At 70.7% G+C, this 57,671-nt stretch carries 51 protein-coding genes and 3 pseudogenes (2 of these 54 cut by a window edge); 12 read left to right on the forward strand and 42 right to left on the reverse strand.

What is annotated here, in order from left to right:
- The 5 genes from metK to IE326_RS32815 all read right to left on the reverse strand — a co-directional run.
- On the reverse strand, positions 1–27 hold the 5' portion of the coding sequence (gene metK, locus IE326_RS32795) for a methionine adenosyltransferase (RefSeq protein WP_150227138.1). It extends 1,137 nt beyond the left edge of the window; 27 of the gene's 1,164 nt are visible here — the first part of the coding sequence; it begins with the start codon at positions 25–27; the stop codon falls past the left edge of the window.
- 100 nt (positions 28–127) lie between these two features.
- The gene (locus tag IE326_RS32800) at positions 128–460 is read right to left on the reverse strand and encodes an antibiotic biosynthesis monooxygenase family protein (protein WP_190044069.1); all 333 of its coding nucleotides are present in this window, start codon (positions 458–460) and stop codon (positions 128–130) included.
- A gap of 87 nt (positions 461–547) precedes the next feature.
- Positions 548–1,789, reverse strand: coding sequence for a 3-deoxy-7-phosphoheptulonate synthase (locus IE326_RS32805; protein WP_150232503.1), 1,242 nt, complete (start codon positions 1,787–1,789; stop codon positions 548–550).
- Between the two features lie 62 nt (positions 1,790–1,851).
- Complete coding sequence (locus IE326_RS32810; protein ID WP_229915756.1) at positions 1,852–2,523, reverse strand: O-methyltransferase; 672 nt, start codon at positions 2,521–2,523, stop codon at positions 1,852–1,854.
- 139 nt (positions 2,524–2,662) lie between these two features.
- Positions 2,663–3,472, reverse strand: a complete 810-nt coding sequence (locus IE326_RS32815; RefSeq protein ID WP_150227137.1) for a hypothetical protein — start codon at positions 3,470–3,472, stop codon at positions 2,663–2,665.
- A gap of 501 nt (positions 3,473–3,973) precedes the next feature.
- Between IE326_RS32815 and IE326_RS32820 the strand changes: the two genes are divergently transcribed.
- Positions 3,974–5,611: a class I adenylate-forming enzyme family protein gene (locus tag IE326_RS32820; protein ID WP_190044070.1), complete on the forward strand. Its 1,638-nt coding sequence runs from the start codon at positions 3,974–3,976 to the stop codon at positions 5,609–5,611.
- A 17-nt stretch (positions 5,612–5,628) separates the two neighbouring features.
- Here IE326_RS32820 and IE326_RS32825 read toward each other — a convergent pair whose 3' ends face one another.
- The gene (locus IE326_RS32825) at positions 5,629–6,504 is read right to left on the reverse strand and encodes a LysR family transcriptional regulator (protein ID WP_150227135.1); all 876 of its coding nucleotides are present in this window, start codon (positions 6,502–6,504) and stop codon (positions 5,629–5,631) included.
- 167 nt (positions 6,505–6,671) lie between these two features.
- Between IE326_RS32825 and IE326_RS32830 the strand changes: the two genes are divergently transcribed.
- The 4 genes from IE326_RS32830 to IE326_RS32845 are packed head-to-tail and all read left to right on the forward strand — an operon-like array spanning position 6,672 to position 10,239.
- On the forward strand, positions 6,672–8,081 hold the full coding sequence (locus IE326_RS32830) for an MFS transporter (protein WP_190044071.1): 1,410 nt from the start codon (positions 6,672–6,674) through the stop codon (positions 8,079–8,081).
- 57 nt (positions 8,082–8,138) lie between these two features.
- The gene (locus IE326_RS32835) at positions 8,139–8,750 is read left to right on the forward strand and encodes a VOC family protein (RefSeq protein WP_229915757.1); all 612 of its coding nucleotides are present in this window, start codon (positions 8,139–8,141) and stop codon (positions 8,748–8,750) included.
- Complete coding sequence (locus IE326_RS32840) at positions 8,747–9,001, forward strand: hypothetical protein (RefSeq protein WP_190044072.1); 255 nt, start codon at positions 8,747–8,749, stop codon at positions 8,999–9,001. The genes IE326_RS32835 and IE326_RS32840 overlap by 4 nt, the downstream gene beginning before the upstream one ends.
- Complete coding sequence (locus IE326_RS32845) at positions 8,998–10,239, forward strand: FAD-dependent monooxygenase (protein WP_150227132.1); 1,242 nt, start codon at positions 8,998–9,000, stop codon at positions 10,237–10,239. The genes IE326_RS32840 and IE326_RS32845 overlap by 4 nt, the downstream gene beginning before the upstream one ends.
- Before the next feature lie 105 nt (positions 10,240–10,344).
- On the opposite strand, the gene IE326_RS32850 is transcribed toward IE326_RS32845, so the two are convergent.
- The gene (locus IE326_RS32850; RefSeq protein WP_150227131.1) at positions 10,345–11,211 is read right to left on the reverse strand and encodes a LysR family transcriptional regulator; all 867 of its coding nucleotides are present in this window, start codon (positions 11,209–11,211) and stop codon (positions 10,345–10,347) included.
- 471 nt (positions 11,212–11,682) lie between these two features.
- On the opposite strand from IE326_RS32850, the pseudogene IE326_RS42050 reads away from it, so the two are divergent.
- The 4 genes and pseudogenes from IE326_RS42050 to IE326_RS32860 all read left to right on the forward strand — a co-directional run.
- Positions 11,683–11,793: pseudogene (locus tag IE326_RS42050) on the forward strand (HipA family kinase); the annotation flags it as partial.
- A 336-nt stretch (positions 11,794–12,129) separates the two neighbouring features.
- Positions 12,130–12,404, forward strand: a pseudogene (locus IE326_RS41105) (flavoprotein); the annotation flags it as partial.
- 292 nt (positions 12,405–12,696) lie between these two features.
- Positions 12,697–15,627, forward strand: a complete 2,931-nt coding sequence (locus tag IE326_RS32855; protein ID WP_229915758.1) for a putative dsRNA-binding protein — start codon at positions 12,697–12,699, stop codon at positions 15,625–15,627.
- Positions 15,628–16,175: 548 nt separating this feature from the next.
- Positions 16,176–16,577: pseudogene (locus tag IE326_RS32860) on the forward strand (DUF5655 domain-containing protein); the annotation flags it as partial.
- Between the two features lie 268 nt (positions 16,578–16,845).
- Here the strand turns inward: IE326_RS32860 and IE326_RS32865 are convergent.
- The 4 genes from IE326_RS32865 to IE326_RS41615 all read right to left on the reverse strand — a co-directional run bounded on the left by IE326_RS32865 (position 16,846) and on the right by IE326_RS41615 (position 25,797).
- Entirely contained in the window at positions 16,846–19,620 is a 2,775-nt protein-coding gene (locus IE326_RS32865; RefSeq protein WP_229915759.1) for an RNaseH domain-containing protein, read from the reverse strand.
- A gap of 607 nt (positions 19,621–20,227) precedes the next feature.
- Complete coding sequence (locus IE326_RS32870) at positions 20,228–23,521, reverse strand: hypothetical protein (protein WP_190044073.1); 3,294 nt, start codon at positions 23,519–23,521, stop codon at positions 20,228–20,230.
- Positions 23,512–24,717 (reverse strand): restriction endonuclease-related protein, encoded by a 1,206-nt coding sequence (locus IE326_RS32875; RefSeq protein ID WP_190044074.1) that lies wholly within the window; start codon positions 24,715–24,717, stop codon positions 23,512–23,514. Before IE326_RS32875 ends, IE326_RS32870 begins: the two co-directional genes overlap by 10 nt.
- A 948-nt stretch (positions 24,718–25,665) precedes the next feature.
- Positions 25,666–25,797, reverse strand: coding sequence for a hypothetical protein (locus IE326_RS41615; RefSeq protein WP_268983048.1), 132 nt, complete (start codon positions 25,795–25,797; stop codon positions 25,666–25,668).
- A gap of 81 nt (positions 25,798–25,878) precedes the next feature.
- Here IE326_RS41615 and IE326_RS41620 point away from each other — a divergent pair, with 81 nt between their 5' ends.
- Positions 25,879–26,013: a hypothetical protein gene (locus IE326_RS41620; protein WP_268983049.1), complete on the forward strand. Its 135-nt coding sequence runs from the start codon at positions 25,879–25,881 to the stop codon at positions 26,011–26,013.
- Positions 26,013–26,348 carry a nucleoside triphosphate pyrophosphohydrolase gene (locus IE326_RS32880; RefSeq protein WP_190044075.1) on the forward strand — a complete coding sequence of 112 codons (336 nt, stop codon included), beginning with the start codon at positions 26,013–26,015 and terminating at the stop codon, positions 26,346–26,348. The genes IE326_RS41620 and IE326_RS32880 overlap by 1 nt, the downstream gene beginning before the upstream one ends.
- A 106-nt stretch (positions 26,349–26,454) precedes the next feature.
- On the opposite strand, the gene IE326_RS32885 is transcribed toward IE326_RS32880, so the two are convergent.
- From IE326_RS32885 to IE326_RS32975, 19 genes are all read right to left on the reverse strand, one after another.
- Entirely contained in the window at positions 26,455–27,654 is a 1,200-nt protein-coding gene (locus IE326_RS32885) for a Shedu anti-phage system protein SduA domain-containing protein (protein WP_190044076.1), read from the reverse strand.
- A 336-nt stretch (positions 27,655–27,990) separates the two neighbouring features.
- Entirely contained in the window at positions 27,991–28,491 is a 501-nt protein-coding gene (locus IE326_RS32890) for a hypothetical protein (RefSeq protein WP_190044077.1), read from the reverse strand.
- A 115-nt stretch (positions 28,492–28,606) separates the two neighbouring features.
- On the reverse strand, positions 28,607–29,887 hold the full coding sequence (locus IE326_RS32895) for a hypothetical protein (protein ID WP_190044078.1): 1,281 nt from the start codon (positions 29,885–29,887) through the stop codon (positions 28,607–28,609).
- A gap of 16 nt (positions 29,888–29,903) precedes the next feature.
- Positions 29,904–31,049, reverse strand: a complete 1,146-nt coding sequence (locus IE326_RS32900; RefSeq protein ID WP_190044275.1) for a DnaB-like helicase N-terminal domain-containing protein — start codon at positions 31,047–31,049, stop codon at positions 29,904–29,906.
- Complete coding sequence (locus IE326_RS32905) at positions 31,049–32,338, reverse strand: DNA cytosine methyltransferase (protein ID WP_190044079.1); 1,290 nt, start codon at positions 32,336–32,338, stop codon at positions 31,049–31,051. The genes IE326_RS32900 and IE326_RS32905 overlap by 1 nt, the downstream gene beginning before the upstream one ends.
- Positions 32,335–33,198, reverse strand: a complete 864-nt coding sequence (locus IE326_RS32910) for an adenine nucleotide alpha hydrolase family protein (RefSeq protein WP_190044080.1) — start codon at positions 33,196–33,198, stop codon at positions 32,335–32,337. The genes IE326_RS32905 and IE326_RS32910 overlap by 4 nt, the downstream gene beginning before the upstream one ends.
- A gap of 103 nt (positions 33,199–33,301) precedes the next feature.
- Entirely contained in the window at positions 33,302–33,844 is a 543-nt protein-coding gene (locus IE326_RS32915) for a hypothetical protein (protein ID WP_190044081.1), read from the reverse strand.
- Positions 33,845–33,907: 63 nt separating this feature from the next.
- Positions 33,908–34,864 carry a hypothetical protein gene (locus tag IE326_RS32920; RefSeq protein WP_190044082.1) on the reverse strand — a complete coding sequence of 319 codons (957 nt, stop codon included), beginning with the start codon at positions 34,862–34,864 and terminating at the stop codon, positions 33,908–33,910.
- Positions 34,861–35,676 (reverse strand): hypothetical protein, encoded by an 816-nt coding sequence (locus tag IE326_RS32925; RefSeq protein WP_190044083.1) that lies wholly within the window; start codon positions 35,674–35,676, stop codon positions 34,861–34,863. Before IE326_RS32925 ends, IE326_RS32920 begins: the two co-directional genes overlap by 4 nt.
- 37 nt (positions 35,677–35,713) lie before the next feature.
- A complete protein-coding gene (locus tag IE326_RS32930; RefSeq protein WP_190044084.1) occupies positions 35,714–36,187 on the reverse strand; it encodes a hypothetical protein in 474 nt (157 codons plus the stop codon).
- 107 nt (positions 36,188–36,294) lie between these two features.
- Positions 36,295–38,088, reverse strand: a complete 1,794-nt coding sequence (locus IE326_RS32935) for a type IV secretory system conjugative DNA transfer family protein (RefSeq protein WP_190044085.1) — start codon at positions 38,086–38,088, stop codon at positions 36,295–36,297.
- A 46-nt stretch (positions 38,089–38,134) separates the two neighbouring features.
- Complete coding sequence (locus tag IE326_RS32940; RefSeq protein ID WP_190044086.1) at positions 38,135–38,887, reverse strand: SPDY domain-containing protein; 753 nt, start codon at positions 38,885–38,887, stop codon at positions 38,135–38,137.
- Positions 38,884–39,402: a hypothetical protein gene (locus tag IE326_RS32945; protein WP_190044087.1), complete on the reverse strand. Its 519-nt coding sequence runs from the start codon at positions 39,400–39,402 to the stop codon at positions 38,884–38,886. Before IE326_RS32945 ends, IE326_RS32940 begins: the two co-directional genes overlap by 4 nt.
- Before the next feature lie 165 nt (positions 39,403–39,567).
- A complete protein-coding gene (locus IE326_RS32950; protein ID WP_190044088.1) occupies positions 39,568–39,924 on the reverse strand; it encodes a hypothetical protein in 357 nt (118 codons plus the stop codon).
- Between the two features lie 28 nt (positions 39,925–39,952).
- The gene (locus IE326_RS32955) at positions 39,953–40,753 is read right to left on the reverse strand and encodes an SPDY domain-containing protein (RefSeq protein WP_190044089.1); all 801 of its coding nucleotides are present in this window, start codon (positions 40,751–40,753) and stop codon (positions 39,953–39,955) included.
- Entirely contained in the window at positions 40,750–41,133 is a 384-nt protein-coding gene (locus IE326_RS32960) for a hypothetical protein (protein WP_190044090.1), read from the reverse strand. Before IE326_RS32960 ends, IE326_RS32955 begins: the two co-directional genes overlap by 4 nt.
- A gap of 306 nt (positions 41,134–41,439) precedes the next feature.
- Positions 41,440–42,198 carry a hypothetical protein gene (locus IE326_RS32965; protein WP_190044091.1) on the reverse strand — a complete coding sequence of 253 codons (759 nt, stop codon included), beginning with the start codon at positions 42,196–42,198 and terminating at the stop codon, positions 41,440–41,442.
- Between the two features lie 730 nt (positions 42,199–42,928).
- A complete protein-coding gene (locus tag IE326_RS32970; protein ID WP_229915760.1) occupies positions 42,929–43,555 on the reverse strand; it encodes a relaxase/mobilization nuclease in 627 nt (208 codons plus the stop codon).
- Positions 43,556–43,760: 205 nt separating this feature from the next.
- Positions 43,761–44,186 carry a hypothetical protein gene (locus IE326_RS32975; RefSeq protein WP_190044092.1) on the reverse strand — a complete coding sequence of 142 codons (426 nt, stop codon included), beginning with the start codon at positions 44,184–44,186 and terminating at the stop codon, positions 43,761–43,763.
- Positions 44,187–44,439: 253 nt separating this feature from the next.
- On the opposite strand from IE326_RS32975, the gene IE326_RS32980 reads away from it, so the two are divergent.
- Entirely contained in the window at positions 44,440–45,003 is a 564-nt protein-coding gene (locus IE326_RS32980) for an HNH endonuclease (protein WP_190044093.1), read from the forward strand.
- Positions 45,004–45,064: 61 nt separating this feature from the next.
- Here IE326_RS32980 and IE326_RS32985 read toward each other — a convergent pair whose 3' ends face one another.
- The 12 genes from IE326_RS32985 to IE326_RS33040 form a co-directional block, all read right to left on the reverse strand.
- Complete coding sequence (locus IE326_RS32985) at positions 45,065–45,556, reverse strand: hypothetical protein (RefSeq protein ID WP_190044276.1); 492 nt, start codon at positions 45,554–45,556, stop codon at positions 45,065–45,067.
- A 208-nt stretch (positions 45,557–45,764) separates the two neighbouring features.
- Positions 45,765–47,564, reverse strand: a complete 1,800-nt coding sequence (locus IE326_RS32990) for a vWA domain-containing protein (protein WP_190044094.1) — start codon at positions 47,562–47,564, stop codon at positions 45,765–45,767.
- The gene (locus IE326_RS32995) at positions 47,561–48,703 is read right to left on the reverse strand and encodes an AAA family ATPase (protein WP_190044277.1); all 1,143 of its coding nucleotides are present in this window, start codon (positions 48,701–48,703) and stop codon (positions 47,561–47,563) included. Before IE326_RS32995 ends, IE326_RS32990 begins: the two co-directional genes overlap by 4 nt.
- A 178-nt stretch (positions 48,704–48,881) precedes the next feature.
- On the reverse strand, positions 48,882–49,103 hold the full coding sequence (locus IE326_RS33000) for a hypothetical protein (protein ID WP_190044278.1): 222 nt from the start codon (positions 49,101–49,103) through the stop codon (positions 48,882–48,884).
- Positions 49,104–49,159: 56 nt separating this feature from the next.
- Entirely contained in the window at positions 49,160–50,407 is a 1,248-nt protein-coding gene (locus tag IE326_RS33005) for an MFS transporter (protein WP_229915761.1), read from the reverse strand.
- A gap of 30 nt (positions 50,408–50,437) precedes the next feature.
- Positions 50,438–51,592, reverse strand: a complete 1,155-nt coding sequence (locus tag IE326_RS33010) for a hypothetical protein (RefSeq protein WP_190044095.1) — start codon at positions 51,590–51,592, stop codon at positions 50,438–50,440.
- Positions 51,589–52,047, reverse strand: a complete 459-nt coding sequence (locus IE326_RS33015; RefSeq protein ID WP_190044096.1) for a hypothetical protein — start codon at positions 52,045–52,047, stop codon at positions 51,589–51,591. The genes IE326_RS33010 and IE326_RS33015 overlap by 4 nt, the downstream gene beginning before the upstream one ends.
- Positions 52,048–52,366: 319 nt before the next feature.
- Entirely contained in the window at positions 52,367–53,107 is a 741-nt protein-coding gene (locus IE326_RS33020) for a glycosyltransferase family 2 protein (protein WP_190044280.1), read from the reverse strand.
- 310 nt (positions 53,108–53,417) lie between these two features.
- Positions 53,418–54,932 (reverse strand): VirB4 family type IV secretion system protein, encoded by a 1,515-nt coding sequence (locus tag IE326_RS33025; RefSeq protein ID WP_190044097.1) that lies wholly within the window; start codon positions 54,930–54,932, stop codon positions 53,418–53,420.
- A gap of 28 nt (positions 54,933–54,960) precedes the next feature.
- Entirely contained in the window at positions 54,961–55,422 is a 462-nt protein-coding gene (locus tag IE326_RS33030; RefSeq protein WP_190044098.1) for a DUF6238 family protein, read from the reverse strand.
- Positions 55,423–55,515: 93 nt separating this feature from the next.
- Entirely contained in the window at positions 55,516–56,988 is a 1,473-nt protein-coding gene (locus tag IE326_RS33035) for an SCO6880 family protein (protein WP_190044099.1), read from the reverse strand.
- 81 nt (positions 56,989–57,069) lie between these two features.
- Positions 57,070–57,671: the final stretch of an SCO6881 family protein gene (locus IE326_RS33040; protein WP_190044100.1), read on the reverse strand. Its footprint extends 775 nt past the window's final position; 602 of the gene's 1,377 nt are visible here — the last part of the coding sequence; the start codon falls outside the window, past its right edge — the gene reads right to left on this strand; its stop codon occupies positions 57,070–57,072.

Consider the following 57,671-nt stretch of genomic DNA (forward strand, 5'->3'; position numbering starts at 1 on the left):
CTCCGAGGTGAACAGGCGGCGGGACATGGTCCGGTCGTCTCCTTGCCGGGGGAGGGAGGCAGCGGTCGGGGAGGGGCGCCGCACCGCCCCGGGCGGGGGCGGTGCGGCGCCGTGGAGCGAGGGGCCGTCAGTCCTCCGGGTGGTGCACGGCGAAGACCGTGAACGCGTGCGGGTCGGGCTTGCCCAGCAGGGCCGCCTTGTCCCGGTAGAACTGCACGTCGGGGTCGGCCATGGTCGCCTTGATGTCGGCCTTGGTGCGCCACTGCGCGTAGTAGACGAGGCGCCTGCCGTCGAGGCTGGTCAGGATGTTGACGGAGAGGCAGCCGGGCCGGTGCCGGATGAACTTCTCGGCGCCCTCGCTGAGGACCTCGGCCAGCTCCTTCTGCTTCTCCGGCTCCACCTCGAACACGTTGATCATCGCGAAGGTGCCGTCGTCGGCGCGGATCACGGTCTCGGACATGGTGTCGTCACCTTTCGTCTTTCTTCGGCTTCCCGCGGCGGTCGCCCGCTGCGGTCTCTGGCGGTCTCGACGGGGTTCCGTCGGGGGTCACACGGGCGGTTCCACCGGGGCGTGCACCGGGGGTTCCGTCCGGAGGGGCGGGGCGGACCAGGCGCGGGCCACCTCGACGGCCTGCGCGGGGCTGAGCCGGGGGTCGCAGTGGGACGCGGGGGCGTGCCCTCCGGCGGTGCGGGGGGCCTCGGCGTCGAGTTCGGCCGGGTCGCCCCAGACGCACTCGGCGACGTCGTACGGCGTGGTCTCCAGATGCAGTCCGGCGGGCGTGCCGCCGGCCTCGGCGACCACCTCCAGGAAGGCGCGGACCTCGTCGACCAGCGTCCGGACCGAGCGGACCTTCCGGCCGGACGGCGCCTTGACGGTGTTGCCGTGCATCGGGTCGCACAGCCACGCCACCCGGTGCCCGGCGTCGCGCACGGCGGTGACCAGCGGGGGCAGCGCGGTGCGGACCGCGCCGGCGCCCATCCGGGAGATCAGGGTGAGCCGCCCCGGCTCGCGGCCCGGGTCCAGCCGGGCGCACAGGGCCAGCAGTTCCTCCGGCCGGGTCGTCGGACCGACCTTGCACGCCACCGGGTTGGTCACCTGCGCCAGCATCCTGACGTGCGGGCCGTCCGGGCGGCGGGTGCGCTCGCCGATCCAGGGCAGGTGCGTGGAGGCCAGCAGGATGTGCCCGGCCGCGGTGCGCCGGAGCAGCGGCAGCTCGTAGTCGAGGACGAGCGCCTCGTGGCTGGTCCACACCGGGGCGCCGGTGGGCAGCGCCCAGTCGCTGGTGCGCTGGCGCAGGTACGTCACGGCGCGGTGGGCCGCGTAGTAGCAGTCCAGCATGCGGCTGGGGTCGGGGCGGCGGGCAGCCTCGGTCGGCTCCGGGCCGTTGACCAGGTGGCCGCGGTAGACGGGCAGCTCGACGCCGTCGACCAGTTCGGTGTCCGCGCTGCGCGGCTTGGCGAACTGCCCGGCGATCCGGCCGACGCGCACCACCGGGCGGCCCGTGCCGGCCACCATCACCCCGGCCAGCGCGTCGAGCAGCCCCGCCTTGCGCATCACGGTCCCCGGCTCGCACTCCGCGGGGTCCTCGGCGCAGTCGCCCGCCTGGAGCACCAGGTAGTGACCGGTCGCGGCCTCGGCGAGCAGGGTCCGCAGCAGACGGACCTCCTCCCAGGTCACCAGGCCGGGCAGCCGGGCCAGTTCGGCGCGGGCGGCGGCGACCCGCACGGCGTCGTCCCAGGCCGGCTGCTGCTCGGCCGGGCCGAGGTTGCGCGGGAAGTCCTCGTCCAGGTCGTCGAGGGGGACCTCGCCCGCGAGGGAGTGCAGCGGGAACCCCGGGCGCACGGCCCCGGTCACGACCGCCGCGCCAGCGTCAGACCGTCCGCGACCGGCAGCATGACCAGTTCGACGCGCTCGTCCCTGCGGGCGTGCTCGTTGAACGCGTGGACGGCGGCGGCCTTCTCGCCGGGGAACGGGTCGATCACCTGCCCGCTGAAGAGCGTGTTGTCCACCAGGATCAGCCCGCCGGGGACCATCCGGGGGACGAGCTCCTCCCAGTAGTCGACGTAGCCGGGCTTGTCGGCGTCGATGAAGGCCAGGTCGACGTGCGGCTCGGCCGGCAGGGCCCGGAGGGTCTCGGCGGCCGGCCCGAGCCGCAGCTCGATGCGGTCGTCGACCCCGCCGCGCTTCCAGAACTCCTGCGCCAGACCGGTCCATTCGGCCGAGACGTCACAGGTCAGCAGCGAACCGCCGGGCGGCAGCCCACGGGCCAGACAGAGCGCGGAGGAGCCGGTGAAGGTGCCCACCTCGACGACCCGCCGGGGCCGGAGCAGCCGGACCAGGAAGGTCAGCAGGGCGGCCTCCTCGGGGGCGACCACCATGTGCGCCTGGTCGGGGATGCCCTGCCGCGTCCGCTCCTCCAGCTCGGCCAGGAGCGGGTCGGGGGCCATCCGGCCCTGGGCCAGCAGGTAGTCGTGGAGTTCGGGCGTGAGCGCGATGTTCCTGAGCGAGTCGTTCCGCAGCACGGGCTGCTCCTCGTGGTCGTGGAGGGCGGAGACGTACGGAGGACGTACGAAGGGACGAGGGGCGTACGGAGAGCGTGCGAGGGCGTGCGAGAGGGGTACGGAGGCGGGGCGAGGGGGGACGGGGGCGGGGCGCGCCGCTTCAGACGGTCGCCCCCGCGGCGGCCGCCGGCCACGAGGCGTACGCGCGGCGGACGGCCTCGGCGGGGCGCGGCAGGCCGGCGACGGCGTCGCGGAGGTCGCCCGCGCAGTGGAGCTCGAAACGGCGGCGGCCGGCGGGGTGACGGTGGTCGCGGACGAAGTACGTGACCGTCGAGCCGTGCGCCCCGCCCTCGTGCGGGTTGTGACCGCCGCCCTCCCACAGCAGCCCCGCCTCGGTGCGCCAGGCGCCGACGAGCCGGCGCAGCAGCGGAGCGGAGGGGCGCTCCACGACGAAGGCGGTGTGGTTCTCGAAGCCGTACGAGGACTCCGCCGCCTCGATCCGCCGGCCGAAGGCCCGGCTGTCGCGGGGGAAGAGGAAGACCTCCACCGCCGCGTGCCGCCGGCCGTCCGGCAGCTCCAGGCGCAGCCGCGTGATGTGGACCTCGCAGTCCGCCGGGTCGAGACCGTGCCGCTCGCTGAGCCGGCCGCGCACGACGGTGCTCGGCACGGTGGGCAGCGGGGCGAGTCCCCGGCGCTCCAGATGGTCCAGTCCCGCCGCGAGGGTGGCGGGGAACAGCAGGACGGCGCAGTGGTCGAACACGCACTCCCGCTCGGTCAGCGCCGCCGCCTCGCCGTGCGGGGCGAGCGGGGCGAGAAGGGCCGACGCCGGTGCCATGGACGCGAAACGGGCGTCGGCGATCGTGTCGTCCAGCCGGGCGAGGTCGGTCGCGGAGAAGACGCCGTCCGCGACCGGGCCGTCGCCCGGCCCTGATTTTTCCTCGGTGGTGCCGGAAGGATGAACGAAGTCCATCGATACCTCCTGCCGCAGGGTCGACGGAATTCTGTGGCGCTGTTCGGTTTCCCGGCAAGGGGGTGCCGGCGAAGGCGGGTTCTTTTCGTCTCCCGCACGCCTCGAATGCTGCTGTGCACCCTGCCTGACCTGCGAAGAGAAGGAATCTTCGTCCTTCTCGATGGCGTCCATCGGGGGTGCCGATCAATGCTGGATATGCCTGTCCTTGAGCCTTCCGGAAGCGGAATTCCGACCTTCTCTATTGATGTTTCTTACCGCAGCCGTTCGGCTCCGCCGATGGGTGTCATAGGCGGAGCCGAACGACCCCCGGAAGAGCGGTCCGGGTTCCCGGCGTGGAGGCCGGGGACCGCCTGGCATCGGAGTTCTTTATCGCGGCCCGCGCGGAGAACGGGATTGGGATTCCTTATGCGGCTCCTCTGGACGATTCCGTTCGGCGCCGAACAGAATCCGTCCCGCAAGGCAGTTGCCGATTGATTCGATCTGCCGAGAACGGAGCTCCCCGTGAATGCGCCGGCTCTCCCCGCGAAATCCCCCACGACCTTCCGCACGTTCACCGACGCACTGGAACGCGCCGCCGCCCGCCGTGCGGAACCCGCCGTGTGGGACGCCGGCCGGTGGCGCACCTGGCGCGACTGCCGGGACCAGGCCGAGCGCACCGCCGGCGTCCTCCACCGGCGCGGGCTCGCCTCCGGCGACGTGCTGGCGGCCTGGCTGCCCAACTCCTGGGAACTGGTGGTGCTGCACGCGGCCACCGCCCGGCTCGGCGTCCTGCTGCTGCCCCTCCACTCCGCGTACGGCGCCCACGAGGCGCGGGCCCTGATCGAGCAGGCGGGCGCGGTCGCGCTGGCGGCCGGCGCCGCCCACCGCGGCCACGACCGGCTCGCCGACCTCCTCGGCCTGCGCGACCGGTGCCCCACCCTGCGGCACGTGTGGGTGTCCCCCGGTGGGGGCCGCGCGGCCACCGCGGGTCTCCCCGACCTGGCCGAACTCCTCCCCGGAGAAGGGGAGACGGACCACGGGACCCCCGCGCTCCCGCCCCCGCCCGACGACCCGCGGGCCCCGCTGGTCCTGCTGGCCTCCTCGGGGACGACCTCCCGGCGGCCGAAGCTGTGCGTCCACAGCCACGCCGGACTGCTCGGCAACGCCGCGGCCGTGGCGGCCGACGGCGGACCGGGCGCCGGCGACACCGTCGTCTCCGCGAGCCCGCTCAGCCACGCCTTCGGACTGCTCTCGGTCCACCTCGCCCTCGTCACCGGCGGGGCCGTCGGACTGTTCGCCGACTGGGAGCCGCGGCGGTTCGCCGAGACCCTGGCCGCCGTCCACGCCACCGCGGCCTTCGCCGTACCCGCCCAACTGCGGGACCTGCTGGCCGTACTGGGCGAGAAGGGGGAGCCGGGCCCGCCCGCGCTCCGCGAGGTGCGCACCGGCGGGGCGCCCGTGCCCCGCGAACTGGCCGACGGGGTGCGGCGGACCCTCGGCGCCCGGCTCGTCGTGCAGTGGGGGATGACCGAGGTCGGCGCCGGCACCTACACCCGCCCCGGCGACCCGCCCGGGGCGACCGCCACCATCGGCCGGCCGGCCACCGGCGCCGAGGTGCGGGTGCTGACCGGGGACGGCGAACCCGCCGCGCCCGGCGAGACCGGCGAACTCCACTACCGCAGCCCCTACATGTTCTCCGGCTACTACCGCGCCCCCGAGCGGACCCGCGTCGCGCTCGGCACCGACGGCTGGCTGCGCACCGGAGACCTGGCCGCCCTGGAACCGGACGGCTCGGTCGTCTACCGGGGCCGCTCCGACGAGCTGATCAACCGGGGCGGCCTGAAGTTCAGCGCCCTGGAGGTCGAGGAACTCCTCGACGACCTCCCGCAGTTGGCCCAGCACGCGGTCCTCGGCCGCCCCGACCCCCGGCTCGGCCAGCGCTCCTGCCTGGTCGCCGCCCTGCGGGAGGGCGCCCGGCTGACCCTGGAGGAGGTGACCGGACACCTCACCGCCAAGGGCCTCGCCACGTACAAGCTCCCCGAACAGCTCGTCCTCGTCGACCGGTTGCCCACCACCGTCACCGGCAAGACCGCCCGCGCCCGGCTGCGCGCGATGCCCCTGCCGCCCCTCCCCGCCCGGCCGCCCCGGAGCCCGAGGTGACCGGCACGGGCGCGACGTCAGCCGCCCGACTGCTTGCGCAGGACCGTCTGGAGGCCGAGGAGGTTCGGATTGGCCGAACTGCGGTCGAGCCAGGTCATCGTGACCGTCGTGTGCAGGTCCACGTCGTCGACCTCGACGACCGCGACCTCGCCCCGCTCCGCCTGGGCGCGCACCGCGAGGGCGGGCAGCAGCGCGCAGCCCATGCCGGCCGCCACGCACGCGCCGAGGGTGCCGATGCTGGACACCTCCGCCACCGGCTCCTTGGGGACCGGGCCGCGGAAGGCGTCGTCGTACATCTCCCGGAAGCCGCACCCCTGTCCGGTGGCGAGGAACGGCTCAGCGGCCAGCTCCGCGAGCCGGGCCCGGCCCCGCGCGGCCAGCGGATGGTCCCGCGGGGCGATGACCACCAGCGGCTCCTCGGCCAGCGTCTCGGCCCGCAGCGCCGGGTCCGGCGGCGGATCGCCGAAGGTGACGCACACGTCCAGGTCGCCCCGGCGCACCGCCTTGTACAACTCGCCCCGGTTGTCCTGGACGACCCGCACCCGCGCCTCCGGATACTGCGAGCGGTAGCGCGAGAGCACCCCGGGCAGCAGGTGCAGGCACACCGTCTCCAGCGCGCCGACCGCCACCTCCGTACCGGGCCTGGCCACCGCCCAGCGCGCTTCGTCCAGCAGCTTGAGGATGCGGTCGGCGTACTCCGAGAGCACCATGCCCTGCGGCGTCAGCCGGATCCGCCGCTGCGTCCGGTCCAGCAACTCGACGCCCAGCTCGCGCTCCAGCGACTGGACCTGGTCGCTGACGCTGGACTGCGCGTAGTGCAGTTCTCTCGCGGCCTGCGTGACGCTGAGTGTCCTGGCGACCGTTTCGAACGTACGAATATGCCGTAACTCCACGACCCTGAGCTCCCTCGACGACCTATCGGCTGAGCCGATGCTACCCATAGGGCATTCCCTACGTCACCAGCGGCAATTCACCTTTCCCATCGGCTTGAATGGTTTGTGCCGCCCCCTTTGCCCATCCCCGGCGGCGAATTTACCCATCCAAAACCTTAGGAGAGAACATGTCGACGCAGGCGGAACCTCAGCGGGCTTCCGTCGCACCGGCACGAACCGACAAGCCCTCCCGGACCCTGTTGATCGGGCTCTCGCTCGGCTACTTCATGGTCCTGCTGGACATGACGATCGTCTCGGTGGCGCTGCCCGCCATCTCCGGTGACCTCCACGTGGGGCTGAGCGGTCTGCAGTGGGTCACCAACGGCTACACCATCACGTTCGCCGCCCTGCTGCTCACCGCCGGCTGGCTCTCCGACCGCTTCGGCGGCCGACGGGTCTTCCTCTGGGGCCTCGTGGCCTTCGGCGTGCTCTCCGGAGTCACCGCCGCCACCCACACCCTGGGCGCCCTCGTCGCCCTGCGCCTCGCGCTCGGCGTCGCCGGCGCGCTGCTGCTGCCCTCCTCCCTCGCCGTCATCACCAACGCCTACACCGACCCCGCCGACCGCGCCCGGGCCGTGGGCAACTGGGCGGCGATCACCGGAGCGGCGCTCGCCGCCGGTCCGCTGGTCGGCGGCGCCCTGACCGACACGGTCGGCTGGCGCGCCATCTTCCTCATCAACGTGCCGCTGGCGCTGGTCAGTCTCCTCATCACCCTGCGCCTGGCCCCGGAGACCGCCCGCAAGCAGCGCGGCGGCCTCGACGTCACCGGCCAGCTCAGCGCCGTCGCCGGACTCGGCGCGCTGTCGTACGCCCTGATCGAGGGGCCGGACAAGGGCTGGGGCGGCGGCCTCGTCCTGGGCGCCTTCCTCCTGACGGCGCTCGCGGCCGTGGTGTTCGTCGTCGCCGAGAACCGGGCCGGGGACGCGGCGATGCTGCCCCTGCGGATGTTCCGCAGCCGCGGCTTCTCCGCCGCGCTCGGCGCCGGCCTCCTCGCCAACTTCGGCCTCGCCGGGCTCCTGTTCGCGCTGTCGCTGTTCTTCCAGGAGAGCCGCGGCTACTCGTCCTTCGCCGCCGGCCTGGCCTTCCTGCCGCTGACCCTGCCCACCGCCTTCAACCCCATCTACACCGGACGCCTGGTCGGCCGGATCGGCCCGCGCCGCCCCGCCACCACCGGCTTCGTGCTGATGGGCGCCGGCGCCCTGCTCCAGGCCCCCTTCACCGGAGACTCCGCCCTGGCGCTCGGCGCCACCGTGGTGGGCCTGCTCGCCTTCGGCTTCGGCGTCTCCTTCGCCCTGCCCGCGCTGGTCGCCGGCATGGCGAGCTCCGTACCCCCCGAGCTGGCCGGCATCGGCGCCGGCGCGCTCAACTCGGCCCGCCAGGTGGGCGCCTCCCTCGGCGTCGCCGTCCTCGGCGTGATCCTCAACCTGTCCGCGACGAACGCCGACGGCACCCGCTGGGCGCTCCTCGTCGGCGGCGTCGTCCTGCTCTTCGGGGCGGTCGTCGCGGGGACCGGACTGAAGGGCCGCACCACGGGCTGAACCGCACCGACCCCGACGCGCAGCGCCTCGCCGGCCTGCCCCTTCCAAGGAGGAGTATTGGCAACCGCATCACCGTCCGCCCGTCCCGGGGCGGGCCTGCCGGGCTCACGCGTCGACGGGGTCGACCACCTCGCCTTCGTCACCTGGAAGCCGCGCGCCACCGTCGACTTCTACACCCGCACCCTCGGCATGCCGCTCCTGCACGCGATCACCGCGACGGGCTGGGTCACCGAGGACTACCCGGACTTCGTCCACTTCTTCTTCGACATGGGCGCGGGCAACCGCATCGCGTTCTTCTACTACTTCGGCCTGCCCGAGGAGGACGCGCCCAGCGACCTCATGCACCGCTCCCGGCACCTCGCCTTCCACGTCGACACCGAGGAGGAACTCCTCGCCTGGCGCGACCGGCTGAAGGCCCGGGGCGTGCGCGTCACCCCGCCGCTGGCCCACGAGCTCATCGAGTCCATCTACTTCGACGACCCCAACGGCATCCAGCTGGAGATCACCCGGCCGCTGCGCCCGATGTCGGACGTCGACGCCCGCGACGCGGAACTGACCGTCCGGGCGCTCGCCGACGTCGTGGAGGGCCCGAGTCCGTCCATCGAGGCGCTGTGGCAGCGCAAGGCGGAACTCGTCCGCAAGGCGGCGGCGGAAGGGACGGACCGATGACGCTCGCGCTGTACGTGCTCGACGTACCGGAGTTCGAACCCTTCGTCCGCACCGCGGAGGCCGCCGGGCTGACGGTCCGCCGGCTCGGCGACCACCTGGAACTGAGCACCGCCGAGGACGAGTTCGTCCTGCACCGCGAAGGGACCGGGATCCGCACCGCGCTGTGGCACGCGGCCCTCACCGGCGGACTGCACGGCCGCATCGTCACCTTCACCTCCGACACGCTCCACCTCGCCAAGGAGACGGCATGACCGCGAGCACCCCCTCCCCCGCGCGCCGCCCGGTCCTGGTGGCGGGCGGCGGACCGGCCGGTCTGAGCGCTGCCCTGGCCCTGCGCGCCGCCGGCCTGCCCGCGGTGGTCCTGGAGCGGCGCACCGAGGCGTCCGTACGCCCCGGCAGCCGCGCCGCCTACCTGCACGGCGCCTCCCTGCGCGAACTGGAGCGGCTCAGCCCGGGACTGGGCCACGCGATAGCCGGCCGGGGCGTGATGTGGGCGACGAAGCGGTCCCTCTGGGGCGGCCGGGAGATCTACTCCCGCACCTACCCGCCGAGCACCCGCGCGGGACTGCCGCACTTCACCAGCCTGCCGCAGGTCGTCACGGAGGACCTGATGACGGCGGCGTGCCACGAGCGGGGCGTGGAGTTCCACCGGGGCGTCGAGGTCGTCTCGGCCCGCTCCGCCCCCGACGGGGTGGTCCTGACGGACTCCGCGGGCCGCCTCTGGGAGGCGGACTACGTGATCGCCGCGGACGGCTCGCGCTCGGTCCTGCGGTCCGCGATCGGCAGCCCGCTGGAAGGACCGCGCTCCCGGAACACCTTCGTGGTGGTCGACCTGGACGACGACCCGGAGCACAACCCCCTGCCGGTCGAACGGGTCTTCCACTACCGGCACCCGGGCGTCGGCGGCCGGAACGTCCTCACCGTGCCCTTCGCCGGCGGCTGGCGGGTCGACCTCAACCTCCTGGCGGACGACGACCCCGAGCGCTTCGTCTCCCCGGAGGGCCTGCGCCACTGGATCCCCCGGATCCTGCCGGAGGCGTACGGGGACCGGGTCCGCTGGGTCTCGACCTACCGCTTCGCCCAGCAGGTGGCCGCGCACTTCACCGACACCCACCACCGCGTCCTTCTGACGGGCGAGGCCTCGCACCTGTTCGCGCCGTTCGGCGCCCGCGGCATGAACTCCAGCGTCCCGGACGCCGTCCGGGCGGCCGGGGCGGTGGCCGCGGCCCTGGAGGCGGGCCGTGACGGGGCCGCCGCCCGGGCGGCGGTCGCCGGCTTCGCCGAGGAGCGCAGGGAGGCCGCGCTGTACAACCGGGCCTGCGCGAGCGGCGCCCTGGAACACATGCTCGCCCACCGTCCCTCCCTCCGGCTGCGCCAGCGCGCCGCCGTGGCGGTCGCCGCCGCCGGACGCAGGGCGGGCGAGTGGCTGGACTCCGCGCCGTACGGCCCGAAGCTGACGGCGCGGGGGGCGGTCCGGAGCTCGTACTGAGCCACCGGTCCGCTCCGCGGGCGACCTGGGCGCAGCCGGATCCGACCCCCGTGCCGGCCCCCCCGGGTCGCCCGCGCACACCCGCTCACGGCGGGGAGAACTCGCTCACGGCGGGGAGAGCGGAGTGCCCTCCAGGATGGCGCGGGCCGCCGCGCGGGCGGCGTCCGCGACGGACTCGCGCACGGTGGGGGAGAAGGCGAGGTAGACCGGGAGCGGTGCCGGGGCCGGGCCCAGGACCCCGCGCGGCGCGGGGTGCAGGTCGGGGTGCTTGTGCTGGGCGTTCTCGCACAGGGCGGTGTAGGCGAGCCCGGCCTGTACGGACGCCCGGACCGCCAGCGGGTCGGTGCACCAGGGGAGCGAGTACCAGGGGACGCCGTGGGCGGTGAGCGCCTCGACGATGTGCAGGCTCAGCGCCGAGCGGTCGCCGAGCAGCGCGATGGGCACGCGGGCCGCGGGGGTGAGCGTGCGGTGGCCGAACCAGCCGAGCCGCAGCCGGCCCAGCATCTCCGAGCGGGCGGTTCTCGTGCCGAGCAGGAGCGCGGCCTCCAGCTCGTCCCCGGCGACCCGGTCGGCGAGCGAGGCGCTGACCCCGGTGACGGTCGCGCACCGCAGGTGCGGCTGCTCCTCGGCGAGCCGGGAGAGCATGGTGCTCAGCCCGTCCGCGAAGTGGAACGAACAGCCCATGCCGAAGGTCTCGTGGCTGCGGATCGCCGACAGCTTGTCCAGCACCTCGGAGTTCAGCATGATGACCCGGCGTGCGTGGGCCACTAACTCCTGTCCCGCCGGGGTCAGGCGTAACGGCCGCTTGGTGCGGTGGAACAGCGGCGCCTGGATGAGCGACTCCAGGCGCTGGATCTGCTGGCTGACGGTCGGCTGGGTCACGTGGAGCGACTGGGCTGCGCGGGAGAAGCCGTCTTCGTCGACGACGGTCAGCAGGGTCCGCAGAAGTTTCACTTCGATGTCGCGCTGCAACAATGTTCCACACCTTTTCCGGTAGACATCGCGCTGAATATCGCTGACCAGGGCCGAACGGGCGTGAAGGCATGGGTGGACACGGGGAAACGGCGGAAAACGAAGCCTCTCCTCCGCACCCCTGCACCCTGATCGATCCTATGTACGACGATGGATTCCGGGAGGGGGAATGGGTCGACATGCCCCTTTCCTCTCGTGAAACTTTGCCGATTCATCGAAGTCTTTGACGGGCCCGGCCGCCCCGGCCCCGCCACCCCGGAATCCCGCCGGAGCGACCCGGCCACGACATCCCGGCGCGGCCCGTGGCGGAAAACGCGCACAGCGTCCGCGATCACCCTCGGTTACTGTGTTTCTTCGCGCCGGAGGCCGGAGGCGAGGGACGCGGCGCCGCCTGCCGTCGGTCCCCGCCTCTGCGCCCCCGGAGAAGTCGTCCGTGGATGGCAAGGTCGAAGAGATGGGTGGCCTGGGAAAGTGTTGGAAGAGGTCGTAGCGACCCGCTATGTCACGCCCTTGCGTGAAGGCGGCTCGCTCCCCGGGATCGTCGAGGCCGACGACCTCGGCACGTACGTCATGAAGTTGTCTACCTGGTGGCGCTGACCTGCATCGATGCGGCTGTGCCCACCCCTGACCTGCGCGGATAAGTCTTTCAGCGTCTTTCGGGATCGTGCTGCGTTACGCGGTCGATTCTCCCCACGCGCTCCTCAGGGCCGTCGATACTCCCCAGATTCTCCCCAGGAAGTGACGTTGCGGCGGGCCTGGTGGCACGGGACGTCATGCCACCGGAGGTGCCGCCAAGGCCACGTTGAGTGACTGCCTGCGAGGGCGGGGTAGAAGCCTGGCGCTGAGTGGATGAGCGCAAGGCGTGAGTCTGACTCTGCCTGAGCAGGCTTAAGTTCGAACCCGCGGCCGGAAACCGGCATCTGGGCACCCCATGCGAGGAAGCCCTTCCTGTACGTCGTCATCTATGCCGCTGTCATCGCGGGCGACGCCCATATGCTGATCACCGCCGCGCAGAAGCTGGGGCTGGGCGTCGGCGTTGTCGCCCCCCAGGGGCTCGGGTTCCTCGACACCGAGGCGATCGAGGACCAGACCGGCTACCCGATCCGCTCGGCCTGGCGCAGCACGGGTGCCCCCGCCCGCTGCCGCCGGCCGACGCGATCGCCGTCGTGCCAGCCACGTTCAACACTCTCTCCACGGGCGTACGCCTGCCCCTGGTGATCGCGCGGTCCGCCGCCCGCTCTGGCAACCCGCACCACCCGGCAGGCGGAACGATCTGCGTTGGGCGACCCCTTCCCGAACTCGCGCCTGGCGGCATACGCTTACTGATCAGTGCCGCCATGATCACCGTGAGTTGTTAGGTGCGGCGGCAGGAGGGGACAGCAGGACCGGGGCGGGCCACCGCACGTATGCAAGCACTGGGCAGCGCATTGATGCCACCCGGGAGCGCGTGCTGGACAAGGTCAGGCGACCCGGTAGGGGAGGACCGTGAACCGCTGGGTTGGCATCGTGTCGCTGCGCGAGACCGCGCCACCAACACCAGTGCACCGCATCGCGCTGGCGATCGAGGCCGCGCGGAACCGGACGTCGTACCAGCTGGCCGACCGGACGGTGCCGTACGCGCGGATACGGTCGGCGCTGCGCATGATCAGTCAGGAGTACGCGCGCCACCGCGATTGGGGGCGGTACGAGTACTGCGTCGACCTGGCAAGCGACTTCTTCGACGGCGGCCTTCCCCCGACGGGACTGCCTTCCTGGCTCACCAATGAACTCCAGAACCTCCTGGACGGTAGGTCCGGCGCACGGCCGACCGGCGGGCGGAGGGCGCAGGCGGCCCCTCGGCGAACCGACTCGCGTCCTGCCCACTCGCGCCCGGCGTCCACCGGTCGGGGGCGGACCACACCCCCCGAAGTCTCCCGCTCTGTCCGGCCCGCGCGGTCGGACAGGCACTCGACCGGACAGCGTCCGTCGAGCGGTCCGGTCCGGCCCTACTCCCGCGCCGAACGGCGGCTCGATATCCACGACGTCACGTACCCGGCGCTGTGCGAGCCGCCCGTGTCGCTGGTGGGCGCGTATGGGCAAGAGGTCCGCGAGATCGTAGGAAATACGGTGCGTGGATGGGCCGCCGGCCCTGAGGTCACCGCCTGGCTCGGCCTTGCCGCCGAACACCGCAGTCACCTCTACGAGAGCCACCACGCTGACCAGGTCACACCGCACGTGCTCGGCCTGCTTGACCGGCTCGGCGCCACCACGCTCGACGTGATCCTGCTCGACGCCTACACACGATGGGCGACCCCTCGGAAGGTCGGCGAACAGTCGAGCGAACACGCCCGGCGGCGCGCCGCCGCCAACCTGGCGCTCGGTGCATGGGCTACCAAGCATGGGCTGGTGCGCATGGGTGCAGGGGAGGCGCAGCAGCCTGCCAGGTCCGTCTTCGAAGGCGTGGCCCGGCAGATCCTCGGCGCGCTCAGCCTTTGCGGCGAGCACGAGATCGCCCGGAGGCTGGTCGCGTCCGTGTGGCACGACCTCGACCACCCCTCCTCGGGGGCGGTTACCGATCCGGTCACCCTGGCGCAAACGGCCTTCCAGAAGGAAGGGTTGACCTACGACTACAACGAGGAGGGCCCGGACCACCGTAAGGTGTTCCGGGCCGCCGTCCGCACCGGAACCGGCCGAACGGCGGAAGGTATCGGCCAGTCCAAGAAGGCCGCGCGAGCAGCGGCGGCACAAGCACTTCTTGACGCTTACCCGCAAGTGACCGCAGCAGCGAGCCCGGGACTCAAGGCGACCCCCGCGAACCTGCCAGCCGCATCGCCACGGCCGTACCCGCAGCCGGGCAACCGGCACCGGGACGCCGTGAGTGACCTGGCGGCCATGTTCGAGCTTGGCCACCGCACGCACGGACTCCTCGCCCAGGCCCTCACCCATGTCTCCTGGGTGCATGAGAACCAGGAAGCGGCGACCGCTGCCCGTCAGCGCGACAATCACCTCCTCGCCCACCACGGCTCGCACGTAGTGGACTACCTCGCAGCCCACGTCCGCGTTCACCGGGCCCTCGCGCACGGCCTAACCCCCGATGAAGATGAGGCGCGGATTCTTACCTCGTCTGACGATGACACTGCCCGCCTCGGTGCGGCTCTCCAGCTCACGGAAGGGCTGCTGACGAGCCGCGGTGAGAGCGGACAGGGCCGCACCGCGGTGTCGGACGCCGCGCAGGCGGTCGTCGCCGCGGCCTGGCGCGTCCATGGCCCTCGGCTACTTGGGCGCCGACCTGCCATCCTCGATGACTGGCTCTCCGGCCTGGACCACCAGCACGACCCGGTGACCGTTCTCACCGCCATGGCTAGCACGTACGGCATCGACCACGAGTACACGTACGACGTCTCGGGGCCAGACCACCTGAAGAGCTACACCACCACCATCAGCCTGCGCGACGCTCAGGGACGGGTCCACCAGTGGACCGAGCATCTGCCCGGAACCCCCGGTAAGCCGGAGGCCAAGAAGGCGACCGCCGAGGCCCTCCTCGACATCCTTGCTACCCCCGTCAACGGTGTCGTCGATGATCTCCCCGCCTCGGAACGGGACCTGCTCGCCTTCCTCCTGCGCGCCCAGCTCGATGGCCTCGGCCGGCCGACGGAACGGCAGCGCGCCCGCATTCTCGCCCGCGGCGACCTCGGCACCGACCTCCTCACCACCGGCGATACCGAGGCGTTTCTTGCTTGGGCAGAACGCATCCGCCCCCTGCTCGGGCCGGACGATACGGCCGTACCGGACACGCTGCGCGAGCTGTACCGGAAGGTTCTCGACGACACCCGCATCGGGCCCGGCTCGCTCCTGCGCCGAATGGCCGCCGACACCGGATCCGACGCCGCGAGCGTGGTCCGGCGAAACGCGGCGGACGCCGTACGGCGAGCGCTGAGTAGCGGACCGCAGGCCGCCTCGGTCCGCGACGTCGTGCAGGACTGGTGGCGCGACCAGGCCCCGGCCACCGGCGTAACAGTCCGCGACGACATGCGTCAGGAGGCATTCCGTCCGCTCCCCGTCCACCTCGGCGCGCTGGACGAGACACTGACATGGTGCGGCGAAGCCGCCGAGGCAGCCGGTTCCCGCATCGATGTCGAGCTGACGGTTGAGGAAGGCACGCTGCACGTTTGGCTCGGCCTCGACAAGGTGAACGTTCGGACGTCCTGCGACGATTTCGCTCGCCTGCTGTCCCGCACTCTTCCCTACACCGACTGCCTGGTTGATGACGATCATGTATTGCTGCGCCTGCACGGCGATCTCGAGACGGTTCCCCTCTTTCCCTTGGCCGCGGCGGGCATGGACGCATACGTTTCTGGGCCGCTGGACCGCTGGCGACCAGCCGGGGAAGTCGCCGACGAGCCCAGGGGAGCACAGGACGAGCAGCCGCACTCGTGAGCCGGCTCTGCGAGCCGGGTCGATCGACTCCGACTGCCCTCTGGCTGCGGCCGACGTGCTGAAACCGCTCGCCGCGTAGCACGGGAAGGGCTCTCATGCCGGGCAGAGTTCGACGCCAAAGGCGTCGCAGATTGACGATCGCGTTCGGCCCGTAGACGACAAGCAGGGCGACTACGACGGATCCTGCAGACAGGTATTCCTCAATTTTCTGCGGCAGTTCAAGAGCAGCGGTGCAGAACATTGAGGCAACTGTGAAGACCAGGGCAAGCGCGCTGCGAATCCGGTCGAGAAGCCAGGATCAGGCACGTGCATGTCAGAAGTGGGCCGACTCTTTGGGGTCGAACCCCGAGGAAATCTGACCCTCGTCACCCGTCATCACCTCTGCTCACTCGTTCCGTGCTGGGCTCGTGCTGGGATGCTGGCGAGGCTCTCGTGACTTGTGGACTCGGCTCCGCAGGGGGGAGCGGATGCGGTCGAGTTTCGCGCGCTCACACTTTCGGCCGAGGCTCCAAGCCGGTTGCGGACTAGGTTCCGGAAGGCGTCCTTATGTGCCATCGGTCACTGGGCAGCCGACCGCTATCAAGCGGGCCCACCGGGGCGGGGCCGGACTGCCGTCGACCCGAAAGCGGGACGGCGCGATGACGGAGCTGGTCGAGGCGGTCGACGAAGTGCTGCTCGGTATCGGCGACGGCGTCACCCGGGTCCAGCGCAAGCAGTACGTCGCATACCAGCGCCTGCGGAACTTCGCCTGCGTCTGCCCGCCGCAGCACACCAAGCTCCTCGTCTACCTCAAGGCCGATCCCAAGGAGGTCGACCTGGTTCCCGGGTTCACCCGGGATGTGACGGGGCTCGGTCACCACGGCACGGGCGACCTGGAGGTGCAGCTTCGTACGGAGCGGGACCTGGACCGTGCCCGGGACGTGTTCCGTGCGAGTTACGCAGCAGCGTGATCGCTGCATGGCACGTCGGCAATGGGTGGCGCTTGGTCTGGGGTGGTGCCTTTCGACGTACAGGAAGGTTGTGGCGATGGACTATCAATGATGCGGGGGATCGCCGGTTTGGCTAACCGGCGATCCCCCGCTATGTTTTGCCGCTGCCTCGGCCTCCTGGAGTGAGACGCTCTGAACGATCGTCCCCGCGCCTGTCGCCCGTCGAGGCGCATTTCACTACGCTGACATCCCGCGATTGGGTGCTGCGGCCTCTGCCGGGATGCCGGGGCTACTCCTGGTCGGCGGTCTGCTGTGGGTCGCCGGTAGCTTCCGCCTCGTTGTCTTCCTGGGGGGCGGTGCGGCGGTACTGCGGGTGGTCTAGGTCCATCTGCTGGGCTGCGTGGAGATGGACGGGGTAGCGGGTTCGGTTGCTCCATGCCAGGGGGCGGTTGCACAGGCGCGCTGTGAGGTTGGCGAGCACCTCCGGGTCTACCTCTGGTGCCAGGGGCAAGGGGTAGATTTCGGTGCCGTTCATCGTGTACCAGTTGGCGGCGACCTCGTTCTTCGAGATGTTGCCCTTCTCCTTGGAGCCGTGGCCGGCGGTCCACCGGGTCTTGTCTCCGCCGAGGCGGCCCGCCCCGTTCCCGTCGTACTGGTGAGGGACGTTCGACAGGATCCAGGTGGCGGGGCCGAGACCGGTGTCGAGCCGGTACAGCGACGTCGTGGTGCCGTTCGTGCCGATCAGGTTCCCGTCCGCGTCGAACCGGCTGACGCTGATCGGCTGCGGCACCTCGTCCGCGCTCTTGTTGATCCGGATGACGGCGATGGGTCGGTCCTGGTGGCGCAGCGTGCTGCCGGGGAGCCAGGTGTCTCCGGGTTCTCCGGTCAGGCCCTGCTTGTTGTTGTGGAGGCCGCCCCACAGCCTGCGGGTTCCGACTCCGTCCACGGTGACGGTATAGGGGAGGCGGCCGATGTGGACGGTCAGGTCGGAGAGGGCCTGGTCGATCTGCTCGGCGACCTTCTTGTAACCCTGGTTGTCATCGACCAGCTCGGTCATCTTGCCGGTCGGGTAGTCCAGGGCGTGGAAGGCGGCGATGGCGTTGTTGTAGTGCTGCCACTTCGGGTTGGTGTAGCTCCAGCCGTGGAGAGTCCAGGCGCCTCCCTCTACGGCAGGAGGCACCAGGGCGACTGCGGTGATGCAGATCTTCGCCTTCTCCCTGGGGTGCTGCTTGCTCTGCCGGCGTACGTGGATCCCGACGTGTGCGACGCCATGAGGGGCGTGGGCACCGATGGGGTCGATCAGGGCCGTGTCGATGCGCTCGTCGAGGATTCCGATGTTGCGGTGCAGGTCGACGAGGGAGTAGAGCGCCTGGTGGTCCTTGCCCTGGTCCCGCTTGCGTTTGGTCTGCTTCATGTCGGCGATGTACTGCGACACGATGCCCTTCTGGGCGATGATCCGGCGTCCCTGGTACTTGGCGTCGGTATCGTCGTTCTTTGCCCGCTGGCGCCGGTCTCGCCGGTTCTCGGCAGCTTCCTCCTCGGTGGTGTCCTCGATGGACTCGGCCGTGTACTCGGTCTCCGCCCAGACCGCTACGAGCGTTCCCGGTTCTCGGCGAAGGAAGGGGAGTTCGTCGACCAGCCGGGCCCGGCCCTTGGCGGGGCCGTGCGCGAGGAAGGCGGGGGCGTGGTGGAACACGACGCTGACAGTGTCGTCCTGCAGCGGGACGGGGACGCCGTCGGCGGGGTCGATGCTCGTGGCAGGCAGGCTGTAGGCATCACACAGCCCGTTGATCATGCGGGTGCGGTTCTCGTCCTTGCTCCACAGGCAGACGATCCGCAGGTGCTCGTATCCCATGGACGTGAGGGAGCGGGTCACCTCGGTCGGGGCGGGGAGAGGGTTCTTCGGATCGTTCCGGGGGAATCCGCGGGTGCTCAGGTACATGTCGGGGCTGGTCGCGGCGTCGCCGAAGACGTCGTGGATGTGCCGGTCCAGCTCACGCATATGGTGCATGCCGACGCCGCGTCCGATGGGGAACTTGTAGCTCTTGCCCTGAATCGGGCGGATCTTGCTGTCCGGGCCGATCGGGGGCAGCGCTTCCCGGATCTCGCCCTCGACTCCTCCAGCGTCTTGCGCGGCGGCGTCGTGGTCGGCCTCGGCCTGGGCCCGGTTCTGGATGAGGCTCAGAGCGGTGTAGTCCATGCCGAGCTTGGCGAGGATCTGGAGCGCCATCCGGTTGATCCGCCGGATCTTGCCGCGGCCATCCAGCTCGACCTCGATCAGCGGGAGTTCGGGGTCAGCCTGCTCGACCAGCACCTTCCGTGCGTAGGCCAGGTTGGACTTGAGGCGTGTCACCTGGGAGGAAGCCAGGATCACGGGGTAGGAGAGGTTGGGAAGGGTTTTCATGGACAGGCGGATGCGTGCCACGGCGTGCGCGGTGCCGTTCTTGTTCGACCAGGGGTGGCCCCAGGCGATCAGGCCGCCCTCGCTGTCCGGACGGAGTGTGATCTCCTGTCCGTCAACCTTCCACGGACGTTCAGCCAGGCGGATCGACAGATCCCACGTCACCGTCCGGTACACCCAGCCCGGTGCGTCCGGCTGGCTGTTCTCGTTGGTGATCAGGTAGTCGGCGAGGAGGCGGCGTTCCTGCGGGGTGCTGGCTACCTTCACGGCCAGCGGATCGGGATGGTTGAGGCTGATCTGGTCGATGGGGGTGCCCATGGCCATGCCGACCATGAGGGTGAAGGCGTCGCGGAGGGTGTCGTTGTCGATCTCGACTCGGGTGACGAGGACGCCGGCCCAGGGATCGAAGTGGACGTAGCCGCCCGTCAGGCAGCGCAGCGCGGTCGTGACGATGGAGTGGGGGGCCTGGACCTCTTCTCGGCCGGCGAGGTCCTTGTACGCGCGGTCGAAGCCTCGCCAGAGGTTCTTGAACCCGTTGTCGAACTCGCGGACCACAACGGCGGCGCCGTCGAGGAGCTGCGGGGTGCACAGGTACGCGGCGACGTTCAGCCGCTGCTTCTTGTTGACCTTGGACGGGTGGTCCGTGGCGAGCTGAACGGTCATCGGGGGGAGTGCTCCGTTTCTGGCCGTACGGCGGTATGCCGGGAAGGGTGAGTGCGAGGCAGGGAAGAGGGCCTCGTCGTCATCGGGCACCTCACCGGCCTCTGGCCGTGATGCGCGGCCGATCAGGCAGTCGTCTTTGGTGACGTAGGTGCCAAGACGATGGATCCCCATGAAGTGGATGCGCAGCTTGCCGGCCATCGCCGGCGGAAGAACGTCGTAGACCGGGCAGAGGTGTGCCTGATCCTGTTCGGCGAGAAGAGCTTCAGCCACGGCGGTGAATTCCTGCGGCGATCGAGCTGCGGGCTTCTGGAGCAGGCGGATGATAGCCATGGCCTGCGTATAGGTGTAGTCCGTGCGCCTCTGGAGCTTGCGGGCATCCTTCTGCAACGGTGTTTGCCGCTTGGGCATGTCTGTTCCCTCGCGCGGTATCCCATGCTTCCCGCCGAGACGATGACGATGCCTGGCAGTGATGTGCGTGCCCGAGACGGGCTTCATCGCGCGGGTCCAACGGGGCCTTTGGCCAACGGTCGCTGCATGGGAGCTTCCGTCATTCGCCTGGGCAGTGCGCGTCCAGCCGTGCGTCACCGTAGCACGGCTGGACGCGCAATCAGTGCCCTTCGGAATCCTCGGAGTTGATGCCGGCGTACGCGAGGAACGCGGCGAGCGCTTCGCGGTAGATCGCATCCATTCTCCGCCGGACGTCCGGAGTCCACTTCTCGTGCATACGCCGCAGGATGTTCTTCAGGTCGGACTTCCACGAGTCGTTGTGGAAGGCGTAGTCGACCAGGTGCAGCGTCATGTCCGTGCCGCCGCGGCGGGCCCTGCCAGCGAGTTGGATCATGTCGACGATCATCCCGGCGACGATCTCCTCCTGGAGGGTCTTGTGGGCACTAACGAACCCGGGCGCGGAGCGCATGATCAGCCGGAGCCGAGACCAGGCTGCCTCTCGCGCCTTGTGCAGGACTTCGAGAGGATCACTCGCGGGAGTGACGGCGTTGAGCCCGGCAGCGTTGATGGAGGCGTACATCTCCGGCGGGTCGGTGAGCAGCGCGAGAGGCCGCGTGCACAGGTAGACGCTGGTGATCGCCGACCGGCGGCCGATGATGATGTTCAGGCCGCGCGCGATCCTCGCCATGGGGACGACGAGGATCTTCCCGCGTTTGGGGAAAGTGGTGAATTCCTCGGGTGTCAGCTCGACGACACCAGGGGGGAGTTTGACGGCTTCCCGGAGCCGGTCACGCCGGTACTTGTCCGGGGGAACCGCGACGCACAGGCCGTCGCGGTAGTCGCCCGATGCGTAGATGCCTGCGGCGATGTGACGGCAGTGCTCGTAGGAGTTGACGACGACCGCCACATGCGCCCGGTCGGGGTCGCTTTCGAGGAGTTCGGTGAGCTCGGGGTGGATCCTGTCGCTGTAGAGCTTCTCCCCGAGCGCGTTGAGAGCCTTGCTCTTGAGGTGCTGGGGGAGTCCGGAGATCTGGATGTCACGGTTGAGTGCGTCCTTGAGTGGCGCCTGCATGGCGCTGATGCTCTCCGGGTCGGCATCGGTCATCCACCACTTCACGCGGCCATGTACATGCTCACGTACGGCCTGGGGGAAATAGGCGGTCGCCGACAGGCCCATGACCGGGCGCTCGACGCCGGCCAGCACGAGAGACACGATGCCGCCGAGCTGCGCCGTGTAGGTGTGCGGATCGCCGGAAATGCTCTGCGAGGTGAGTTCGGCGGACTTCTCCGGGTCGTCCAGGCCGGTGACCCGGTAGCCGAAGACGCCCTTACCGAGCATCCCAAAGGGCAGGATGCCGGATGCCACACCTGTCTCTAGCTTCTCTCCGAGCTTCTGCGCGGAGGGGAGTCCGGCGGCCTTGAACTGAGCGGTCTTCCCTCGGAGGCGCTCAAGGGTCATGTCCAGTTCGGCCAGCCATACCCGGACGATCAGAAGCTCGATGGCCTCACCCCGGTCGTAGCCGTTGGGGACGACATCCTTGAGGATCTTGTCCATCTCAGATCGGGCCTGGGTGAGGAGGTCTTCTCCCCGTGATGCGAGGAGGTTCCCCAGCGCCGCCCGCACCGCTTCCAGGCGCGGTTCCAAGGGAGTGCTGCAGATTCGGCCCAGGGGGAGCGCGTCCTCAGACGATTCCGGGTGCACGGGATGCAAGGCGTTCAGCTTGTCGAACAGCTCGGCCGGGATCTCCTGGACATCGGTGACGTCCTCCTCGGGGAACAAGAGCGTGATCAGCCGCCGGTCCCGCGACCCGGACAGGTGCCACATGCTGCTGTTCGAACCGTGCGTGTCCTTCGCCTCGTCCCGCCCCTCGTAGTAGCGCAGGTGAAGCTCGTCGGTACACAGCGCGGCGAGGAGGAATTCCGCCAGGTAGCGGGCGTGGCTGATGGTGGGGCACAACTCCTTGATCGCTTCGGACGACATGATCCGCTGGTCGTCGTCCAGGTCGCGAAGAGGAACGCTCTTGCGCTGCCGGGAGTCAAGGATCAGATCGCTGGAGCACATGTCAACCGCTACCGACTGGAACTGGTCGACCTCGTCGATCAGGACGGCATGTGAGCGGCGGAACGCGAACTCGGCCACGGACAGGTCGCCGGCCTTCCTGCCGTCGAGCACGACGCCGATGTGGATTCGCCCGGCCATGAAGTTGTGGTGGTTGGTCACCACGACCGCGGCCTTGCACGCCTGGCGCTGCTGCTCGTACTTTCCGCAGGTCTGCATCCACGAGCAGGACCGGCTCCCCGTCATCGGAGGGATGGGGCCCAGGTACCGGCACGACTCGCTTCCCGGAGGGTACGGGTGCGTGCTGGTCGTCGCGTGCTTGAGGGCACACCCGTAGGAGAGGGTGTCGAGGCGCCATAGGGTCTCGTCGTCCTGGCCGATGAGAGGGCCTTCGATGCGGGAGACCAGCTTCATGGCCCGGTCGTGGAGCCGAGAGGGCGACATCAGAGGGGCGCAGGTTTTCTCACTACCGAGAGCGCTGAGGTCTTCCTTGATCTCCCACGCGGCGGACAGCGTCGCCTCGACGGTTGGGAGGACCAGAGTGATGGCGTACCCGTTGACGGCGAGCCAGGATGCCGCGACCCTCACGAGGACACTCTTACCGGTTCCGGTAGGGGCGTTGAAGATCTCAATGGGCCCGGCGAGGAGCATCAGGGCGTCACCGACGCTGATGTCGTCGGTTGTCTGGAGCTCGTGGAAGAGTCTGGACAGGACGTCGAAGAGGTACCCCTCCTTGCCGTGCTTCTCGTAGCGGGCCTGGTCGACCTTCCTCGCGTGGTCCAGAAGATCAGGGGTGGGGATTCTTAGGTCCGGTTCGTAGGGGAGCGTGTTCACCTCGGGGAGGTCATCGAGGTCTTTCCCGCTGGTGAAGGTGCCGGTTGCCGGGATGACCGCCCGACCGACGATCTCGCCCTTCCCCGACGCGTACCGCTTGGCCGTGAGCCACGTCCCTGGGTCGGCCGGGGGATGCGCCCTCCGGCGCCCGTACGACTTCGACAGCCTCTCCAGCATGCGGTCGACGTGGGCGAGGAGATCGCCGCCGACCCGCGGCTTCGCGGACACGGCGCTGCCGGGATCCCCCACCGCTTCGAACGGGATGCCGCCGTCCGGAGACTGCTCCGCCAGGCAGCCGCGTACGAACCGGGTGAACACCCCCGACGAGGCGAAGTCCTGCCGCCCGTACCGGATGACACCGGCGATCCGCTGTTTGTCCGCGAGCGCCATCTCCCGCCACCGGTCCCACAGGTCCAGGTGACCAGTGAAGAAGAACGACGCGTGACGGAACGACGCCACCAAGTGGCCTTCATCGTCCTTCTCCGGGAAGTAGTGCGCCGCCAAGGCCAGCGCGGCGGACGCCGAACCGACACCCTTCGACAACTTCTTCGTCACGCCCACGTCGCACCCGCTTCCTTGCACACCCGCGCGCCGAAGTCCCCAGCGGTCGCCACCCGCATCCACTTCCGGCTGACGTCCTCCAGCATCGGAACCGTGTCGTACCGGAAGTCCGGAACAACCAGCCAGTCAGCACCGCCCTTGTCACCCCGGTCAGCGGTGATCTTGTCAGCGAGGAGTGTCGCGTACGTGTAGTCCTTCACATCGACCTTGAACTCAGTCCTCACCCCCGGCTTCCGTGTCACCGTGACGAGCAGGTCGTAGGTGTCCATATCCGGCCACAGGGCCACGACCACGCCCTTCTTCTTCACGGCGGGCGTCGACAACGCGTCATACAGGCCCAACTCGGGAATCCCCGGGATCGTTGTGCATCGCCATACCCCTCGCACCAGGGCCCTGTGCCCCTTCTCCGGGGTCGGTTCGGGCATCCGGTCCGTGATGTCCTTGAACAGGACGCTCGCATTCCCCTCGGGCTTCAACGGCCTGCCCACGGGCCGCAGCTCTGGTGCCTTGCCGCTATCCGGAACCCTGAATTCGTACCGTGCTCCCTGCCGGGCGTGCGGCCGGTGGAAACAGCGGACCTTCCCCGCAGAGCCGCGCTTCTCGCCATGCAGCGTAATCTTCATGGGCCACGAGCAGAACGGGCATGCGAACCACCACCGTTGGTCGTAGAGCGCGTCGAACCGGATAGGTTCGTAGAACTCGTCGAGCTTCGCGGGGAGATCAAGACGGCGCAGTTCCCCGGCAGGCCCAGCCGGAGTCCTGATCAGAGCGGACCGCCATGCGCAGTAGGACTCCTGGGAGCGACCCTTCAACAGTTCCCGGTGCACCAGTGTCTGGTGCAACTCGTCGCTGACTCGGGCACCCATCGCTGACCGGCCGTTCCAGGAAGCCTTCTCGAGGGCCTCCAGGACGGTCCGCTGCTCCATCTCCAGATCGTAGGAGTCCTCCTCGAACTCCCCGTCCCCGGTAATGGCGTAGAAGCCCGACATCTCGCCGGCGTCCACACCGTTGGGCAGCAGCGCCGACAGGTCTTCCGTCAGCATCTCCCGGAACTTGGTGAAGGTCAGGGGCTTTCCGGGGCCCCAAGCCCAGAGGATCCTCGCGTGGGCGTCCATCATCTCCTTGAGGCGGACTTCCGGGTCTGTGCTGCTATCGGACCCGGTCAGTGCCCTCGCGGCCATAGCGGCAGCGGTCATGACGACATGCCGGACCTCGGCGTCATGCAATGAACTGACGTAAGTAGAGCGTGCGTTCACCTCTTTGACCTTAGGTGTGAACCAACGCTCCGCAGTCGCTTGAGTGATAATTCATCAGTTCGAGTGACGGAGTGTGCAGAAACCACTACGCAAGCTCCGCAATGGGGACATTTGGGTACATGCCTCGATAGGTGTCCCGGTATTCGGTGATGTGCTGGCGTCCGGCGTCAGTCAGGCGCCATCGGTACTCTCGTACGAACGCCTCCTCGCCTTCCCCTTCAGTCACCGGAAATTCATCGATCAAACCCCGGCTTCTACCTCCGTGAGGCCCATGCGGCCGGTACCCCGTTCCCAGGTAGAACTTCGACCTCCCCCACATATCATCATCTGAAAGGCCGTCCGGCCCGGCGGAGGCCACTTTCATCAGACTGGACCACAGCCACTCTGAAAGCAGGTGCGTCGGCCGCCGTGCCGAAGGCGCCTCACCGAGACCTGCTCGCGCGCAGGCTCGGCCCAAGCGAGTGAGTTCCACCAGGACTCGTGGAACGAAGCCCAGGGGGAACACCTCGACCTGGTCCTCCGAGACCACGACAAGCCCGCGCGTGGCCAGAGCCTTGAACGTCTGGCCAGCACCAGCGTCATGTTCCCCCAGTACCCGTAGGCGGTCCTGAAGGGCCGTGTACCCCGTGAACTCCGGGTCGGCTTTGATTGTGAACGGGATCTTTCTCCACTCTGCCGCAGGAATCCGCTTACCCGAACCGGCCGCGCGCGCAGCCGTCGCCTGACGCTCAACCTCCTGGTCCTCCTGGTAGCAGGCCGCCAGATAGGTGCGCTGCCGCTCATTGAGGCCCTCCCAGATCTCCGCTGCTCGTACGGATGAGTGCTTCCTGCCCTTGGAAGGGGGCTTCGGAGGCACGTCAGCCGGTTGGCTCCGCATCCACGCGTCCATCAGAATCCGGGGCGGCCGTACATCCGGGCCAAGGCGCCGCCCAGCAGCCCCGCAGGTTCCGGATCCCACAGCATCTTGTCCAGTACGGCTTCCATCGGTTCTTTACGCAGATCCACCGAACGCAGCGACATGCGCCCGAACGTACCCCAGAGGCGGCACGCCAAGCCCGACACCGACCTCCTCCGCAGACGGTTCGCGCCTCCGCACCCGCAGTGAGCCGACTTGACGCCCCTGCCGCAGCTCCCGACACCGGGGAGCAGATCTGGAACAACCGGGCCAGCGGCGAGCGCTACTTCACCTCCACGGGGCAGAGAGACGCCCCGCCCAACGAGGAGAGCAATACCTGATGTCGAACGCCGAGACGACCCCCGGGGCCGGCAAGCTGGTGCGCGACCGGATCCCGGAGATTATCCGGAACGACGGAGCCGATCCGGTCACCTATATCGCCGGGCCCGACGAGTATCGGGCCCGGCTGCGGGAGAAGCTGCGCGAGGAGGTCGCGGAGTTCCTGGAGGCGGACGACGTATCGGCGCCCGGTGAGCTTGCGGATGTGGCGGAGGTGCTGCTCGCGCTCGCTGCCGACCTCGGCATCAACCGGGAACAACTGGAGGCGATTCGCGTCGCGAAGGCGAGCGAGCGAGGAGGTTTCGCCGGGCGGATCGTCTGGACGGGAAACCGCTGATACGTGGCGGCGGGGTGCTCACGCCCACAGCAGACGGCAGCCGGTCACGATCGTGGAAGGTTACGCGGCTGCGCAGCGCGATCTGAACGGTGTTTGGCCGTGCCCTCTACCAGTCGCGGCTCAGGTCTCCGGTTTCCGTGTCGAGCAGGCCGGGGAGTGTCGTCTCCGCCTTCATAGCAGCACGCAGGAGCCAGTCGTACGTCCGGATCGAGATCCGGTCGTTCGCGTCTCGGCGATCACGGATCTCGCGGGCGCTGTCCGTCACGTCTTCCCGCCCCATGATGATCAGCCCACGTGCGTCCACGGTGATGCCGGGGAGCGCCGCGCGGGCGGACAGAAGGTTGGTCTTCAGCCACTCGCGCCAGTCCTGGATCTGGTCGATGGCGTGGCGCAACGTGGGCGATTCGCGATGGTCGCCAACGTTCGTGAGCCGCGCGGTGGGGCTTTCCAGCTCGACGAGATGCCAACGTAGGCCCTCCGACGTCTGACTGGCGATGAGGAAGTCTGGGACGTACCTGTCGCCCAGACGAACCTGCGAGCGGACCCAGATCCCGTGGTGGCCAGCGATCACGTTCGCGAGCAGGGCTGGGTGGTTCTCCAGGACAACCTGCATGGGCCTTTCCGCAGTAGCCTTGTCCAATGCTTCCTGGAAAGCCTGGCAGTCTGCCAGCGAGGGGCGCCGCGGGACCTTCCAGGTGTCAAGCAGGGCCAGCTCACGGTTGCTGACGCGCTCGGGGTGCCGATCCTCGGCGACAGCCTCCTCGCGCGCCTTGGTCAGCAGCTCCCCGTGATCGCCGTCCCCCATCTTCACCAGCCGCTTGACTGTGTGGGGCCATGCCCGACGTCCGAGGCCACCACGGAAGTTCAGCTGGCCGGTGAGACTGATCGAGCTGATCTGTCCGTACCGGTCCTCGTCGGGCTTCCTTCTCCGTACGGTGACGGCGACGTCCCCCACTTCGGGCTGTAGCCGTTCCAGGTGGTGGACTGTGCGCCGTGCCCAGGCGACTTCAAGCCACGCGTCCAGGAGGTTCCGGCTGCCTATCTCCTCGATGGCCGGGATACGAAGGCTGGTCTCGGCGGCCACACTGGCAAGGTAGTCATACTCCGGGTCGTCGATCCCCGGGTACTCCCGCAGGCGCAAGGGCTTCGTGAGCTGAGCCCGTAGCAGCGCGGCGGTTACTGGTGTGGGGGTGTCAGCAGCCAAGGGGATCATCAGCGTGTCCGCGAGCGCGAACTGCTCTGCGGTGGGTCCTGCGTACAGATGGCGGAGCTCGTCGGCGACCACCTGCCATGTCGTCTCAGCCATCGGCCGCCGTGCCCTTCTTTGCGGAGAGTTCGATGGAGACCTGCTCGTCCTTCGGCGCTTCGCCATCCTGTATCTGGGCATCTTGACCGAGTCGTGGTCTTGGCCGCCATCTTGTCCCTCGTACGGGTGGCCATTACGACGTGGTCGTGCTGGCGCAGCTGTGGCATGGTCACGAGGTCGTCCAGACCGAGCGGGATGGAGGGGCCGATAGAGCTCTCCGAGAAGCGAGTGCGGGCGAGCCTGGGGTGATCCGGGCCGCGTCCGGATGACGACAGCGGGCTCTTACCGCACCGACTCAGTGTGCCGCACATATGTCCGGTGCGGCCGTGTGACGCTTCAGACGCTCTGATCAGACCGGTTGAGCCGCTTCTGTGTGTACAAGAAGAGACGGCAGACGTGCTCACGGAGCATATGCGGGTCGGCGCAGCAAACCCTTGCTAGTGAGGGCTCCCCGCTGCGGTTGGTCGGGTACCGCCCCTCGTCGCCCTTCGGGTCGCGCTCGTGCAGGTCTCGGATGAACTGGACGATCAAGCGCTGGTCGTCGCCTTCTGCGAACAGGTCGTCACCGTTTTCGGCCAACTCGTCCAACATCTCTCCGAGGCGGTGGATGGCCTTCTGCCGCGGTCCGAGGAACGTCTTCAGCGACAGCTCGGCCAACTGCCGGGCCATGAAGAAGGCCGGCTGCGGGACCCCAGCGTCGATGAGCGCGAGGGAGCCCTGGAAGAACTCGCCGAGCGTGTCCTCGGGTGCGTTCGCACAGTGGGCGCGGGACAGGCACAACGCGTCAGGCGACTCGTGGTCGGTGTCCATGTCACCGAACGGGCTCAGATAGGACATGCCAGGCATTGTGCATCGTCGGGATGCCCGGAGGAGAACGTTTTCCTGGTCGAAAAGCCTCCTGCGCCAGTTCAAGCAGAGGCATCCAGCACGGTCTTAAGATCGCGGTCGCCAGTCACCGGCGCGCCGCCCGCGGTCGCGGTTCGGCCGCCGGCAGTCGAAGTGCAGGTGCCTGCCGCGGCGCGGGGGTGGGTATGGCGACGAGGGTCGTGGCGGTGGACACGAGGTCGGCAAGGAGATCTCCGCCCACGCCGGCGGATAGGCGGATCGTCCATGCTGCGCGGTCGAGGTCGTCTCCGCCATACAGCATCCAACGGTCGGTCGTGGAGTGCGGGGTGTGCTCGAAGGCGATGGCGCCGGCTGCCGTCCAGGTGGTGTGGGTGGGGTGGCTCGCTGGGTGCCATCCGGCGTCTCGGAGGACAGCGTGTGCTTCCCGGGCGGTGAGGGGCGGGGTGTCGAGGTACTGGAGCATCGTGTGGACCAGGGCGACTGGTGTGCCGGTGGTCATAGTGGCGTGCCAGAGGCGCTCGCCGCCGGGCCCGTCGTACTCGGCGATCGTCAAGGCGATGTCGGTACGGCGCCGAGCCTCGTGGTCGAACTCGGCCCGTACAACCAGGGATTCGTGGGAGGCGATGGTCGTCTCGTCGAAGGGACGGTACTTCTCCCACTGGTTCTCGTCGTCGAAGAGGGCGGCGAGGAACGCCTCGTGCTCGCCGGGCTCCGCGGCCGGAGGCTCGGCCACGGGCGCGGAGGTCTCCTCGGTGGTGGACGGGGTCGTGCCCGTGCGGAGCCGGCGGACGGCCTGTTCGAGGTCGGTGAGCGGGGCGGGGCCGGGGCGGACGGTGACGGAGTAGAGCCGGTGAAACTCGGCGACGGCCTCGGCTTCGGTGGCGAACGTGCGGTCGGTCTCCTGCCGGAGGTGGTTCTCGCCGTGGAGGTGTACGTGCCTCCGGACCCCTTCCTTGTAGGAGCCGACGGCGACGGTGGTGTGGCCGTCGTGGGCGTGCAGGTGGATGGTCAGGCGGCCTTCGGCAATGTCGTCGTGGATGCGCTGGGCCGCGGCGCCGACCTCGCGGACATCCGCACGGGAACACCAGGGCATGGAGTAGTTCGCCCAGGTCCACTCCGTGTCGAGTTCCTCCTGGAGGGCGGGGTCGATCTCGGTGGTGAAGCCGTACCGCCGGAGCTGTTCGGCGGCCTGGGCGGTGTAGTGGGGCTCCTCGTGGTCTATGCGGGCCAGGACCATCGTGGTCGGGCCGGTGCTGCGGAAGCCGTGGTCGTGGAGGTGGGAGCGGGCGGCGTCGGCCGTGGGGCCCGTCGTGGTGGCGATGACGGCGGGCTGGTGGTCGGGGTGGAGGGCGAAGCGGACGTGGGAGTCGGCGGGGGCGTACGGCATCGGGTCCTTCGGTGGGTCAGGGGGTTCGGCCGGCGGCGGCCCGTGCGGCGGGCCGCGCAGAAGGCGGCGAGGCGACGGGGGCGCGGCGCGTCGAGGGTCCGGCGCGTGTGGTGGGCGCGGCCCGCGCTCGCTGGGGCAGCGGCCGGCCGGTGGCGTGCTGCCAGCGGGTACGGACGGCGCCGATGTCGGCGAGGGTTCGGCGGGCAGCGGCGACGAGCTGGAACGGTGTGTTCATCGGGTCGTCGGAGTACGCCTGGATGCGGCGGGCAGCGTCGTCCACCGTGCTCAGGAGGGAGCGGGTAAGGGCGCGTTGGCTCCAGTGTTCGACGGAGCCTGCGGGTTCGGCGAGCAGACGCAGTACGTCGCTCGGCTCGCTTCCGTCGTGCAGGAGGCCGCGCTGTTGGGCTTTCCACAGGACGGTGACGGGGTCGACGGGCTCGTGGCGGCGGACGAGGGTGGTGAGGCACTGCCACAGGCCGGCGTGCAGGGGTTGGGTGAAGTCCTCGGGCAGCAGCCACCGTACGGACTCGATGTCGGCGGGGCGGGCGGCGGCGGTCGCGAGCAGCAACTGCTCCTCCTCCGCCGCCTCGGTGTGGTCGGGCACGACGGCCGGCGGGGACACAGGCGTCCGGGGCAGGACGCCGCCGCGGGGCGGGAAGCGTGTGGCGATTTCGTCCACGACCGCGGCGAGCGCGTCGGCCTCGGCGACCACCGACGGGACGGGCTCCGGGAGGGAGGCGTCGTGGGCGGTCTGGAGGAGGTGCTCAGCGGCGGCACGTAGCCGGCGGCGGGCGTGCTCGGCCTCGACCATCCGCGCGTAGGCCGCCGCGTGCCTCGGCCAGGGACAGACCTGGATGAGGGTGTGCAGGTAGGAGGCGGTCAAGCCGCGTGCCTGCTCCCGGCCCGAGGTGAGCACCTTGTTGAGCCACGTGGTGTTCCTCGCGTGCTCATCTGGTTCGGGCGGCGGCAGGGCGTTGATCGCGGCGAACAGGCTGGCGTGCGCGGCGGTGGAGAACGAGTCGGCGCAGATCCCGGTCACGTCGCCGAGACGTCGCGGATCGAGAAGAAGGGCGCCGAGGAGGGCTTGCTCGGCGTGGAACACCGGCGGCGGCGCCGGGGTCGGGTCGAGGTCGTCCTCGTCGGGTTCGGGGCTGTGGGGCATCAAGCGGCCAGGGCGAAGTCGGTCGGGTCGAGGGTGACGCCGAGGTGCGGGGCGAGGAGGTGAGCGGCCAGACGCGGGGGGACCGCGTTGCCGATCTGCGAGAACTGCTGGCCTTTGTTCCCGGCCCACGGGTAGTCGCCGGGGAAGGTCTGCAACAGGCCGGCCTCGCGAGCGGTGATCCGGATCGGCTCCGGCACCGCGGGCACGTCCCCGTCCTGCGGCGACGTCGGGACCGGTTCGGCGACCCAGGTGCACTCGTTGGCGCGGTGTCCGAAGAACAGCGTGCCGGCCGGCTCCTCGATGGACCGGACGGTGGCGTTGGCCTGGTTGTTGCTGCGCAGAGACCACGACCAGCGATGCGCCTCGGCTGTGAACGTCGGCGCCGGGGCGGTGGCGGCACGGTTCTCGCGGGTGCCGTGCCGGGCAGTCCACCCTGCGCCTTCGCGGCGGGAGTTCAGGATCACTCCGTCCGGATGCGGCATCCAGGTGCCGCGCTCCCGCGCGTCGCTGAGGGTCTTGCGGGAACCTGACGGGAACGGTTCGGGTCCGCCGCCCGGCCCGCCGCCGGCGCAGACGGTCGGGACGGGGCGGTCGGTCGCTCCCCAGCCGAGGGCCTCGGCCATGGACACCCAGCGGGCGCGGCCCGGCCCGAAGAGGCTCTCGGGTTCGGCGATCTGGGCGTGGGTCGGCGTCGGGGGTTCGGCGGTACGGACGCGGGAGGCGAGCAGGATCGCCCGCCGCCGGGTCTGCGGCACCCCGTAGTCCGCGGAGTTGAGGATGCCGCACCACACGGAGAAGCCCCAGGACCTCAGGATCTGCGCGTACTGCTTCCACAGCGGCAGCACGTCAGGGACCTCCTCCATGGCCACCCACTCCGGCTCGCCCACCGTGTTCAGGGCGTGGAGGTAGCGCATCGGCTCGGCCGCGAGCAGGGAGCGTTCGTCGCGACAGGCGGCCAGGAGCTTGGTGCGGGTGTCGAGGCCGGCGGCGAGATCGGCGACTGCCTGGTGGACGAGTGGCTGGTCCACCAGGCCGAGGCGCTTGCCCGCCATGGACCATGCCTGGCACGGCGGCGAAGCGATGAACCCCCGGACCTTGCCGGCGAAGATCCATGCCGGGTACATCGCCACATCGGTGCGGATCGTCAACAGGCCGGCCGCCGCCCTGGTCTTGCAGGCCCATTCGTCCCATTCCAGCCCGACGTCGCGGATCCCGAATCGGTGCAGGGGGACGCTCCAGCCACCGGGCCCGGCGAACAGGTCGAGCACGAGCCCCTTCGGCGGGATCACGACGCGAGACCGAAGTCGTCCTGCTCGGCGTCGCCGCGGCAGCTCCAGGGGGAGCAGCCGTTCACCACGCCCAGCTCGGCGGCCTCGGCTTCGGCGTCGTCGAGGGCGGCGCGCTCGGCCCTGGTGACGTGGTCGATCGGGGCCTCGCCGAGCGGGACGCGCGAGCGGTGCAGGAACGCCTGGCCCAGCAGGGTGTTCCCGGTGGCGTTGGCGCGGGCGTTGCCCTTGCGGATGGCCGCGTCGAACTCGACGACGTCCTCCCACTCCGAGGGCGAGGTGTCGCGAATTTTTCGCCACTGGGAATTTCCGTGATAAGGGCAGCCGAGGCACGAGGATTTCGGGGTGTCGGCCAGGCCGAGGGAGGCGAGATAGCGGACGCAGTCGGAACGCGACCAGCCCATGTCGATCAGTGGATGCCGGTTTTGCATGTACTTCACGTCGGCGTCCTTGGCGCGATGGAACTCGTCGGTGGATATGCCGATCCACTGCTCGACGAAGACCCCCTTAGGAACCGGGGCCGGATAGGGGTAGCCGAGAATTTCGCGGATCTTCCCTTTGATCGGCTTTACCTTATATTCCCCGGTGCACTGGCGCCTCGTCATCCCAGGTCGGCCGTCCTTGTTCAGGATGTAGAGGGGCATGGAGGCGAAGCGGTGGTCCGGGTTCAGGGCATCGTCGCGAATATTTCCCGAGGAGACCCGGAGGATCGGTATTCCGGCAAGTTCTGCTATCTCGCGTTCGAGGCGGTCGAGATGGCGGTAGACGGCTTCTGGTTCCCATCCTGTGTCGGCGAAGATCGCGTAGTCGATCTTGGGGAGAATTCCTTCTGCCGAGAGTGCGAGGAGTGCGCTGGACTGCACTCCGGCTCCGAGGGAAAGGGCGCGATACTGAGGGGAGGGGGAATGTGAAATGTGAATTCCTTGGGCGGGGTGAAAGGGGAGCGTCGCGAAGGGTGCAGACGCGTCAGCGGCTCTTCGCCGCGCGGGGCGTGACGGCGGGAGGCGCGGGGGGAAGGGAGGGCAGGGCGGAGCCGGCCCGGAGAGCGCGGCCGGGAGTTCCCGGCTGGAGACGAGAGGGCGAGGGCATCAACTTGACGGCAGCATCCCGGAGTTCGATGGCCGCTGCGTCGAGGATCTCGTCGGCCGCCTCGCAGCACCCGGACACCGTCTCGTTGACCTCCTGGCGCGGAAGCTCCAGGTTCGGCGGGCTGCCCCGGTGCGCGGGATGGGTGGTGAAGTTGTAGTGCGCGATCTCCGCGTGCATGCGGCCGAGTTCTGTCAACGCCTCACCCAGCGGGGCGACGGCGTTGCTGTACGCCTGGAGGGCCGCCTTCGTCGGCCCTCCGGACATCAGGTCGGACAAGCAGTGCTTGATCTGGGCGCTCACGGCTGTGGTGATGCCGATCAAGTCCTCGACGCGGGCGGAGACGCTGTCCACGGCCGGGATCGAAGGTGCTGGCGGCAGGGTCCGCAGCTGGAACCGGAGGCGGTCGATCTGGTCGGCCATGTCGTAGAGGGCGAGTGCATGAGGGAAGTCGGGCAGGACGGTCTCCTTGTGCGGGTGTTTCGGTCAGCGCCGGGTGGGGGCGCGGGGGGTGGGAGGCGGCGCCGGGGGAGTCGGCGTGGGTGAGGCCGGCGGCGTGGTGGAGGTGTACGGCGGGCTTGGTGGCGGGTAGGGCCTGCGGACGGTGAGGACGGGCTCGGGGCCGTGGTCGGTCGAGACGCCGACGATCCGGTCTCCTGGGCGGAGCTGTTCGGCTGGTATCGCGACCAGGTCGTGCACAGTGCCGGACTCGGCGCGCGGGCTCCAGCCCAGGGCGTTGAGGGCGGAGTCCAGTGGGATGTCGTAGGAGCCCATGACGTGGCGCAGCGTGCCGGCGGGGATCTGCGTATGCCGGGCCCAGTCCTCCAGCCCCATGCTGAGCCCGAAAGCGCGGTGGGGAACGCCGCTGCCCAGTGTCGAGCGGTTCTGCGGCTCCTCGGTGATGGCCTGCTCGGGATCCCACCCCGCGGCGATACGGCGCCGCATCGTGATGACGGAGCAGCCGGCGCGCGGGTCGACGGCCCAGTGGGTCAGGGGCTTCGTCTCGCCGAACGCCGTGACGGGCAGGGTGAAGTGGGGGCCGTCAGAGCCCTTGAGAAGGGCCTCCTCGAACGTCATGCCCCCCTTCGTGAGGCGCTGGTGAAGGGTCGCGTACTTGATGCCCGACTGCTCCGCCCAGCCGCGGAGCGTCAGAGTCCGTCCTTGGTAGGTGAATTCCAGGACGGGCTTGTCGTGGCGCTCGCGCGTGATGGCGTCCTCGGGCAGCCACCCCAGGGCGAGCCGTGTCCGCAGTGCCTCGCGGTTGACCGCGCATCGCGGGTCCTGGGCCCATGCGGACAGCGTCTTGGCCTCGCCGAACGCGGTGATCGACCCGCGGGCCAGCTCCCAGTTGTAGCGGTCGGTACGACGGTCTTGAGACTTGGATGCTCGCTGTGGGGCACCACTGTCCGCAGGAGGCGCCGGGATTCCGATCACGTCGTTCACCGGCCCATCCTTCCGGCAGTCTGGCCGGGCCGGCGTGGCGCCGATGCCGCCGGCGCGGGCGCCGACTTGTCTTCAGCCTCGAAAGGCTCGGGCCGGCTCATCGTTGCCGCGAGGACCAGTCGGCCCATCGGGGTGGACGCGACGCGGATCTCGGCCCAGGAGACGGACGGTTCCTCGGTGATCAGGCCCAGTCGTTCGAGATGGAGGAGGACGCCCGGATCGACGGAGTCCTTGTTCAGGCCGACCCAGGTGTGGCCGTCCTCGTCGACCGCGACCGTTCCTGCGGCGACGAGCCGCAGGACCTGGTGGTGCTCGGCTGTGAGAGCGACGTGGGCGCCGACCTCCGGTATCGAGTAGGCGCTGCTGTACCGGTGCATCTCGGCGGCGACCTGCTCGGCGACGGCGACGAGGTCGGTGGCGGAGGTGGCGAGCAAGTACCGGGCTTCATCCACGCTGGCCTGCCTGATGTCGACCGAAGCGATCGAGGCGGGGGCGGACTCCTCGACGGCCCCGGTGAGCGCGTCGACCGCGGCCCGGGTGACGACCTGGAGCTGCGCGAGCCTGGAGCGGACGGTGTGGTCGGTGTGGTCGATGAGGGACATCGGCAGGTCTTGGTGGGACGCACGTACTTCGGCGGTCGTCTCGACGAGCGATTCGATCGTGGTGCGCAGGCGGTTGATCCGTTCGGTCGCCTCCGGCGTGCCGAGGGTGGGGTCGTTGAGCGCGTCGAGGCACCGCGTGTACACGGTCGCGAGGGACAGCGTCCGCAGGCAGACGGTGAAGTGCGGTGCCTGGGGCAGGTTTGGGGTCATCGGAAGGGCTTTCTGGCCTGGGCGGCGAGGGCCGGCTTCAGCGGGTGCGTGCCGGCGACGGGAGCGGGGCCGGGAGCGGTGCGGGGCTGTGGGCGCGGCGGGCGGCCAGGTAGGCGGCGGCCTCGCGGGCGTCGGCCACGGCGGCGGTGTAGTGGGGAAGGACGCGGTCGGTGATCCGCCAGGCGGCGCGGACCGGATCGAGCGGGACGGCGACGGAAGGCGGCGCGGGGAGGTGGTCGGTGATGTCCTCGTGCAGACCGAGCGGCACGACCGGGCAGACCAGAGCGCGGTCTTGGCGGTGCTCGACGAGGTAGAGCATCAGACCGTCGGACCCCAGAAGGAGCGCTGCGCGCAGGCAGGGCGCGAGACCCGGGCGGTCGTCCCAGGGGGTCCAGATGCGGCCAGTGTCCATGGACTGGTCGAGACGACGGTCGTAGAACCGCGGCTGCGCCGCCCAGGTGCCGGGGAGGCGTTCGGCGGCCTGGTGAGCGAACCGGTGAAAGGGGTGCATGGGGTGTTCCTCGGAGTTCAGCGGACACGGGCCCGATTAGGCTGTGCCGCGAGCGCGGGCAGGGGCGTGACCGGCGCGTACGCGCGGGTCGCGTGGGAAGAGGGCCGTTACGCGGCCTGCTCGAAGTCGCCCTTGGACGGTCGCTGTTTGGCGACGGCGCGGGCGGTGATGGCCTGTGAGGCGCGGGCGGAGGCGGCGGCGAGCTCTTCGGCACCGGGCTCGGCGTACCAGGGGCGCAGGTCGAGCATGGCGACGCGCATGCCGGTGGCCAGGCACAACGCGCTGCCCTTGGGCAGGGCGCGGATGGCGTCGGCGGGCAGGATCCGCTCCTGCCGCATGCTGATCGAGGTCGACTTGCCGGACTCGGAGACCGAGGTGGAGGTGGTCTCCACGTCGTGGTCGCCGATCATCCGCGAGAGCTTGTCGGCGAAGTCCGGGTCGTCGATGCCGGAGCCGATCACCTTCACCGTGGCCGCGGACCACATGGCGTCCATGCCGGCGTCGCCCCAGACTTTCTGGCCCTGGCGGTAGCTCTGCAGGATGGTGATCGGGATGATGCCGCGGGAGCCGAGGTGGGAGTACAGGTCGGGCAGGTCGCTGATCTTGCACACGTTGGCGGCCTCGTCGAGGATCGCGAGCATCGGCGGGTCGAGTCGTCCGCCGGCGCGTTCGGCCTGTGTAGTCGCGGCCCGCATCACGGAGTCCGCGCACGCCGCGATCAGCGCGCTCGCGCCGCCTCCGCCGTCCTTCGACAGCAGGAACAGTGTGTCCGTGGAGGTCACGAAGTCGGCCGGCCGGAACTCCGGGATGTTCTTCTGCGGGGTGACCCAGGCGGCGATCTCGCTGTTGAGGAGGGCGGAGGCGTACTGGCGGGCGGTCTCGTAGATGCCGTCGCGCGTCTCGGGCGGCCCCTCGACGGTGCCCTTGAGCTGGGCTGCGACCGCGGCGAAGCCGTGATCGCGGAGGATGTCGAGCGGAGTACGGTCGGCCGGGAAGGCCAGCCAGTGCATGATGTCGGTGATCGGCCGCTCGTTTAGGGCTGCGGCCAGGAGCAGCTGGGACAGGATGTTGCTGCCGGCCTTCGACCAGAAGTCGCCCTGCTGGGAGGCATCGACGCTCGCGGCGAGGAAGTGCCCGGCGAGCCGTCCGGCGCCGTCGAGGGTCTTGGCGTCGGCGAGCGGGTTCCACCACATGGTCCGCTCGGCGTGGGCGATCTGCTGTGGGTCCATCGACCACACCCGTCCCACGACGGCGCGCGCGTCGAGGCACGCGGTGTAGGCGTCGCCGGCCGCCTTGTTCGAGGTCAGCAGGACCGGTCCGGGCGCGGCGAGGATGGAGGGGATCGCCAAGCTGGTGGTCTTGCCGGAGCGCGGGGCCATGATCGCGACGGCCACATCCTCGAAGCCCATGCGGACCTCGTGACGGGTCCCGGCGAGGTTGCCGAGGAGGACGCCGGCGTCGCGCGGCTCGATGTGCTTGGCGGCCTTGAGGCTCGGCCGCAGCGAGCGCGCCTTCGACTCGATGGCCTTGGCGAGCAACGGCTCGATGTCGCGGGCCTTGGCCATCCCGTCGACCTTCTTCTTCCGGCCGCCACCTCGGTTCTTGTACCGCAGCCACACGGCTCCGCCAGCGGCGGCGAGCAGCAGCGTCACCAGCACAGGGATGACGCGGGTGGTCAGGAGCAGAGACGTTTCTCCGGCCTGCGGCCACAGCTGTTCGGGGCGCAGGAGAGCATCGGCCGGCCGGTAGGGCGCCCAGGTGCCGGTGCCGGTGGCCCAGGCGGTGAGGTTGCCGCCGAGCCAGGCGATGGAGGCGAGGGGAAGGCCGACGGCGAAGGCGCCGAGGAGGACCTTCAGTGCTATGTCGTAGCCGTCGGAACTGGAGGAGGGAGCGGAGCGCAAGCGGTGGTTCCTTGAACGGTGCGGACCCTTGGTGGGGCGAGGAGCGTCAGCGGGCGCGGCGGGGCGCCGGCGGCGGGGTGGGAGGCGCGGGCGGTGGAGGACTGGCGCGGCGGGCGGCGAGGCGCTCGATCCGCTCCGGCAGCGTGCGGGCGACGCTCTCGGCTGGCCACTCCTGCCAGTGCAGGGTGATCCTTCGGCGGGAGAGGCCGACGGTCTGCTCGTGGGAGCGGCGTACCGGCTCCGGATCGGCGAGTGCCTGCATGAACGCGGCCACGAGGACTCGGGGTGTGCCGCTGCTGAACCAGGCTTTCCACACGGGGTCGTCCTCGTCGAGGCTGGCCGTGATACGCCAGTTGCGCCTGCCGGAGAGATTGAAGTGCTCGCCCCTCACACGGCCGTCCGGCGAGCGGAACTCCCCGTTGCGAATGGAGTTCCATCCGGCGTCCCACAGCGGCTGGTAGGGGGCGGATATCGCCCGCGCGTTGTAGCCGGGGTCGGTGAGCGCGTCGGTGACCGAGGCGATCAGCTCGACGGGCGTCCCGCCGTCGAAGGAGGCGTTCCAGACCGATCCGGTGCGGCCGTCGCGATGCGAGAGGTGCCACCACGGCTCGTTCGGATGGGGCTCGAGGCGGAGCATCGACTTCTGGTCGGGGCTGGTCAGGATGACCCGGGGCATGAGCGGGTCGTGGCCGTGGCTCCACCCGGCGCCGGCGTGCAGGGCGGCAGTGACCCAGGCCGGGTCACCGGGGCCGGCGAGGTAGCGGGGGGAGATGAGCGCCTGCTCGACTTTGACGCTCACCCGCGCCTCCCCGCCGGGCGTCGTACCGGCGACGGTACGGCACCCAGGATCCGTGTCGGTGCCTTAAGGGCGACGGCGTGGATGTCGAGGAGGGCCCGGCCCTGGGTGGCCCAGGTGTCCAGGGAGTCCCATGCCTCCTCGTTGCGCTCGGCAAGAGAGTCGACGAACTCCTCCTGCGACACCGGTGGCAAGTCACGCCGAGCTTCGCGGACTTCGGCATGTCTACGCCGGAGCGTCTCCAGCTTCTCCAGGGCGCGGGCGAGCTCGGCGAGCTGCCACGCCCATCGAGGCTCGATGTCACCGGCGTTGACGTGCTGGAGCTGGACGGCGGCCGTGGCGAGCAGCTCCCGGGCCGAGAGTCGGACCTCCTGGAACGCTCTCCAGGTCTCGGAGTCCCGCTGGACCATGCGCCAGCCGTACGACACCTCGTCGTACGGCCAGCCGTCGGCGTCGGTGTGCTCGTCGGAGTAGGCGTCCCAGGCAGCGAGGATCGCCTCGCTCTCGGCCAGGAACACCTCCAGCCGCCTCAGCAGGAGGGCGTGCCGGTCGGACGGGAAGGTGGTGGACGGTGTGGTCAGGGTGTTTCCTTGTGTCGAAGGCGGTGGTCAGCGGCTGCGGGCTGGTGTCGAACGGGATATGCCAGGCGTGCTGATCGGCGAACGCGGCGAGCTGCCGTTCGCTCAGCGGCACCGGCCGCACCCCTGCCCGCCCTCGGCGGCACTGCCGTACAGCTCACGGAGGCCGTCGAGTACGCCGTGGAGGGAGTGCTGGTCGGCCTGCTCCCATGCGGCGGTGCGCAGCTCGTTGATCAGCAGGTCGCCGGCCAGGGTGCGCGGGGCGTCCGGGTGGTTCTGGAGGGCTCGGGCGAGAGCGCGCAGGGTGTCGGCGAACTGGACGGGCAGGCCGGTGTACTCATCCAGGAGGGGCTCGGCGAGGGCGAACGCCTCTTCCGGGTCGGGGTTCTCGCGGAGGTAGTCGGTGAGGCGGGAGAGGGTTTCGGTCGCGGTGCGGACGGCGTCCGGGGTGAGCGGGGGCATGGGGTCCTCGGGACGGTAGGTGTCGGGGTCAGCGGCGGGTCCGGGCGCCGCCGGCGGGGGTGTAAGGGCGGGCGGTGGCGCGCGGCCGGGAAGTGCGGGCGCTGTTACGGGCCCAGGTGGCGGCGCGGGCGGCCGTGATCCGGGCCTGCTGCCACGCGCTGAGCTGGGAGGGCTTGACGGAGACCGACCAGGTGCGGATCTGCGTGCTCAGCGGAACGCGTCCGCGCGGACGCATCACGGGGTCGGGGTTGGCGAGTTCGGCCGAGAAGGCTTGCACCAGGTGCATCGGCGTGCTCGGCGAGAAGTTCGCGGTCCAGCCGTTGCCCTGGCTGTCCTTCGCCCCGGTCCACCACATCGCCTCGCCTCCGGGGCCCTGGTGATACTGCATCCACGCAGTGCCGTCGGGGCTGGTCGCGGTGTAGTGCTCGCCCTCGAATCGCGTGTGCCAGTTCTGCTCCTGCAGCGGCGCCCAGACGTTGGGGGCGTGCGCGGAGCACGGCCGGGTGAGGGCGTCGGTGAGGCCGGCGACGATCTCCACCGGAGTCTGCCGGCCCAGGTGCGCCGACCACTCGTCGCCGTGACCGTTCGCAGCGCCGTGGACGGTCCATCCGCCGGGCAGGACGTAGGGGTCGTACGAGATGCGGACCGTGCGGTCCGGGCTCTCCATGGCCAGGGGACCGCCGGTCTTGGAGTGGTCCCGCCATCCTGAGGCCCGCAGGAACTCTGAGATGTGGCGGACGTCGCCGCCGCCAGCGAGGCCGCGGGGATGGACGAGGTAGTGCTGCTCGGCCTGCTCGCCCGGCCCCCAGCCCTGCCACGTCCTCTTCATCGGTGCCGCCGGATGACGAGCGGGGCGGGCACCGGCGGCTTCGCCGCTGTTGCGGCGGGCTGGGCACCGACCCGCCGGAGGGTGGCACGGTGCTCGTCCAGGTCTCCGCCGATGGCGTCGAGGTCGTTGGCGGCCCGGCCGAGAGCGAGCCACACCTCGGCCGGCAGCACGCCCCTCTCGGCCTGCGCCTTCGCGAACGTGCTGCTGACGGACACGAGGCCGGTGACGCCGTCGAGCAGTCCGTCCTCCAGGTCGAGTACGTGAGCGATGACCTGCACCGCTTCGTGGGGAGGGAGCTGGGCGAGGTGGTCGGTCAGCAGGCCGAGCTGCCGGGCGATCTCGTCGGCCAGACGCACGGGGTAGGGGGCGGGGTGGGACATGCTCCTCCGGGTCGGTGGGCGGTCAGTGGTGCTGGTGGTGTACGCGTTGGGTCTCGGCGAGGACCGCCTCCGGGCGGGCGCCGGCCAGCGGGGAGACCTGGTCGGGGCCGGTCGGGATGCAGGCGCGCAGGTAGCGGCGGAACAGGGTCGTCGCGAGACGGGGCTTGAGCAGGGCGGTGATCGGTGTGGGTGTACGGGGTGCTACGGGTTTCTCCGGAGGTCGAGCGGGGCGGGGCAGGCGGCCCCAGCCGAGGCCGGGGCCGCCCGAACGGTCTTACGGGGTGCGTCGGGCTGGTGCCTTCGGGATCACCGAGCCCGGACGGCCGGGGCTCGGGTGCCGGCCGTAACCGGGGGCACGGACGCCGGGGCCGAGGTGGGCACAGTCCGGCCTGCCGGATGCTGGAGCGCCGTGCCGATGCCGAGCGCTTCGAGCTGCGGTCCGATCGCGCGCAGGGCACGGGCCTGCGCCCGGGTGTCGTCCGCGCCGAGGCGGTAGATACCGCTGCGCGGATCCTGGATGAAGCCGTTCGCTTCCAGGACGGCACCAGCCCGGTCGCCGATAGGGGCGGTGGCGACGCTGCCGTCCGGCTGCCAGGTCAGGACGAGACGGTCCGGCTGGGAGGGCTGGATGCCGCCCAGGGCGTTGTCCCGGACCTGGGCGAGGGCGCTGTCGTAACGGACAAGGAGGTCGCCGGCGACCTGCTCGGCACCCAGGAACGGGTCGTCCGCCAGGGCGATGCCGTTGGGCTCGGGGACGGCGCGGTACGCCTCGTCGGGCAGGGCGCGCGGGGCGACGGCGGCGACGAGGAAGCCGTCGCGCTCGTCATGCCGCTCAAAGAGGACAAGCTGGGCGCCGTCCGGGCGGCTCAGAACGGCTGCCTGCCGCAGAGGATGCTCGGTGAGGGAGGCGGCGACCAGGTCCAGGTCCCAGATGCGATCAGCGAGTTCAGCGAGATCGTCCTTGGCGTCCGGCGGGACGTAGGAGCTGGTCCAGGTGTCGGGAAGTTCTCCGGCGAGGACGTCGGCGTACGAGGCGAGCCGCTCGGAGGCGTCATGGTCGTGCATGGTGTCCTTGGGCGAGGTGAGGGTCAACGGCGCAGGCCGGCGGCGACCGGGGGCGGCGGTGCCGGAAGCGTGCGCGGCGGGGGGCGGGCAGGCACACACGGCGGAGCGTTCGCGTTCGGTGCGGGGACCTCTTCGGCGCAGGTGCTGCGGCCGGGGTGAGGGGCGTGCCGGTCGGCGAGCGCGTGGCGGGTGTGGGTGAGGTCGCTGCGGAGGACGCGGAGGTGCTCGTCGGCGAGGTAGCGCAGCCGCCGGGTGGTGTACGAGTCGGACGCCTGGCCGAGCCCGTCATGGAAGTCTCGGCGGTGGCAACCAGCACCTCACCCAGAGCGGTCACGATGCCGTCGTGAGCGGCGGTCAGCTCGGTCAGAGCATCGGCCGCTTCGTCGGTCGTGGTGGCTTCGCGGATTCTCTGGGCGAGGTGAGTGACGGAGGAGCCCAGCGGCAGGTAACTCGCAGGACGGGAGTCGGAGTCGAAGTCCTCGTGACAGTCGACGTGGTACCCGGCGGCGCGAAGCCGTGCGACGGCGTCGCTGGCGAGGCGGTTCTCGTCTGGCTCGGCCAGGCCAGTGGGGGCATGGTGGTAGGTCTCGTGGAGACGGACGACGGCAACGAACCCGGCGCGCTGGAGGAGGCTGTGCGCTTCGGGGTCACCGGCGCGCGCGAGGACTTCGTCGGCGGATCGCGGCGGATGTCCAGGAAGCGGGCGGCAAGGGGCAAAAAGACGTTTCTCCTACAAGGTTCGGTGGACGGGGCGCTGGACGGTGCAGGGAAAGGTGGAGGCCCGGGGCTGGACCAGGTGGTCGGCGGTGGCGTCCAGGTCCTGCTGGATGGTGTGCAGGCGGCGCGCAATCAGCTCCAGGCGGTGCGCGGTGTCGCTGCCGGGCGGGGAGGCGATCAGGTACGCGACGTGCTCGACGAGTTTGCGGACCACCGTCAGGGCGCCGGCCTGCTCGTCGGCGAGCTGCGCGAGCACGCTCGCGAGCTGAGCCGAGGCCGTCTGCGCGAGCCGGGAGTCGGCCCGCGCGGACGCTGCGGCCGGTACCGGGATCAGCTGCAGGTCCTGTTCGATGCGGCGGGCTTCTGCCGCGAGCCGCCGCAGGACATCGGCGGGCGGGGCGTGCCATGCACCGTCGAGGTGGATCAGCTTGGCGATGAGGTCCAGGCGCCGGGGCTGGGCCTGGACGGCGATCCACCGGCAGCCGTGTCCCTTGCCCGGGATCTCGATGCCCGCGGCGCGGGCGAGCCGGTGGGCGACCTCGGCCCACTCGGGGCCGGTCAGATCCCGGTCGTCGGGATGGAGCCGGACATCGAGGTGGAGGATCGCCCGCCGGTCGTCGTCCGGACTGGCGCTGAACAAGTGCTCCAGGTACGGGTCTTCGAGATGCGCGGCCCACTGGATGGTGGTCCAGGTCTTCTGCTCGTCACCGGACGTGTGGCCGTCCAGTCCCGGCCAGTGAGCGACGACCGTGTGCTCGGCAGGCTCTCGTGGGGTGAGACCGGGCGTCCGAGTGCCTTGGAGAGCGGACCGTACGGAGTAGGGGTCCGCTCGTGCAGACGCGGGATCACCGGCCGGCCCGGACGTCGGCGACGTGCACGAGCTGGCCCACGGCGGTGGTGGTGTACCAGCCGCAGTCGATCAGGGCGTCGTCGCCGGGGTACTTCGGCAGGAGGGCGTCCTCCATGGCCCGCAGGTGGATCAGGCAGTCCGGGCAGCGGCGCGAGAGATGCACGAGGTAGCGGGGGTGGGCAGTCACGTAGGACTGTTGCCCGCCGGTCGCGTCACGCAGGCGCCAGCCGTCCTCGTCGGTCGGCAGATGCCAGGACGGTGCGACCACGCGCATCGCGTCGCCCCACAGCTCGCCACCGGCTACGCCCTTCAGGACGACGACCGTGTCACCGGCCTGGAAGTGGGAGTGGGTGACGTCCCGGTCGGGAGTGAGCGGGTCGGGAGTGAGCGCGACCACGGGGTCGGGCGGGAGCTGGGACATGCGATTCCTTCCACGCGGGGCGGATGCGGTGGGAGGAACAATGGTCCGGAGGATCGCCGGTTTGGCTAACCGGCGATCGTCGGCTATGTTGCGCCGCGAACGAACGGATCGGCGCCGAACCTGAACGCATCGGCCGATCCGGTGGTAGGCGACCGGGGCGCCTGTAACTCGCTGACGCGGTCGACCTTGCACCAGTCCGCTGCCCGTTGTCAGTAGTGCCCGCTAAGTTCCTCCCGAGCGCGGGGAGGGCGCCTTGGGCCGCAAGAAGCAGGACATGTGGATCAGGCTGATGGTGCTGTTCACCAACATGGGGCGCTGCGTCTACTGCGATGTCGCAGAATCACAGGAGATCGACCACGTCATTCCTGTGAAGCACGGGGGTCGGGACCACTGGTCCAATCTGGTCCCGGCCTGTGAGCCGTGCAACCAGGGCAAGAGCGCAAAGGGACTGTTGGCGTGGGTTGCTGAGCTGACGTATCAGCGCTACAGGGTGGAAGCCAGCACCTGGCCATACGGGGACAAGGGCCTGTGGTGGATGCGGGAGAGAATCGAGCGCGAATTCGACGAGGTCATGGCTCGCGTCGAGGGGGTCAAGTCGGAGTTGGACGACGAGGCGCGCAGGGACTGGTTCCTTGACCGCTATTGGCATCTCAGGAAGAACGATCCGGTCTACATCTGGCGTGGCTGGATTTCGAGCCACGTAGAGAAGGCCCGTGAGGAAGGCTGGCCGAAGCCGCCCCCGCCGCCGCGCATGAGGGTCGTACGAACCCGCCTCGGGCAGGTGATGGAGCCGATCCCAGAAGGCGAGGCAACGTGACGGTGGCCTGTACACAGGAGGGCCTGCCTGTCGTACGAGCCCGACTGTGTGCTGGCCGCCATCAGCGGAACGGGTTCTCCGTCCCGCGGTCGCCCTCACCGGCGGCATCCAGGAGTTCGAGCAGGTCAGAGCCCTCGGCTTCACGCTGGTCGATCCACCACCCGGCGCGGGTGATCGAGCGGGCCTTCTCTTCCAACTCTGCCCAGTCCGCCTCGTCCCAGGAACCCTCGACGACCAAGGCGGCGTACGCCGAGGTCATCAGCTGGTGGCGGGATCGCTCGCCCCAGTCCAGAGCCTTCTCCGGTCCCTCCAGCTGCGGCATGTCGAACTGCTTCGCCCACGCGGCGGCAGCCTCCTGCTCCGCAGCCCGCTTGGCCGCGAGCCACTCCTCCTTGGACTGCGTGTCGGCGTCACGGGCCGCCTTCCAGCAGTCGGTGCAGTCCCGGCCGGCGAGCCAGCGGGCGAAGCCGGCCCGCCGGTCGGCCGACCGGTTCGACAGATCGTGGGTGACGGTGTGTCCACAGTTGTGGACGACCTCGAAGGACGTGGCCACCCCCGGCGAGTTCCGCTTGATGGGCGTTACGTTCGAGGTCTGGCTGCTGGTCTGGGTCTTCAAATCAGGTGCCTCTCGTTGGCGGTTGGGGTGACGGCCTGCGTCGTTGCGCAGGGCCGTGCATCAGATGCGCGATTCATGCGGCGAACGGAGTAGGTCCGGAACGCCTGGTGGTTGTCTCGGGGACGCTTCCGCCTTCTGCGTCGTCTCAGCGCGTCCTGCGGATGGCGTCTGTGGCCGCCGTGGCGATGGCGGCGGGAGCGCTGGAGGGCCGGGGCAGGTGCAGCAAGGTGGTCCCCGGCAAGTGGCGGGACTCCGCGGTGAGGGTGAGCTGGAGTACGGCGCAGCCGGCGGTCGTGAGCTGCTTGACGCGGGTGACGGCTTGAGCGGTTTCGTCGCTGCCGTAGTGGGCGTCGGTGACGATCACGAGGAGGCGGCCGGCGCCGGGGCGGCTGAGTTCGAGGCCGTGGTCGAGTGCGTCGATGGCGTCGCCGAGGTTGTGGTGGCCGCCTGTGGCGTCGAACGTCGTCACGCGCTCTGGTGCTCGGTGGCTGGGTCGGGTCAGTGCGGTCAGGTGCCTGTCATAGGCGATGGTGGCGGTACGGGAGTCGGGGTCGGTGAGGGCTGCTGCGCGTGCCACGATCCAGGCAGCGGACGCGACGGGCGCGCAGGCGGCACGCATGGAGCCGGAGACGTCGACGGCGATACCCACGCGCAGCGGTGGGGTGGGGGAGTTCCGGCGGCGGGTGTGGGTGAACGGTTCCGCGGTGGGGACCGATCCGGCCGCGCGTTGAGCGTCGCGGGCGAGGGCCGCTCGCATGTTGAGGCGGCCGGGCGGGGTGGGGCTGGTGGTCCGTTCCTCGGTCCGCTCGCGGTAGGCGGCTGCACGCAGGGCGCGGCTCAGGCGTGCGGCGGCACTCTGCTCGGCGGCGGTGGGCCTGCGGGTGCCGGTGACCGGGTTGTTGCGAGGCGCCGGTGTGCCGTCGGGGGCGACGGTGGTGCCACGGGGGTTGAAGACCGACTTGGCGGTGGCGGCGGCTTTGCGCCGCTGGCCGGCCCGCTGGGCGCGGTCCTGAGCCTGCGCCTTGGACCGGGCGGCCATGGCGTTGGCCGCTGCGGCCTGTGCCGCGAGGTCGGCGGCGTCGGTGGCTGCCGTACTGTCCATGACGACCCTCACGGCGCCGGACAGCAGATCGGTGAGGTTCTCCGGCACGGGCAGGGCGGGGGCCGCGGTGTCCAGAGCGTCGCACCATTCTTGAGCGTGCGCGAGCATGGTCGTGGCGTCGTGGTCGCCGCACTGGTGGGCTGCGATCCAGATGCTGGTGAGCGTGGCCAGCAGGTCTGCGCCCAGCACCTTTTCGCACAGATCGGCGACGGCCCGGGTCTCGCCGGCGTCCAGGATGCCGACGTCACGGCGGCCGAGGATCAGGGCCGCCACGGCGGCGGCGTGCTCGATGCCCTGGAGGGTGGGGTGGGCGATGTCGGGCATGACCAGGGTTCGGGCGCTGGTGCGCAGGTACGTGCGGTCCGTGGGCCGCCTGGTCAGGTGTGCGCCTTCGACACGGCTCTCCTCCAGCAGGAGTGCGGCCTCGACGACGCGGGGGTTCGCTCCGGCAGGCGCCGTCCAGACGGAGTGGGCCGCGTGCGCGGCCTCGTGGACGAACACTCCCCAGGCGGCGGGATACCGCTCCTCGTCGCCCACGATCCGCGGATGGATCTCGTGGGGCTGGAGCGGGGCGAACAGGCCGGCGTCGAACTCGACCTCGCCCAGGGTCGGGAAGTAGGCGGCGGGTGCGCCGCTGCGCGTGCCGGGGCGGCAGGTGACGAGGAGGTCCTGGCGCCCGGAGAGGGCGACCAGCCGATCGCCGAGTTCGGCTCCCACGCGCAGCCACGCGGCCGGGGAGGAACGGGGCTGCGCGGGCGGGGCGCCGTCGTCGTCCCATCGCGCGAGGTCGGCGTCGTCCTCCGGCGTGGTGGCGGGGGCCTGGACGTGGCGGTGGGCGCTCATCGCGAGCGGCCCCGGTGCGCGGAGCCGGTGCTGCCCGGAGGCTGCCGGACGACCGAGGCGGAAAGCTGCTTGCCGAGGGTGAGGGGCGCGACCTCCTTGACGCCGACAGCCTTGATGATGGCTGCGGCGACGGCGTCGCGATCCTCCACAGGAGCGATGCCGACCAGGTTCGCGAGCGCGGCCTTGGTGCCGAGGACGGCCTCGGTCTTCTGGTAGCTGATCAGTTCCCGCAGCTGGGGGGCCCAGCCCAGCTCGCCGAGTTCGACCTGGCGGGCGAGGTGCCGGGCGACCCGGACCACCCGGGCATCGATCTTCAGCGCCAGGGCGAGGTCGTAGTCCGTGCCGATCTGGATCTGCACGCTGAACCGGCTCGCGAGCGCCTCCGTCAGCACCGCGCCGTGGACGCCGGGATTGTGGCCCGCCACCACGTAGAAGCCCGGCTCGGCCTTGATGGTCTCGCCCTTGTGGGCCTTGACCTGGATCTGCCTGCGCCCGTCCATCGCCGGATACAGCGCCGCCAGGACCTTCGGCGAGATCAAGGTGGCATCGTCGATCAGCAGGGCGCGGCCCTCGGTCATCGCGGTGACCAGCGGACCGTACTGGAAGACGTAGTTGCCGCCGTCGTCCTGTGTGTACTCGCCGATCAAGTCGCCGACCGTGGTGTCGCCGTCACCGGCGACGGTGAGCAGGTCCGGGAACGCCGCCTCGACCAGACTCGTCTTGCCGGTGCCCGGAGGGCCGTAGAGCAGCACCGGCACGTCGGCATCGCGCAAGCGATTCAACGCCTCGACGTCGGGCAGATCGGCCAGCTCCCGGGGGTGGTAGAGCTGGCCCCCTGCCCGGCGGATGGGGCCGGTCTGCCTGGGCGTGGCTGCCGCGAGAATGGTCGTGCGGGCCGTGGCCGCCTGGGCGCGGGGAGAGTGGGTGCCCGGCGGACTGATCACAGCGGTCTGCGCAGCTGCGGCGGTCTTCGCGTTCGCTCGGAACTCCGGTTGTCCGGTTCCGCCTTGGTCGGCCTCCCCGCGTGTCACCAAGGTCAGGGCCGCGTTGCGGACGGCGCCGTGGGAGTGGCCCAGCTGCCTGGCCATCTCCCCGATGGTGAGCGCGTCCGCCGGCCGGTCGGCCAGCAGTCGGGCCACCTTGGCCCGCAGCTCGCCGCCCTTGGTGCGCGTAGGCGTTACGGGTGTGGTCAAAACGAGATTCCTTCAACGGGTGCGGGTGGGGTTGGCGATGCGCTGGAGAGGCCGACCGATCCGGGACCGGATCACGGACTGTGCCGCCATCGGCGACGGGTCAACCGGGGCGCACCGTCGGCGCTCATCCGCCGACAGAGGACTGAGTCCAGGTGCACGGGGTGTCCGGCGACGAGTAGTTCGCCGGCTGCCGAGCAGGCCCGTGCGTCCGCTCCGTATCAGGTTCCGTCGATCGGCAGGCGCAGACTGGCGCCTCTTCGAATCCGTCCTGGAGCAGGATCCGCCGGGCGGCGGCGTTGTAGCTGGTGGTGGTGATCTCGCTGGTGATGGTGTGCCGGATCGTCATGAACGGCTCTGCTGGTGCTTCGGGCATGGAGGATCTCCTATCGGTGGTGTCGTGGATCAGGGCGTCTTGTGCCGGCCGCGGCGGTCCTGGTGTCCGGAGTGGCCGAGGCGTCGGCGTGCGGCGAGCAGGACGACGAGCGCGAAGGCCGCGCCGGCGGCAGGGAGCGCTGCGGTGGTGAGGGGCTGCTCGGCGAGGCGCCCGGCCAGGGCGGTGCCGGCGGACTGTCCGGTGCCGATCGACAGGATCAGCCACGCGTACGCCTCGCTCGTGCGACCGGCGGGGGTCAGGGCGTCGGTGGTCACGTAGGCGCATGCGACCACGACGGTCAGGAACACACCGGGCACGGCGACCGCGGCGGGAGCCGCGTACGGGCCCGGGAGAGCAACGAGCGGGAGCCAGCCGGCCAGGAAGAAGGTTCCGCCGCCGATCAGCCGATCCGTGGTGGTACTTCTCCAGCGGCGGCGTCCGTAGAGGAGGCCGCCGAGGAAGCTGCCGGTCGAGAACGCGGCGGGCAGGATCCCGGAGAGCAGATCCTGCCCGTGACGCTCGGCCATGGCGACCGCCCACACGTTCATGGCCCCGATCGCGAACCCGATGCCGGTGAGGGAGACGAACAGCAGCACCAGGCCGGGGCTGGCCAACCGGTGTGCCACCCCGGCCTGTGCCTGCGCGGACGGTGTCGGACGCCAGAGCCGGGACGGCGGCGCGAAGGCGACCACGACGGTGCCGACCAGACCGAAGGCGGCGGTGACGGCAAGCGCGACGGGCGGGGTGTACGAAGCGGCGAGCGCGGCGACGAGCAGGGGGCCGGCGATGTACAGCAGGCCCTGCGTGCCGGTGTCGAGGGCGAGCGCGGCGTGCCGCAGCCGCGAGTCGGGCAGCACGCTCGGCCACAGCGCCCGGAGCCCTGCCTCCAAAGCGGGCGTGGTCAGGCCGCTGGCGACGACGATGGCTGTGGCCAGGCCCGGTCCGCCGTACGGTCCGGCCAGCGGGAGGGCCACCAGGAGAGCCGAGTTGAGCAGGGCGGCGGGAAGATGTACCGCGGTCTGGCCGTAGCGGTCCATGAGGCGCCCCTTGACCGGTTGGGCCAGAGCGGACGCGAGCCCGTACAGGGCGCTGAGCAGCCCGCCGAAGGCGATGCTGCCGCCGCTCGTGGTGGCCCACAGGACGATGGCGACGGGCGCCATGCCGTTGGGGAGGCGGCCGACGAGGGTGCCGCCGAGCAGGCGGGCGACGTACGGGCTGACCAGCACCGCGCCGTAGGTGATGCGCGGTGCTTGGGCCGGGGGTGCGGTCAGGGACAAGAAGGGTTTTCTCTCGGGGGAGGCGACGCCTCAGCGGTGGCGGGCGGCCGTGCTGGTGCGAGGTGGCGGCGTGGGCGGTGCGGTGTCCACGGCAGGGCTGGGGCGGAAGCGCGGTACGGGAGTGCGGTGCGGCGGCAGGACGGCGACGGTCGCGCCGAGGTCCTCGGCCGCCTCCTCGACTACGCGGGCGAGGAACTCGACCTGGCGGCCGAGTGCGGCGAGCCGGGCGGCGATCTGACGGCCCTGCACGGTCTCCAGCGCACCGGCGAACTGGGCGCCGGTTTCCAGGAGTTCCTGGAGGCGGGCCATCGGGCCCGCGTCGTAGCCGCGCTGGGTGGCGCTGAGGAGCGCGTTGGACGCGTCACCGGCGTGCTGGGCCTCGACGATGTCCCGGATGAGTTCCTGCAGCGACACCTCGGGCGCGGGCGCGGCCCGGTTGAACTCGGAGACATCGGCCCGCAGTACACCGGGCGGAACTGCGGCGGGCAGGATCTGTCCGGCTTCGTATTCATGGGCGTAGTGGCCGATCACCTGCCAGCCCGGTGCGTCCGGGTCGCCTCTCAGCGCGACCACCGTCGAGTCGTCGTTCTCGACCAGGTAGGCGAGGGTGATCGGCTGTCCGTCCGCGGCGTACCAGGACTCGGTGAGCTGCAGCTCGCCCCGCCTCTGCGCGGCCCGGGCGAGCTCGGTCCACATCTGCTGCTCTTCGCCGGTCAGCGGGGCCTTGTGCTGTTGGCGCTGGTCGAGGTCGGCGAGGTGACTGGCGATGAAGCCGTGGTCCGCCCAGGTGGTGAGGTGCGGCCACAGAGCCTTGAACTGGGCGCGTTCGCCCGCGGGGCCGGGGGCGGTCGGCCGGTCGAGCACTCGGCGGATCGCGGCAGTGGAGGCGGCCAGGCTGTCCAGCACGGTCCGCCACCCAGCCAGGTGCCGGGTGGGCGGCAGCTCATCGAGCGCACGGCGGGCAGTATCGAGCAGGGCATCGGCGCACGGCGCAAGGTACGTGGTGTACGCCTCGGCGGCCGCCCTGTCGCGGTGGGCACGCACATCGGCGGCGGCGTCTTGGTGGACGGTGCGTCCGTAGCGGTCGCGGGTCATGTCCAGCGCGGTCTCGGTCTCGCGGTCGATGACCGCCATCCGCAGCCGGAAGTTGCGGGCCCCGTCGGTGAGGCTGCTTCCGGGTGTCATCGGGATCGCCCGCCGCCTGCGGCCGTCAGGTGGACGGTGGGCGCGTAGGTGGGCCTCGGCGGGATCGGCCGGGCGGTCGGCGGGGAAGTGGTGGGTGGCGCGGCGCGCTGTGTGGTTCGGCCGGCAGCGGCCTGCGCGAGCCCGCTGCGCCGCTCCTGCAGTCCGCTCGGGCGGATCGGGCGCGGCGGGCCGGCCGATGCAGCGGGGTCGAGAGCGATGTCGGCGTGCACCGTGTAGCCCTGTCGCCGCAGGTCGTGGACGGCCTGACGGGTGCGGCGGGGGCCGTCGTTCTCGGGTTCGACGAGCCGGTACAGCCGCGGTTGCCCGGGGACGGGCTCGAACTGCTCTCGCTCCAGGAACCAGTGGGCGAGGTGCGCGGGCATGGAGGCGGTGAAGGAGGCGACGAAGCCGTAGTCCTTGTGGGTACCGAAGGCGAAGTGGGTGCCGGGTTGCAAAGGGGCGGGATTCTCCTCACAGGTCGGTGGTGGAGCTGATCGGCGTCTGTCATGCGCAGGGCGGGCAGTGCGAAGGGCTCAGTGGAGTGGGAGCAGCGAGAGCCGGTGGCGCTGGCGCGCGCAGGCCGGCATCGGGGAGGGGCTCATTGCCGGTGGGCCGTACGGCGGATCAGGGCGATGACGGCGGCCTCGTCGGTGCCCGTCGACAGGCGGCCGACGCCTCCTTCGTTCGGCAGGAAGTCCGTCCCCGCCCGGGCGCTGCTCGCCCGTGGTGATGCCGACGCCCGTGCTCCGCCTGGGCAACGGGGCGTCCCGCGTGTCAGCCGTGGATCGGATCCGCGCGGCTGTCCAGGATGGAGCGGAGACTGTGGCCGTACTGCCAGGCGTGATTGCGGGCCGCCGCCTCCAGCTGGTCGTACCCGAGCTGGGCCGTCATCTGCCCGCCCCACTTCCGGTACCGGTACACAGGGACCGGGAGCAGGACGCCGGGAGCGAGGTTCGAGGTGCCGACGGCCGCCATGTAGTCCTCGCCCTGGACGAGTCCGCCCATGCCGCCGGCTGCGCGTACGAGGCGGGTGCGGGCGAGGATCGTGGTGGGTCCGATCGGGATGGTGTCCTCGGGGCGCGGCCAGTAGGTGATCACGTCGCCGGCCGCGTGGTAGCCGGGCGGGGTGGGGCACTTCCACAGGCGCGTCGTACCGTCCGGCAGCCAGTCTTCGCTGTATCCCGCGACCCACCCGAGCCGGTCGGTGAAGGCTTCCAGACGCAGGCCCAGGCTCCAGACGGGGAAGAGGTCATCGTCATCGGCCCAGTTCACGAACTCCGTACGGACCTGGGTTAGGCCGAGGTTGCGGGCGCAGGCGGCACCGACCGGACGCGGCAGAACGAGGGGCCGGATGCGCGGGTCGGCTGCAACCGAACTGGGGAGCAGCTGCGGGTCGGCCCCGTCGAGGACGAGTACGGCTTCCCACGGCACGGTCTGCCGGGCAAGGCTCGCGTGCATCTCCTCCAGGTAGGGCAGGCGCTCGGGGCGGAGCTGGGTGGCGATGACGACGGTGATCTGCGGGACGGACAGCGAAGGGCTCCTGTGTTCGGAGTGGGGGCGGGGCGGCCAGCGACGGGCGGCCGTACGGGACGTGCCCGGTGTTGCGGGAAGGGGGGAGGCTGTGGACGGCGCTGGGGAGCGGGCTGGCGTGACGATGGGCTAGGAGGCGGGGTTGCCGAAGTCAGTGAGGGGGTCGGCGTCCGGGGCGGGATGTGGCGACATCGTGGGGAACACCTCGACGCCGGACGGGCGCAGGACGTATCTCCAGAACGGTGGACGAGCTGCCCAGAAGGTGCTGGTCGGCTGGCGTGAGCACGCGGAGGGCTCAGTGCATTCGGGCGTCGGTGTCGAAGAGCGTCAGCTCGTGGCTGTGCAGAAGGTGTTGAACGATGAATGATCGTCCGGCGACCTTCCACAGGCCCCGGCCGCGGTTCAGGTGTGCGATGGCGTCCATCTCGACCGAGGTGAGGCCGAGCAGGGAGGCCGCGGCCTGGAGCTGGTCGTTCTCCTGGCGGTAGATGATGCGGGTGGAGCAGTCGGCGAGGAGGCCCTCGGCGAGCGCGCGGCCCTGTGAGCCGGCGTCGCCGGCGGTGAGCAGGTCGGACAGGCGGTGGATCACCAGGAGGTTGGCGATGCCAAGGCCGCGGGACAGTTTCCACTGGGCCTGCATCCGCTGCAGCAGGCCGACGTGCCGCATCAGGCGCCATGCCTCGTCGTACACGATCCAGCGCCGGCCGCCGTTCGGGTCGGAGAGGGCGGACTCCATCCAGGCGGAGGCACAGGTCATGGCCAGGACGAGGGCCGTGTCGTCTCCGGAGCCGCCGAGCCGGGAGAGGTCGATGGTGAGCATCGGCGCGTTCGGGTCGAAGGCGACGGTGGAGGGGGCGTCGAACATCCCGGCGAGGTCACCGTGGACCAGGCGCCGCATCGCGTGGGCCAGGTCTCGGGCCGCGTCGCCGAGCTGCCCCGACATGATCCCGGCGGCCTCGTCGAGCGCCCGGGGATCGTTGAGGGTCGCGGCGATGTCACCCAGGAGCGGGGTGCGGCCGGTGGCGGCAGCGTGGCTGACGACGGCGTCCAGGGCAATGTCCAGGGCGGTGTGCTCCATGGGCATCAGGTCCCGGCCCAGGACGGTCCGGGCGAGGGAGCCGAGCAGGAGCAGACGCCGTTTGCGGATCTCGCCGACCCAGTCGGCCTCCGAGACGCCCGCGGGGCGCGGGGCCGCGTCGAGCGGGTTCAGCCGGCCGGGCAGTCCGGGCCCGAGGGCCACTGACCGTCCGCCGAGGGCCTCTGCCACCGGTGTCCACTCGCCCTTCGGGTCACACGGGACGTAGACGCGGTACCCGAAGGCGATCGAGCGCAGCGCGAAGGACTTGGCCAGCGCGCTCTTGCCCTGGCCGATGACGCCGGCCAGGAGGAGGTTCGGGTTGGTGAAGCCCTCGACCTTGCCGTACAGCGCGAACGGGTCGAAGACGAAGGACGCCTCGGCGTGGACGTCGCGCCCGATGTAGATGCCTTCTGCGCCGAGGCCGCCTTCGGCGAGGAACGGATACGCGCCGGCGGCCACGGCGGTGGTCATGCGGTGGGCGGGGAGTCTGAGCCGGTTGTGGCGGGCGGAGGCGGGGCCGGGGCGTCCGCCCGGAGGATAGAGCGGGGCCGGTGTCTCGTGGTCGGCCGATGTGGTCTCGGCCTGGTGGGCGCTGGCTTCCGCGCGGGCCTTGGCGGCGGCTTCGGCGAGCTGCCGGCGAGCGGCCTTTCGGCTGGCCCGGTCGGTGCCATGGGGGGTGAACAGGGGAGACGCGGAGGCGCGGCGGGCGCGGCGTGCGGGCCGGTGACTCATCGGTGGCCCTCGTTTCTGCGGGTCGTGCTCATCGCGCGCAGGCCGTGGTGTGCGCGCGGAGGTCGGTGGGGGTGGTCTTGCGCCGGACGACGTGGCCGGCAGCGAGGTGGCGCTGGCAGATGGTCAGCACGGGCGGTCCCTCGGGCAGCCGCTCCGGACGGCACGTGCTTGCCGTGGTGCCCGCCGTCAGGCTGCTAGGCAGCAGGTGGAACGCGGCGTGGACTTCGCTGGCGGCCTGCCACAGGTGGGTGTGAGCGGTGGCCAGGTGACGGCCGGCTGCCGGATGCGGTGGCCGGGTGGTCTCGGCGAGGCGGTCGAGGAGCCGGAGCACGGTGGTGAGGTGGGCGTGGAGCACATCGAGGTGCAGGCGGTCCGCCGCCGGGGGCGGGCCCGTGTCCGACGGTGCCAGCGCGCGGGTGTGGTGGCGTACTCCGGCGTTCGCGGCGCGGAGATAGGGGTGGGCGTCGGCCGGGTGGGCGGGGGAGGTCAAGGCGGTGGTCCTTCCTGCCGGGAGGCAGGGGTGGCGACGGGGGTTCCGCCGCAGACGATCGGAGGGGGCCAGCAGGACCGGGACGGGCCTGGGTCACAGGGCGGTCCGGGCGAGCGGGAGCGCGCTGAGGGCGAAGGCGTCCGGCTGCTGGTAGTTGAGCCGGCGCAGGTCGACGCCCGAGGTGACGGCGTGGGTTTCGATCTGCGCGCAGGCGGCGTCCAGGAGGGCGTCGGTCTCGGCGGTGACGGTGATCAGACCCGTGAGCGCCACGTCGGCGTGACCGGCGATGAGCTGGCGTTCGCGGGTTTTGACGTCGGCGTACTCGACGGAGTCTTCCTCGCTGTCGACCTGCCCCCGGCGGGCGCGTTCGTTGGCGTCGGCGATGATCGCGGCCTTCTTCCGCTGGACGTCCCGCAGCGCGGACTCGAGCCCCTGCGGCACGTATATGAGGGAGAGGCTGCGCCGCACGCCGGCCGTGAACATCAGCCCGTGCAGGAATCCGGCCCCGATCTCGGTGCGCGGCCAGTTCTCCACCCAGTACGTCGCGTGCCGTGCGCTGTCGGTGGCGATCCGGTCGTACTCCTCGACCTGGACGACGGGCCCGGCGGCGGCCGGGTCGGCCTCGGCGCGGCCCGTCTCGGACCACTGCTGGAGTGCGCCGAGGGCCTTCGGGTCGTAGGCGGTGCGGATGACGGCGGCGATCTCCCGCGAGCTGAGCCATCCGGTCACCTGGAGGCCGGCGGTGCGGGCGGCCTGGGCGATGGAGGCGGTGGTCTGCTCCATGACGGTGAACGCTCCGGGCAAGCCTCCGCCGGCCTGAGCGATGAGCCGCCTGGCGGCCTTGAGGTCGAGGGAGATGGCGAGGTAGGTCTCGTGCGGGGCTGCGGCGGGGCCGGCGGAGGCGACCAGCTCGGAGTAGATCTGGCCTGCGACCGGGGCTTGGGGCTGTCCGTTCTGGGTCCAGTGGCGGGTGAGGGTGTCGCCGCTGTCGGGGACGGTGCGTTCCAGGACCTGCACGGTGGCGATGTGCCCGCTGCGGGCGATGCTCGCCAGCGCGCGTCCCCAGCTGGTCACGTTGTGGTTCTGGGTGGCGGGGTCGAGGAGGGCGAAGGCGCGGGAGGTGACGCGGGCGATGGCGGTCAGCGTCTGCTGGTGGGGGTCGTGTACGGCCGCGGCGCCGTTGGCGGAGTCGCCGGGGGTGACCACCTTGAGGGAGGCGGCGCTGCCGGGCAGGTGCAGGACGCCGTCCTGCCGGGGGCGGGTGACGGGACGGGCGAGCCAGAGAGTCTGGCCGGTGCGGCGGCGGTGTGCGTGGCGAGCGACGATCGGCATCCAGTCGATGAGGGAGCGGCCGTGCCGGCGGATCGCGACGAGCGCACCGGAGGCCGCCCACAGGGGAGTCAGGGCGACGGCACCGAGCAGTCCGGTGGAGACCACCGTCATCAGCAGCAGGGCCAGGGTGGCAGAGACGAGGACGAGTTGGGGCAGGGAGAGGCCGAGGAGGATGCCGCGGCGGGACCGGTGCGGGAACTTCACCGTGACCGGGGCGACGGAGAGATCAGTCAAGGGACGGGTCCTGGGGATGCGGGCGGAACCCGGGGGCGGGAGGTGGCGTGCACGTCCCGCCCCCGGTAGTCGGGCAGGGGATCAGAGGCCGGCCGGAGGCGGCGGTGAGGCCGCTCCGCCGTACGTGGCGTTCTGTGAGCCGAAGGACGGGGATGCGCCCTGCGGCGGTGGGGTCGTGGTCGGCGGAGTGGACTGCCATCCGCCGCCCTGGCCGGAGGCGCGGTTCGTTCCGGAACCGCCCTGCCCCGGGCTGCCGCCCACCTGGCCGCTGGTGTCGGCGGACACGCTCGTCGGCGCGGGCTGGACGGCCTTCTCCAGACCGGACTTGATGGCATCACCACCGGGCGAGACGCCCGTTCCGCCGCTCGACGAGCCTTCCTTGCCTTCTCTGCCTGCGCCGGTCGGGTGGGCGGCGATGTCGCCGGGGAAACCATCGCCACCAGCCGCGGACGGGCCCTGCGGGGCGGCACTCGCTCCGGCTGCCGCACCACCGGTTCCGGCGGTGGCCGCCGCTGCGGCGGCCTTCCGGGCGGCCTTCTCGGCATGTGCCTTGGCGATCTGCGCTCCGGCGCCGCCGGCCCGGTGGATGGACTCGCCGTCCGTGCCCTCGGCCGCCCAGTGCACGAACTTGAAAACGGCGTACGGGCACAGCAGTACGAGGACCATGATGACGATGCCGGCCA

Origin of the sequence: Streptomyces filamentosus (assembly GCF_014654895.1) — a bacterium.
Lineage (GTDB): Bacteria > Actinomycetota > Actinomycetes > Streptomycetales > Streptomycetaceae > Streptomyces > Streptomyces filamentosus.

Bases quoted from the DNA above. Each gene is read 5' to 3' on its own strand.
- IE326_RS32800 (WP_190044069.1), bottom strand. From the start codon at position 460: ATGTCCGAGACCGTGATCCGCGCCGACGACGGCACCTTCGCGATGATC.
- IE326_RS32815 (WP_150227137.1), bottom strand. From the start codon at position 3,472: ATGGACTTCGTTCATCCTTCCGGCACCACCGAGGAAAAATCAGGGCCG.
- IE326_RS32830 (WP_190044071.1), top strand. From the start codon at position 6,672: ATGTCGACGCAGGCGGAACCTCAGCGGGCTTCCGTCGCACCGGCACGA.
- IE326_RS32840 (WP_190044072.1), top strand. From the start codon at position 8,747: ATGACGCTCGCGCTGTACGTGCTCGACGTACCGGAGTTCGAACCCTTC.
- IE326_RS32845 (WP_150227132.1), top strand. From the start codon at position 8,998: ATGACCGCGAGCACCCCCTCCCCCGCGCGCCGCCCGGTCCTGGTGGCG.
- IE326_RS32865 (WP_229915759.1), bottom strand. From the start codon at position 19,620: ATGACCGTTCAGCTCGCCACGGACCACCCGTCCAAGGTCAACAAGAAG.
- IE326_RS32875 (WP_190044074.1), bottom strand. From the start codon at position 24,717: ATGACCGCTGCCGCTATGGCCGCGAGGGCACTGACCGGGTCCGATAGC.
- IE326_RS41615 (WP_268983048.1), bottom strand. From the start codon at position 25,797: ATGTCGCTGCGTTCGGTGGATCTGCGTAAAGAACCGATGGAAGCCGTA.
- IE326_RS32880 (WP_190044075.1), top strand. From the start codon at position 26,013: ATGTCGAACGCCGAGACGACCCCCGGGGCCGGCAAGCTGGTGCGCGAC.
- IE326_RS32885 (WP_190044076.1), bottom strand. From the start codon at position 27,654: ATGGCTGAGACGACATGGCAGGTGGTCGCCGACGAGCTCCGCCATCTG.
- IE326_RS32890 (WP_190044077.1), bottom strand. From the start codon at position 28,491: ATGTCCTATCTGAGCCCGTTCGGTGACATGGACACCGACCACGAGTCG.
- IE326_RS32895 (WP_190044078.1), bottom strand. From the start codon at position 29,887: ATGCCGTACGCCCCCGCCGACTCCCACGTCCGCTTCGCCCTCCACCCC.
- IE326_RS32900 (WP_190044275.1), bottom strand. From the start codon at position 31,049: ATGCCCCACAGCCCCGAACCCGACGAGGACGACCTCGACCCGACCCCG.
- IE326_RS32915 (WP_190044081.1), bottom strand. From the start codon at position 33,844: ATGGCCGACCAGATCGACCGCCTCCGGTTCCAGCTGCGGACCCTGCCG.
- IE326_RS32925 (WP_190044083.1), bottom strand. From the start codon at position 35,676: ATGACCCCAAACCTGCCCCAGGCACCGCACTTCACCGTCTGCCTGCGG.
- IE326_RS32930 (WP_190044084.1), bottom strand. From the start codon at position 36,187: ATGCACCCCTTTCACCGGTTCGCTCACCAGGCCGCCGAACGCCTCCCC.
- IE326_RS32950 (WP_190044088.1), bottom strand. From the start codon at position 39,924: ATGCCCCCGCTCACCCCGGACGCCGTCCGCACCGCGACCGAAACCCTC.
- IE326_RS32955 (WP_190044089.1), bottom strand. From the start codon at position 40,753: ATGAAGAGGACGTGGCAGGGCTGGGGGCCGGGCGAGCAGGCCGAGCAG.
- IE326_RS32960 (WP_190044090.1), bottom strand. From the start codon at position 41,133: ATGTCCCACCCCGCCCCCTACCCCGTGCGTCTGGCCGACGAGATCGCC.
- IE326_RS32965 (WP_190044091.1), bottom strand. From the start codon at position 42,198: ATGCACGACCATGACGCCTCCGAGCGGCTCGCCTCGTACGCCGACGTC.
- IE326_RS32975 (WP_190044092.1), bottom strand. From the start codon at position 44,186: ATGTCCCAGCTCCCGCCCGACCCCGTGGTCGCGCTCACTCCCGACCCG.
- IE326_RS32990 (WP_190044094.1), bottom strand. From the start codon at position 47,564: ATGAGCGCCCACCGCCACGTCCAGGCCCCCGCCACCACGCCGGAGGAC.
- IE326_RS33000 (WP_190044278.1), bottom strand. From the start codon at position 49,103: ATGACGATCCGGCACACCATCACCAGCGAGATCACCACCACCAGCTAC.
- IE326_RS33010 (WP_190044095.1), bottom strand. From the start codon at position 51,592: ATGACACCCGGAAGCAGCCTCACCGACGGGGCCCGCAACTTCCGGCTG.
- IE326_RS33025 (WP_190044097.1), bottom strand. From the start codon at position 54,932: ATGAGTCACCGGCCCGCACGCCGCGCCCGCCGCGCCTCCGCGTCTCCC.